This is a genomic window from Robiginitalea sp. SC105, from assembly GCF_014243345.1.
GTDB lineage: Bacteria > Bacteroidota > Bacteroidia > Flavobacteriales > Flavobacteriaceae > Robiginitalea.
Genome location: NZ_JACLZF010000001.1, coordinates 401,186 through 458,666 on the forward strand (window position 1 = coordinate 401,186; position 57,481 = coordinate 458,666).

Genomic DNA, 57,481 nt, shown 5'->3' on the forward strand with positions numbered 1-57,481 from the left:
TGCTTCTTCCATAGGCCGATTAAAGTAAACAGAAAATCCCTTAAAACCATCATAAAACTAGGGGTTTCCAAACATTTTTAACCAATCGTTAACAGGCTGTCACTAAATTAATTTTCAATTTGCGGGGTACAACTAAACTGGCTTATTGACAACAATTTACTAAACCATTTTTATGGAAGATACCAAGGCAGTGGACATCAGCGCCGTGAATGAGAAAATTGCAGAAGAGAGCGCTTTTATCGATCTACTGGTTCAGGAAATGAATAAGGCAATCGTCGGCCAGCGCCACATGGTCGAACGTTTGTTGATCGGGCTGCTCGGGAGGGGGCATATCCTCCTCGAAGGGGTTCCGGGACTGGCCAAAACCCTGGCCATCAATACGCTTTCCCGCGCGGTCAAGGGAGACTTCTCCAGGATTCAGTTTACCCCCGACCTGCTCCCGGCCGACGTGATCGGGACGCTGATCTACAATATCAAGGAAAACGATTTCTCCATCAAGAAAGGGCCGATCTTCGCCAACTTTGTCCTGGCAGACGAGATCAACCGGGCCCCCGCCAAGGTGCAGTCCGCCTTGCTGGAAGCCATGCAGGAACGGCAGGTGACCATCGGGGACGAAACCTTCATCCTGGACGAGCCCTTCCTGGTCATGGCCACCCAGAACCCGGTGGAACAGGAAGGCACCTATCCCCTGCCGGAAGCACAGATAGACCGTTTTATGCTTAAAACCGTCATCGACTACCCGAAGATGAACGAAGAGCAACTCATCATCCGCCAGAACCTCCAGGGGGGGCAGCCCCAGATACGGCCGGTGGTGAGCCTGAAGCAGATCCTCGCGGCCCAGCAGGCCGTACGGGAGGTCTATATGGACGAAAAAATCGAAAAATATATCCTCGACATCGTGTTTGCCACGCGATTCCCGGAAAAGTACCAGCTCGGCGGGCTCAAGCCGCTTATCAGCTTCGGGGCATCCCCCAGGGGGAGCATCAACATGGCGAATGCCGCCAAATGCTATGCCTTTATCAAGCGCCGGGGGTACGTGATTCCCGAGGACGTGCGGGCGGTTGTCCACGATGTGCTGCGCCACCGTATCGGCATCACCTATGAGGCCGAGGCGGAGAACGTCACTTCCGAGGAAATCATCAACCGGATCGTAAACGAGGTGGAAGTCCCCTAGGGCACTGACTCTGGGCTGACCGTTTCATCAGGCCGCTCCGGGGCCAGCTCCTTATTCCCGTACCATTATGGACACCAAGGAACTTTTAAAGAAAGTACGGAAGATCGAGATCAAGACGCGTCGCTTGTCCGATCATATCTTCGGGGGGGAATACCATTCCACCTTCAAGGGGCGGGGCATGACTTTCAGCGAGGTCCGGCAGTACCAGTACGGGGATGACGTGCGTTCGATCGACTGGAACGTAACGGCCCGCTACAACGAGCCCTTTGTCAAGGTTTTCGAGGAGGAGCGGGAACTTACGATGATGCTGCTGGTGGATGTCAGCGGTTCGGAGTTTTTCGGCACCGTGGAGCAGTTCAAGCGGGACGTGCTTACGGAAATTTCAGCTACCCTGGCCTTTTCCGCCATGCAGAACAACGACAAGGTGGGGCTGATCCTTTTCTCGGACGAGGTGGAGCTCTACATCCCCCCGAAGAAGGGGAAGAGCCATGTGCTGCGGATCATCCGCGAATTGCTGGAATTTGAGCCGCAAAGCCATAAAACAGACCTTTCCGAGGCGCTGAAATTCCTGTCCAACGTCATCAAGAAAAAATCAATCGTGTTTGTCCTCTCCGATTTCATGGCGGACGATTACGAAAAAACGCTCCGGATCACCGGCAACAAACACGACCTTACCGGGATCCGCATCTTCGACCCCATGGAAACCGAAATCCCCAACCTGGGGATGGTGCAGATGCTGGACGCGGAAACGGGCCAACTCCGGTTGGTCAACACCCATTCCCGGCAAACCCGACGGGCGTATTCGGAGAACTACCGGGACCGCGTGGCGTACTACAGGGATACGTTTACCCGCGCGGGATGTGGTACGCTGGATTGCCGCGTGGATGAGAGCTATGTGAAAAAATTACTGGGATATTTTAAAAGAAGGGGATAACATGCCTGGAGAACAGCACATTCGGACAGCACTGAACAAGGCCCTGCGCGGGGCCCTGGTCCTGCTTTGCCTGATCGTCGCCGGGCAGTCCGGGATTTCCCAGTCCCTGCCGGAAGTTACCTCCGGGGTGGACACCACCTCCATCCGCATTGGGGAGCAGATCCGCTTTACGGTGCGGGTGGCTGCCGATACCACGGCCCAGGTGATTTTTCCGGAGGGCCAGACCTTTTCCCCCCTCGAAACGGTAGAAGCCTTTAAAACGGATTCCACCCGCAGGGACAACCGCCTGGAACTCATCAAGACCTACGCCCTGACCCAGTTCGATTCAGGGGCTTACCTGCTGCCCGCCCAGCGGATTGAAATTGACGGAAAGGGGTATTTTACGGATTCCCTATTTGTGTCCGTGGCAACCATCCCGGTGGACACCCTGGAGCAAAGCCTGTACGATATCAAGCCGATGGCCGAGGTGGATGGCATGAGCCTGCGATGGCTGCGATGGCTGGGATGGACACTCCTTTTCCTGTTGCTAGCAGGAGGGGCGCTGTACTGGTTTGTTTTCCGCAAAAAGCCCCTGAGCGAAGCGGAACAGGAGGCCCTCCTGCCCCCTTTTGACCGGGCGATGAAAGAGCTCGAACGCCTGGAAAACACCCGCTACCTGATACAGGACGATTTCAAAGGCTATTACACGGAACTCACGACCATCGTCAGGGCCTACCTGGAGGAAGAGGTACACGTGAGCGCCCTGGAAAGCACTACCGAAGAACTGATTACCAAGCTGGAGTTGCTGCGGGATGCTGGACAGCTGAACCTGGAAACCGAAACCCTCAGCCGCTTTCGGCGGATCCTGCAAACGGCGGATTTGGTGAAGTTTGCCAGGTCCACGCCCCCGGTGCGCGATGCCGAAGCCGACCGCGACCAGGTGCGGGATATCGTGGTCCGCACCCACGACGCCCTCCCCGAACCCACGGAGGAAGAACTGATGGAGCAGGAGGAATACCGGCAGGAAGTGCTGCAGCAAAAGCGCAGGAAGCGCATCCGCATCGGACTGGCAACGGCAGCCGGGGTACTGGTTGTCGGGATTGCCTCGACCGTGGCGTACTTCGGCTACGCCGAGGTCCGGGACGCCGTCTTCGGCACCCCGACCAAGTCGCTGCTGGAAGGCGAATGGATTTCCAGTTCCTACGGGTACCCGCCCATCCTGATGGAAACCCCGGAAGTCCTTTACCGCAAAGAGGTGGAACTCCCGCCCGAGGCCAGGGGCACCATCCGGGACATGGATGTGTTCGGGTACGACAACCCCCGGGCCAACCTCTCGATCATGGCGAGCTCCACCCTGTTTGCCGACCCGAAAACCGAGCCCGATTTTGAGCAGAGCATTGAAAAGGTGCTCGAGCAGTTCGAAGCCTCCGGGGCGCGGAACATCATAACGAAGCAGGAGACATTTACCACCATATCGGGTGTGGAAGGCGTGCGGGTTTACGGAAAAGGAACCTTTGATGTCCCGGATTCCTACGGGAGCATGGAAGGCGCCTACACCATCCTGGTTTTCGGGGGGAATGGATTTATCCAGCAAGTGGTGCTGTCCTGGGAAGATGGGGACACGTACTCCGAGGCCATCGTGGAACGCATTATCAAAACCCTGGAAGTTAAAACCACTGTATGATTGGGCCTGAGATAGCATTTGCGAACCCTGAGTTTTTCTGGCTGCTGCTGGGGCTGCCCCTGGCCGTGCTGTGGTATTTCCTCCGCAAGAAAAAGCAGGGGGCCAGCCTGCGGGTGCCTTCCCTGAAAGGTTTTGGCAAGCCCGGCCTGCTCAGCCGCCTGCAGCCGCTACCCTTTGTCCTTCGGTTACTCGCACTCGCCGCGGTCATCACGGCCATGGCCAGGCCGCAGACGCAGGATATTTCCACCCGCACCAAGACCACCAAGGGGATCGACATCGTTATGGCCATTGACGTTTCGTCCAGTATGCTGGCGCGGGACCTCCGGCCCAACCGGCTATCGGCCCTCAAGGAAGTGGCGGCCGAATTTATCCGCAAACGGCCCAATGACCGCATCGGGCTGGTCGCCTATGCCGGGGAAAGCTATACCAAGACACCGATCACCAGCGATAAATCCATTGTGCTCAACGCGCTCAGGGAAATTACCTACGGGCAGCTCAACGACGGCACGGCCATCGGGATGGGGCTGGCCACCTCGGTGAACCGGCTCAAGGAGAGCACGGCAATCTCCAAGGTGATCATCCTCCTGACAGACGGGGTGAACAACGCCGGCTTTATCGAACCCCAGACCGCTGCCGACCTGGCACTGGAATACGGGATCAAAACGTATACCATCGGGCTCGGGACCAACGGGAATGCCCTGTCGCCCATTGGCTACAACCCGGATGGCTCCTTCCGGTACGGGATGCGGCAGGTCGAAATCGACGAAGACCTGCTGACCGCTATTGCCTCGGCCACCGGCGGGCAGTATTTCCGTGCAACGGACAATGAAAAACTGGAGGCGATCTACGACGAGATCAACAAGCTCGAAAAAACGGAAGTGGAAGAATTCAAATATTACCGGTACGAGGAAAAATTCAGGGGCTGGGTGCTGCTTGCCGGGGGATTGCTCCTGTTGGAGTGGGCCCTCAGGTTCACCCTGTTCCGGAGTTTTATATAACGCATCATGATACAGTTGGATCAACCGATATACTTTTACCTGCTGCTGGCTTTGCCGGCATTGCTGCTGTTATATATCGCCCACCATATCTGGAAAAAACGCACCCAGCGGAAATTTGCGGACCCCCGCCTCCTGATGCGGCTTGCCCCGGACCGCTCCCTGTTCAAACCGCAACTGAAACTGCTGTTATTCCTGCTGGGACTGGCCTTCCTGACCCTGGGACTGGTCAACCCGAAGATGGGGACCAAACTGGAAACCGTGAAGCGGGAAGGGGTGGACATCGTTTTTGCCGTAGATGTATCCAAAAGCATGCTGGCCGAGGATATTGCCCCGAACCGTCTGGAAAAATCCAAGCGGCTGGTTTCTGAGATCATCAACGAGCTCGCCAGCGACCGGGTGGGGATCATTGCCTATGCCGCACAGGCCTTCCCCCAGTTACCCATCACCACGGATTACGGGGCTGCCAAGATGTTCCTGCAGAGCATGAACACAGACATGCTCTCTTCCCAGGGAACCGCCATACACGAAGCCATCGAGCTTGCCGCCACCTATTTTGACGACGAACAACAGACCAACCGCATCCTGTTTATCATTTCCGACGGGGAGGACCATGAAGAAGACCAGGCAATGGATGCTGTGGAAATGGCTACCGAGCAGGGCATCCGGATTTATACCATAGGCGTGGGCAGCACCAAGGGCGCACCCATCCCCATCAAGCGCAACGGGGTGCTGGAAAGCCTTAAAAAGGACGCCCAGGGCGAGGTGGTCATCACCCGCCTCAACGAACAAATCCTTTCCGATATCGCATCGGAAGGCAATGGCGAATATATTTCGGGGTCCAATACGGCAGCCGCCGTGGAACAGATCAGCGAAACCCTGCAGCAGATGGATAAGATGGAATTCGAAGCCAAGCAATTTGCAGAATTCAAAGACCAGTTCCAGTGGTTCCTGGGCGCAGCATTCCTCCTGCTCTTCCTTGACATTTTCGTCCTGGAGCGCAAAACGGCGTGGCTGCGAAAACTGAATTTGTTTAATGAAAGGAAAGCAGCTTGATGAAAAAGATTCTATTATTTGCGATGGGCCTGCTCGCTGTCTCCGGCTACGGACAGGAGCAGGAAGCCCCCGACCCGAAGGCAGTGGATGCCTCCAGGGAATTGACCCGTGAAGCAAACCAGGAACTGGCCGAGGACGATTTCGTGAACGCCGAGGCCAACTATCGCAGGGCCATTGCCAAAAGCCCGGAAAATACGGTAGCCCCCTATAACCTGGGTCATGCCTATTACCGGAAGGACAGCTACGGGGAAGCCTTTGGACGGTTTAAGGAAGCGGGGGAAAAAGCGGGGGAAAAACCCCAGAAACACAAGGCCTTCCATAATATGGGCAATGTGTATATGAAACAGAAGGACTACCAGAAGGCGGTGGAGGCGTATAAGGAAGCCCTGAGGAACAACCCATCCGACGAGGAAACCCGCTACAACCTCGCCCTGGCAAAGGAGCTGCTCAAAAAAGACCAGGAGCAGCAGAAACAGGACGAGGATAACCAGGAGCAGGAGCAGGAGGACCAGAAAGAGGAAGAGCAGGAGAACCAGGACCAGAACGAAGGGGATAAGGGGGAACAGGAAAACGAGGAAGACCAGCAGCAAAGCGGGGGCGAGGACGAGAAGGAAGAAAACCAGGAGGGGGACGGCGACCGCAAGGAAGAACAGGACCGCAAACCGGAGGAAAACCCCGAGCAGCCCCGGCCCAACCAATTGTCACCCCAGCAGATCCAGAACCTCCTGCAGGCCATGGAAAACGAAGAGCGGAAAGTGAAGGAAAAGATCGATGCCCAGAAGGTCAAGGGGGCACCGGTAAAAACGGAAAAGGACTGGTAGATGAAGCTTCGGCGTTTGTTCATATTCCTCTTTGTGGCCTTTTCGGCCTGCGGCCTGTTGGCCCAGGAAGCCGAAGGGGTCACCTTTGAGCTCAAGCTGAGCAAGGACCGACTTGGCGTCAACGAACGCCTGCGCGCCGATTTCATCATGAACAAGGACGGGGACAATTTTGTCCCGCCGGACTTTGAGGGGTTCCGCGTGCTGATGGGGCCTTCCCAATCCATCAGTTCGTCCTGGATCAACGGGGTGCGCTCCTATTCCAAGACCTATACCTATATGCTGGCGCCGGAGGCCACCGGCCAATTCACCATTGGGCAGGGGACCATCGTGATCTCCGGGGAGGTGTATAAAACCATCCCCAGGCAGGTTACCGTCACCGAGGCGGTAGACAACCCGAACGGGGCCCCCTCCGTGGACGAGATTGCCGACCAGAACCTCCACCTCGTCGCCGAGGTATCCAAAACCCAGCCCTATATGAACGAGCCGGTAAGCGTCGTTTACAAGCTCTACTTCAGTTCTTCGGTAGGTGTGTCCAATTTCCGTCCCCTGGACAACCCCAAATACAACAACTTCTGGAGCCAGGAGATCCCCTTCAGCAAATACAGTATCGAGAACGGCACGTTTGGCGGGCAGCCCTACCGGTATGTGGTCCTGAAGCGGGTAGTGCTCTACCCCCAGAAAAGCGGGGAACTCGAAATCGAACCCCTGGCCCTGGAGGTATCCCTCGAGGTACCTACGGATAAGCGGAATTTCTTTGGGGAGCGGATCTATGCCTCTACCAACAAAACGGTTTCCGCCGGCAAACGGACCCTTCAGGTCCGGCCCCTCCCGGAAGCCGGCAAACCCGCTGATTTCAGCGGGGCAGTGGGGGACCTGGAGCTGAAGGTGGAGACGAGCAAATCCAGCCTGAATGCCTCCGAATCCCTGCGGGCCACTGTGACGGTCAGCGGCAAGGGGAACCTGAAATTGTTCCAGCTCCCGAAACTCACCCTGCCCAGTTCCCTGGAAGTATACGACCCCGAATTCAGCGAAGATGTCCGGACGACGATCAGTGGCATGCAGGGGAGCGTCTCCGAGGAATATACCATCGTCCCGGGGTTCCAGGGCAAATACCCCATCCCCCCCATCAGCTTTTCCTGGTTCAACCCCAGTACGGGGAAATATGAAAGTACGCGCTCGCGGGAGATAACCATCAATGTCCTGGAGGGGCCAACGGCAACGTCACCCGGGGCGCCTGCCATCCCGGCCACGCCCAAATCGCCCGTGGCTACCGGCAGCCAGTTCTATTTCCTGAAACTAAAACCGGAATTGCAGGATAAGGTGTGGAATCCATTTTTTGGCAGCCGTGCCCATATCATCTGGTTGCTGGCCCCGCTCCTGTTCATCCCGCTTTTCATCGTGCTGCGCAAAAAGCAGGCAGCCCTGGAGAGGGATGTAGTGGGCAACCGGGTCAAAAAAGCCAACCGGCTTGCACGCCGGTACCTGTCCCGGGCGCGAAAGCTCCTCGGGCAGAAGGAAGAATTCTATGTGGCCCTGGAAAAAGCCCTGCACAATTACCTGAAGGCGAAGCTCAAGATCGTAACCTCCGAATTCAGCAAGGACAAAATCAGGGAATTGCTGGCGGGAAGGGGTGTTGAAGCAGAATCGGTCGAGGGCTTTACCCGCCTTCTGGAAAATTGCGAAATGGCCCGTTACAGCCCCTTTTCCCGCGTGCAAATGCAGCAGGATTACGATAAGGCCAGCCAGGTTATCGCTGAATTGGATAAAACCCTCTGACATGAAACCGAGCCGTCCGCTTCTCTTCCTGGTCCTTTTCCTCCTGGCCGCGCCCGCAGCCCTGCCCCAGGCGGATTCGTTGTTCTACCGGGCAACCGATGCCTATAACGAGGGGGCGTATCAGCAAGCCGTGGACAATTACCAGCAGATCCTGGAATCGGATCAGCATTCCGCGGCCCTGTACTACAACCTCGGGAACGCGTATTACAAACTCGGGCAGATTGCCCCGAGCATTTACTACTACGAGAAGGCGCTTCTGCTCAAGCCGGGCGACCCGGAAATCCGGAACAACCTGGCCTTTGCCCGGAACATGACCCTGGATGCAATCCAGCCATTGCCCGAAACCCAGATATCCCGGTGGTACAATGGGCTGCTCTATCGATTCAGCATTGACCAGTGGGCCTACATGGGTATCGTATGCATGTTCCTTTTCGTGATGGCCTATCTGGCTTTCTACCGCCTGTACCAGCCCAACCAAAAACGCATCGCCTTGATATCCAGCCTGCTGTTTCTCGGGCTTTGCATCGTTACCACCGCCCTGGCCTACCTGCAGCGCCTGGAGTACCGTGCAGACCAGCCCGCTATCATCTTTGCCGGCGAGGTGACGGTCCGGTCCGAACCCAACCGGGGGGCGTCCGAGGCCTTTAAACTTCACGAAGGCACCCGGGTGCAGGTAAGGGACTCCCTGGCCGACTGGCGCAAGATCCTCCTGGCCGACGGGCAATCCGGTTGGATGCCCGCCGAAGACCTGAAACTGTTAAAAAAGTTTTAAAATTTTGTTAACAGAATTTTCGGGCAGAACGGGTTATTTTTACAGTATTCCACAGTCTATGCGGTCGAAACATCTCCTTGTTGGCTTGTTGAGCTTCTGGGCGCTGTCCATTGTCGGATCGCCCCTGGCCTGGCTATGCCAATCCGAGGATACTATCGCCATTGCCCTGAACCCGGCCGAAGAGGAATCGGGAAAAACCTTCAAGTTGGACCCCCTCGAAGAAAAGCTGATCGTCCACACCAGCATCCCGTTTGATTCCGGTAAAGCCTCCCCCGAAAAGGATCCTGCTTTCAGGCCTACCCCTGCCCTTTCGGATTTCATCGGTGAAATCTTGCTCCCTCCCCCGAAACGGGCTTGACTTTCTGATCTTTTAATCCCCAAACAACTCACTAACCGGCGTGTTCCCGCATCGGACGCGTCCAATAAACAACTCTATGTTCAAACACCTGAAGCAGGACCTTCCTGCAAGTATCGTCGTATTTTTCGTCGCCATCCCCTTGTGCCTGGGAATTGCCCTGGCCAGTGGGGCACCCCTGTTTTCCGGCCTTATTGCCGGGATCATCGGGGGGATCGTGGTAGGCGCTATCAGCGGGTCAGCGATAGGGGTCAGCGGGCCGGCAGCCGGCCTGGTTGCCATCGTCCTGTCGGCCATTGCAACCCTCGGGGGCTGGGAGAATTTCCTGGTTGCCGTAGTGCTCAGCGGGGTGATACAAATAGTATTTGGGCTCCTCAGGGCAGGGATCATTGCCTATTATTTCCCCTCCTCCGTGATCAAGGGGATGCTCACCGGGATCGGGATCATCATCATCCTCAAACAGATCCCCCATTTCTTCGGTTACGACGCCGACCCGGAGGGCGACTGGGCCTTTTTCCAGGTAGATGGTGAAAATACTTTTTCGGAATTGTTCAACACCGTCAACAACATCTCGCCTGGGGCCACGCTGATTGCCCTGATCGGTCTGGGCATCCTGATCCTCTGGGATAAAGTGCTCACCAAAAAAGCCCGGTTTTTCCAATTGGTACAGGGGCCCCTGGTTGCCGTGGTAGCCGGTATCGTCTTCTTCCTGCTGACCAGGGGCAACGACGCATTGCGCATTTCCGCAGAACACCTGGTCAATATACCGGTCCCGGAGGATACCGCCTCTTTTGTCGCCCAGTTCAGTTTTCCGAATTTTGGGGTCATCGGCCAGCCGGAAGTCTGGATAGCGGCCTTCACCATAGCCCTGGTGGCGAGCCTCGAAACCCTCCTCTGCGTGGAAGCAACGGATAAGCTCGATCCTGAGAAGCGGGTAACCCCCACCAATCGGGAGCTGCTTGCGCAGGGATCCGGCAACATCCTGTCCGGCCTGGTCGGCGGGCTGCCCATTACCCAGGTGATCGTGCGCAGTTCTGCAAATATCCAGTCGGGCGGGAAAACGAAGATGTCCGCCATCATCCACGGTTTTTTATTGCTGATATCCGTTATCCTGATCCCCACCCTCCTCAACATGGTCCCCCTTTCCGTACTGGCGGCCATCCTGTTCCTGGTGGGTTACAAACTGGCCAAGCCGTCCCTTTTCAGGGAAATGTACCTCAAGGGATGGAAGCAATTCGTCCCCTTTATGGTCACTGTTGTGGGAATCATTTTTACGGACCTGCTGATCGGCATCTCCCTGGGCCTTGCCGTCGGTATCGTGATAATCCTGATAAAGAGCTACCAGAATTCCCACTTCCTGCACATTGAGGAAGAGGGCAACGGCGGCACCCGGTTTAAGATGACCCTGGCGGAAGAAGTGACCTTTATCAACAAGGGGGCCATCCTGAGGTCACTGGACAATCTGCCCGAAAACTCCTATCTTGAGCTGGATGTACGCAAAACCCGGTACCTGGATAACGACATCATCGAGATCCTGGACGACTTTACCCTGAAGGCCAAAAACCGGAACATCGACATCCTGTTGATCTCGGAGCGCGGTGAAACAAAAAATCCGGATAGCTACATCGAATTCTTCAGGCTGACGCCCAAAAAAGAACTCTACAAACCCTAAAATCTACCTATGAAAGCACATACCAAGGAAACACAGGCTACCATGACGCCTGCTAAAGCACTGAATTTCCTCAAGGAGGGAAACCAGCGGTTCCAGCATAACCTGAAGGCCAACCGCAACCTGCTGGAACAGGTAAACGATACGGCCGACGGGCAATTCCCGTTTGCCACCATCCTGAGCTGCATCGACTCCAGGGTATCCGCGGAACTGGTCTTCGACCAGGGGCTGGGGGATATCTTCAGCATCCGGATTGCCGGGAATTTCATCAACCAGGACATCCTGGGAAGCATGGAATTTGCCTGCAAACTGGCCGGGACCAAATTGCTGGTGGTCCTGGGGCATACCAGCTGCGGGGCCGTCAAGGGCGCCTGCGACCATGCCCGCCTGGGCCACCTGACCGCCCTGATCAACAAGATCGAGCCGGCCGTAGCCGCCGTGAAGGAACCCCGGGACGAGTCCCTCCGGAATTCCAGGAACCTGGATTTCGTGGATGCGGTTTCGGAGGCCAATGTCAAAATGGCCATCGACCACATCCGGTCGCAGAGTAAAATCCTTTGCGAAATGGAGGAGGCGGGGGAAATCGCCATCGTGGGGGCGATGTACGACATCAGCACCGGGGAGGTCTCCTTTTACGAGTAGCAGTACCCGGACACGTTCCAATGCAAGCCGCCATACCATTTGTATGGCGGCTTCATTATTTATTGTCGTATCTTCTATGTTCCAAAACGAGCAATATCCTATGAAATCCATTTTCGCGCATTTCAGAGGAGATCTTTTAGGCGGGGTTACGGCTGGAATTGTGGCACTCCCGCTGGCTCTTGCTTTTGGTGTCAGTTCGGGCCTTGGTCCCAGTTCCGGTTTATACGGAGCTATCTTCATCAGTATTTTTGCTGCCATGTTTGGGGGCACCCCTACCCAGATTTCAGGGCCTACCGCACCGATGACAGCCGTTAGCATGGTGGTGATCGCCGGCATCATTTCGGTAAATGACGGCAGTGTCGAGCAGGCCCTGCCTGCTATCCTGACGATATTCCTGCTGGCCGGGATCATGCAGATCTTGCTCGGCCTGATTGGCCTGGGCAAATACATACGATATATCCCCTACCCGGTGGTATCAGGGTTCATGACTGCCATCGGCCTGATCATTGTCGTCACACAAATACTTCCCGCTGTGGGTTATTATCCAAGGGAGGATTCCGAATATGTCAGTCAGTTCAAACCCCGGGCGGAAGAGCTCATCCTGGAAAATATCCTGAGAGAAGAGGCTGGCGAAGGCATCCTGGTCCTCGAGGATTTTGAGGAAACCATTAACCGGTCACATGAAATCACCCCGGAAGCCATCCTCAAGGAGTCCCGGACCCTGGCCGCCAAGGAAGCCAGCGGTGTCCTGGGAGCCATTCAGTTAATGAATCGCGCCATCTCGAATATCCACTGGCTGGAACTTATACTGACCCTAACCACCATTGCCATCATTTATGGATTTAAATGCATTACCTCCTTCATTCCCAGCACCTTGGTATCCTTGTTGGCGGTGTCCGGGGCTGCCATTGCCTTTGGCCTCGACTACCGACCCATCGAGCAAATCCCCAGGGCCTTTCCGCTCCCCAACCTGGAAATCTTCACAGCGTTCCGTCTGGACCAGATAACCCCTTATATCTTTACCGCCCTTACCCTGGCCTTACTGGGTGCGATTGATTCACTCCTGACTTCAGTGGTTGCCGATAACATGACCAAGACCAAACACGAGCCAAACAAGGAATTGGTGGGGCAGGGAATTGGAAACGGCATTGCTGCCTTATTTGGCGGCATCCCTGGGGCCGGAGCTACGATCCGGACGGTCGTAAATATCAATTCCGGAGGAAAAACCCGGCTTTCCGGTATTATCGCAGGTCTGCTGCTACTGGTGATACTTCTGGCACTTGGGCCAATTGCTTCGCGCATCCCGGCAGCCGTTCTTGCAGGGATCCTGATCACCGTAGGGTTCAGCGTCATGGACTACAAGGGACTGCGCGCCATCCCGAGCCTGCCCAGGGATATTGTACTCGGGCCGCTCAGGCTGAGCTCGGAAGTAATTATTATGGTGGTAGTTCTCGTCCTATCGACATTCTGGAACCTGATTTATGCAGTTGGCATCGGCCTGGTAATCGCCTCGTTGATGTTTATGAAGAAGATCGGCGACCTGACCGCCAAGCGTTCGGATGTAAAATCGCTACAGGACGAAAAAGCTTGGCCCGACGAGACGAATTTTCCCTTAAAGCTCCGGGAAGAAGTATTTATCAAACATATCAAAGGCCCGCTGTTTTTTGGCACGACCAGCGATTTCCAAAGCCTGGCGGACCAGATTCCCCAGACGGCCAAGGCAGTCATCATCCGGCTGGGCCGGATGCAGTATATGGACCAATCCGGCCTTTATGCCATGGAAGATGTGTTGCAGGAACTCCGTAAAAAGGATGTGACCGTACTCTTTGAGGATGTTCAGGAACAACCCCGTTACCTGATGACCCGAATCGACATCATTCCGGACCTGGTCCCAGAGGAAAATATATTCAAATCGTTCCGGGCTTGTATAGAATGGGTTAGGGAAAACATTCGCGATACAGACTGACAAGGGGTTTCCATTGATTTTTTGCTGGTGTAAATACAATCCCGGTTGCCGGAATTGTGTACCTTTGTCCCTGCTTACAGGGCTTTTCGGCCTATGCCATGCCCAAGTTTCCAGCAGCATGATCGACCAACTGAAACAACACCTCCAAGAGGTCCGGGACTTCCAGGCAGATACCCAGGATGCCATCGAAGCCTTCCGTATCAAGTACCTCGGGAAAAAAGGCCTGATGACTACCTTTTTCGCCGAGCTCAAGAACGTGCCGGCGGCGGAAAAACGGGAATTTGGCCAGACGGTCAACGAATTGAAAAACGCGGCCCAGGAAAAGGTGGAGGCCCTCAGGTCCTCCCTGGAGGCCGGGGCGCAGGCCAAGGCCCGGTACGGCGACCTGACCCGTCCCGGCCTGCCGCTGGACGTAGGGTCGCGACACCCGATTTCCCAGGTGAAATACCGGATCATCGATATTTTCTCCCAGATCGGTTTTACCGTATCCGAAGGCCCCGAAATTGAAGATGACTGGCATAATTTTACGGCCCTGAACCTGCCCGAATACCACCCGGCACGGGATATGCAGGACACCTTTTTTATCCAGACGGATCCCGACATCCTCCTGCGCACCCATACTTCTTCCGTACAGGTCCGCTACATGGAAGACCACAAACCCCCCATCCGCACCATCTCCCCGGGCAGGGTTTACAGGAACGAGGCCATCTCGGCCCGGTCCCATTGCTTCTTCCACCAGGTGGAAGGGCTCTACATAGACAAAGGCGTTTCATTTGCAGACCTGAAACAGACCCTGCGGTACTTTACCACTGCCCTTTTCGGCAAGTCAAAAATCCGGCTCAGGCCCTCCTACTTCCCGTTTACCGAGCCGAGTGCCGAGGTAGACGTATACTGGGGGCTGGAAACGGAGACCGACTACCGGATGACCAAGGGCACGGGATGGCTGGAAATCATGGGTTGCGGCATGGTGGACCCGAACGTCCTGGAAAACTGCGGCATCGATTCCAAAACGTACTCGGGATTTGCCTTCGGGATGGGGATTGACCGCATTGCCCTGTTGCTCCACCAGATTCCCGATATCCGACTGCTCAGCGAAAACGATGTCCGGTTCCTGCGCCAGTTCCGCACCCTGGGCTGATCAGCGGAGCGGAAACCCTTTTGCAGCCCACCAGGGGTGTATTTCAATCACCAGCCGGCCAGCCTTTACTGACGGGTCCAGGTTCGCCAGACTATCCGCCATTTCCAGGGTCGGCACATTGTAAATGGTAATCCCGCGGATTTCCCCGTCGTCCCCGAAGGGTCCTGAAATATCTGCATAACCCAGTTCGTACATGCGCCCCAGGTGGGCCAGGTGCAGGCGCTGGAGGCTGTCTGCTTCCGTCTGGTTCTGGGATCGGATGGGGCCGCTTTTGAGGAATGCCATAAAATACTGTTGCATCAGGATGGTATCCCCGGTCTGCTCATCCACATAATCGAACACCTCAAAACCCGCGGAGGTCAGGCGCTCCCGGAGGGCAGCCACCGAGGGCTGCGGTTCGTCTGTCTTGTCAGGGTTCCCTGCGGTCCCGTCGGTGTTACCTGACCCGGGGATCCCGGGGTCTTTTTGAGGCCCCCCGCATGCTGCAAGCAAAAACAGCGCGACCAAGGGTAGTAATTTTCTCAATCGTTCCATGTGCCAAAGGGTTTAATACTCAGTTGCGAATTGTAGTACGCGGGGTTGCCGGTTACCTCCTCCCCCAACCAGTCCGGCCTGGGAAAGGCCTCCGAAACATCCTCCAACTCCACCTCAGCCAGGGTCAGGCCCAAATTGGCTTCCAGGAATTCATCCACCTCAAAAAGGTGGGCCCCTTCGGCCACCTCGTAGCGCACCTTGCGGATAGGCGGTTCCGGACATAGTCCGAGCAATTCTTCAGCTTCGGCAACCGGGATCGGGTATTCCCATTCCGGGCGGGTCGTTCCCGAATCACGGGTCCGCCCCTTGATGGTTATCCATGCCCGGTCCCCGGATCGCCGGACCCGGATGGTACGTTCCGGGTCGGTACAGAGGAAGCCCTGGACAATCTCGGTCCGGGAACGGGCGGCGTCCCGGTAGGCGGTGGAGGATACGAGGAATTTACGTTCGATTTCGAGCATGCCGATAGATGGTTGCAGCGGGCCCGCAGGGGCCCCTGCGCCTAAATATACCGTAAATTTGGGTATGGGAACTCCCGCCGGTTTGCGAAAAATCATCCACGTGGACATGGACGCGTTTTACGCGTCGGTGGAACAGCGGGACAACCCTGAACTGAAAGGAAAACCCATCGCCGTGGGGGGTGGTGCCAAAAGGGGCGTTGTGGCAGCGGCCAGCTATGAAGCGCGCCGGTTCGGGGTACGGTCGGCCATGAGCGGCGTACAGGCCAGGCGCAATTGCCCGGAGTTGATCTTTGTCAGGCCGCGGTTTGAGCGCTATCGGGAAGTCTCCGGTCAAATCCGGTCCATCTTCCTGGAATACACCGACCTGGTAGAACCCCTGTCCCTGGACGAGGCCTACCTGGACGTTACCGCAAACCGGAAGGGGCCGCCCTCTGCGACGCTGATCGCACGGGAAATCCGCGCGCGTATCCTGGAGGAAACGGGCCTTACCGCTTCCGCCGGTATCTCCGTCAACAAATTCATCGCCAAGGTAGCCAGCGATATGAACAAACCGAACGGACAGAAAACCGTACCCCCGGAGGCCGTTTCTGATTTCCTGGAAGCCCTGGAAATACGAAAATTCCACGGGGTCGGCAAGGTGACTGCCGAAAAGATGAACGCCCTTGGGATCTTTACCGGGGCAGACCTCAAAAAGCGGAGTGAGGCATTCCTCACGGAGCACTTTGGTAAAGGGGGACACCATTACTACCAGGTGGTGCGCGGCATCCACGACAGCCCGGTGCAACCCAGCCGCATCCCCAAATCCGTCGGGGCCGAGCGGACGTTCAGTGAAAACCTCAGCAGCGAGGTTTTTATGATGGAAAAACTCTCCCAGATATCCGACGAACTGGAAAAGCGGCTGAAGCCCAGGGAAAGGGCGGGAAAAACGGTAACCCTGAAGATCAAGTACAGCGATTTCAGCCTGCAGACCCGCAGCCGTACCCTGCCGGATTTCGTGGATTCCGCGGCACGAATACTGGCAGTGGCCCGTGAGTTGCTCTACCAGCAGCCCCTGGAGAATTCCGTCAGGTTGCTGGGTATCTCCCTCTCCAACCTCAACACGGGGAATGAAAAAACCGAACCTGTGGAAGATTCGGTTTCCGTACAGTTGCGGTTTGAGTTCTGAACCCCGGCGGGAATCAGAAATTACAGCTGTCTATTTCAGTGACCCGCAGGGTGTTGACCATCCCCTTATCCTTGATGGGCATGGCCGCCAGGCTGATCAGCATATCGCCGGCCTCCAGGAATCCCTTCTGGCAGGCGATCTTGTTCACGTCCTCGATGGTCTCATCCGTGGACACGAACCGGTCGTAATAGAATGCCTTGACCCCCCAGAGCAGGTTCAGCTGCGACAGGATCCTTTTGTTGGAGGTAAACACCAGGATATGTGCCGCTGGCCGCCAGGCAGATATCTGGAAGGCGGTATATCCGCTGTTGGTCAGGGTGGAAATGGCCTTTGCCTTGATCTCGTTTGCCATCAGTGCCGCATGGTAACAAACACTTTTGGTAATGTATCGTTTGGTGCGCACGTGGGGCGGGTCGTGGGGTACCTTGATCAGTTCTGACCCCTCGACGCTTTTCAGGATGCTGGTCATCCGTTCGATGACCTGAACCGGATAATTCCCCACAGAGGTCTCCCCGGAAAGCATCACGGCATCGGCCCCGTCCATCACCGAATTGGCGACATCGTTCACTTCGGCCCGGGTGGGGGTGAGGCTGGTGATCATCGTCTCCATCATCTGGGTGGCAATGATTACGGGGATCCGCGCTTTTTTGGCGCGGAGCACGAGTTTTTTCTGGATCAGGGGTACTTCCTGGGCAGGGACTTCCACCCCCAGGTCACCCCGGGCCACCATCAGGCCGTCGCAATAGGCGACGATCTTGTCGATATTCTCCACGGCCTCGGGCTTTTCGATTTTGGCGATGATCGGGATCTTGTGGTCCGTGTGCTTGGCGATCAGCTCCTGCAGGTCCATGAGGTCCTGGCTGTGGCGCACAAAAGACAGGGCAAGCCAGTCCACCTCTTGCGAGATGGCGAATTCTGCATCCTTGATATCCTTCTTGGTCAGTGCAGGCAGGGAGATGTTGGTGTTCGGGAGGTTGACCCCCTTCTTGGATTTGAGCGGACCGCCCTGTATGACCCTGGCCTTTACACTGTCTTCCCCGTTGGTCTCCAGGATTTCGAAGATCAGCTTGCCGTCGTCCAGCAGGATGCGTTCCCCGGGTTTCACGTCCCTCGGGAAATTCTCATAGTTCATGTACACGGCCTCCGCTGTCCCCTCAAAGGGTTTGCCCGTTTTGAAGAACAGTTCGTCCCCGGGTGCCACAACGACCTCGCCGGACATTACCCCCACCCGGAGTTTGGGCCCCTGCAGATCCGCCAGGATAGCCGTATAGGTGCCCAGTTCCTCACTCAACTCCCGGATCATTCGGATCCGGTTGGCGACGTCCTCGTAATTGGCATGGGAGAAATTGATCCGGAAAACGTCCACCCCGGCTTCCACCATTTTGCGCAATACTTCCTTGTCGCTGGTGGCCGGGCCGAGTGTGGCCACAATTTTGGTCTTTTTATGGCTTGGCATGTCGGTTCTAAAAAATTAAATTTTGTTTGGATTTCAGTTTGGAGGCCTCCAGTCGGTAGGCCGTAATAATCTTTGATATGGACAGCAGACTGGATACCAGGTTTTGTTCGGCATCCTCCCCTTCCAGTTTCAGGAAGAAATCAACTTCCTTTTTTTCCGGGATCAGGAAATGCTTCCTGTGGCTGGGTTCATCAGGAAAAAGCCCTGCGGCGGTGCCGCTGCCGGTACTTATCCCCGAATTGCGGGCAAGGGTCCACTCCCGTTGGTTTGCCTCGTCCTTATATTGAAACAGGGGGAAATAAACCTGCTGATCGAGTTCCAGATCGTCCGGAAGGCGTCGCAATTTAATCCCGCATGCCTGGTTCAGGGCATAGGCCAGTGCATAGTCTTCCAGCTGGCTGTGGATTGCGAATAGCCCGAATGAGGTGTCCTCCAAAAGGTCTTCCCAAATATTCAGCAATGCGCCCATTCCCATTTTTGACGAATCGTAAATATAACGGTTCTGCCCGAATCCACCTAGTTCTGCAGGCCTAAACCTCTCCCGGCCGCCCTCGTATCCCCGTCTGCGCCAGAGGCTCTTACTCGTTCTCAATCTTGTTCTGAAGTGCAAAAAAAGCGCGACGGGAGGCCTTTTCCTCGGCTTTCTTTTTGGAGGTGGCCCGGGCCTTGGCCAGGACGCGCCCGTCGATGTTCAGCTTGACCGCAAAATGCTTGACAGGATCATTGCCGGTGTCCTCATAGACGTCGTAGTTGAACTCCTTCTTCTGCTTCTGGCACCATTCGATCACCAGGCTCTTATAGCTGATCACCTGCCCTTCCAGTTGTTCGATGTCCACATAGGGTTCGATGACCCGGCTCCCGATGAACTTTTCGCAATACTTGTAGCCGCGGTCCAGGTAGATAGCCCCGATAAGGGCCTCAAACACGTTGCCGTGGATATTCTCCCCGAAATGCGATTTGGGGATCCGGCTTTCCACAAACTTGAGCAGGTTCAGGTCCTTGCCCAGTTCGTTCAGGTGCTTCCTGCTCACGATCTTTGAACGCATCTTGGTCAGGTATCCTTCGTCCCCCGCGGGCACTTCGTTGTACAGGTGTTTGGAAATGATGGTGCCGAGCATGGAATCCCCGAGGAACTCGAGGCGTTCGTAATTCATCGGGTTCCCTTTATTGTCCTTTTTATTGGCCGATCGATGCAGGAAGGCGCGCTTGTAGATTTCCAGGTTCTTGGGTTTGAACCCGAGGATTGCCGAGATGCCCAAAAAAAAATCCCCATCCTCCTTAGGATGGGAATTGAATATATTTCCGGGAAATGTCATACGGGGTTCAGCTTAGCTTTTTAAACAATACGCAGGCGTTGTGCCCTCCGAAACCGAAGGTGTTGCTCATCGCCACCCGCACATCCCGTTTTTGTGCTTTGTTGAGTGTCAGATTGAGTTTCGGGTCGATATTTTCATCGACCACGGAATGGTTGATGGTAGGGGGAACGATCCCGTGTTCCATGGCCAGTATGGAGGCGATGGCCTCGATGGCCCCCGCTGCGCCCAGCAGGTGCCCCGTCATGGACTTGGTGGAATTGATGTTGATTTCCGGGGCGTGCTTCCCGAAAACCTGTGAGATCGCCTTGAGTTCCGCCACATCCCCCAGGGGTGTAGACGTCCCGTGGGTGTTGATGGCGTCCACTTCTTCAGGAGCCACCCCGGCATCCCGCAGGCAGTTCTCCATAACCCGAACCACCCCGATTCCATCCGGGTGGGGGGCCGTCATATGGTAAGCGTCGCTGCTGAGGCCGCCCCCGGCCACCTCGGCGTAGATCTTGGCGCCCCGGGCCTTGGCGTGTTCGTACTCCTCCAGGATCAGCGACCCGGCACCCTCGCCCAGTACGAAGCCGTCCCGGGTGGCGTCAAAAGGACGCGAAGCGGTTGCAGGGCTGTCGTTCCGGGTAGACAGGGCATGCATGGCGTTGAACCCGCCCATGCCCGCAATGGTAACCGCGGCCTCGCTCCCCCCCGTGACCACCACGTCGCAGTGGCCGAGGCGGATATAATTCAGCGCATCGATCATCGCATTGGCCGAGCTGGCGCAGGCGGAAACGGTGGTGTAGTTCGGCCCCATAAAGCCGTGTTTGATGGAAATGTTCCCCGGGGCAATATCCGCAATCATCTTGGGGATAAAGAAAGGGTTGAACCGGGGGGTGCCGTCACCCGCCGCAAAATTCAGCACCTCGGTCTGGAAGGTCTCCAGGCCACCGATCCCGGCGCCCCAGATCACGCCCACCCGGAACTTGTCTACCGTATCGAGGTCCAGGCCGGAATCGGCAATCGCCTCGTCCGAGGATACCAGGGCATATTGTGCAAACGGGTCCAGCTTCCGGACCTCTTTCCTGTCGAAAAACTCCATGGGGTCATACCCCTTGAGCTCACAGGCAAATTTGGTTTTGAATTTTTCAGTATCGAAATAGGTGATGGGAGCACATCCGCTTTTGCCACTTCTGAGGCCTTCCCAATATGCGTCCTTGGTGTTGCCAATGGGGGTAAGGGCTCCCAGACCGGTAACTACTACTCGTTTTAATTGCATGTAAGGAAACTGTTTGTCTGCTGTGTAACCCAAGCGTAAATTAAAAAAAATTATCCATGCAGCCCGATTACCACATGGATAATTTCAATTCGATTGAATGAATATCATGTACTTACTTGGCCTCCTCTATATAGCTAATAGCCTGGCCTACAGTAGCAATATTTTCTGCTTGATCGTCAGGGATCTGGATATCAAATTCCTTTTCAAATTCCATTATCAACTCTACCGTATCCAAGGAATCCGCCCCCAGGTCGTTGGTAAAGCTCGCTTCAGCAACCACCTCATTTTCGTCAACACCCAGCTTATCAACAATGATAGCTTTTACTCTTGATGCAATGTCTGACATATTGTTTGGTTTTAAATTTAAATTGATGGCAAAAATATAAAACTTTGGATTAATTACCTTAAATCCCGATAAAATGTACTCCAAAATACCGATATATCCAACAGCCATTGTACTTTTATTCCAAACTCCGGCCCCCGGACACAACAGCCAAAATGCCTAAAAATATTCTTTTATTTGCCTCAGGATCAGGCTCAAACGTTGAGAACATTGCGAATTACTTTCAGGACGACTCCCGGGTGGTCATACGGGCCGTATTCGGCAACAACCTGAGTGCCGGGGTGGTGGAACGCTGCAAGCGCCTCGGCATCCCTTTCTACGGTTTCAACCGGGCAGCCTTATCGGATACAACCGGCATGGCAGGCGTCCTGAGGTCTTTTGAACCGGACCTGGTGGTACTGGCCGGTTTCCTGTGGAAGGTTCCCGCAGAGATAGTCCGGGCCTTCGAGGGCCGGATGATCAACATCCACCCTGCCCTGCTCCCCTCCCACGGAGGGAAGGGGATGTACGGCATGCGCGTCCATGAGGCCGTGGTCCGGGACGGGGATGCGCGCACCGGGATTACCATACACTATGTAAACGAGGCCTACGACGACGGGGCAGTCATCCTTCAGGAATCCGTCGTGGTGGCAAAAGGGGATACCCCGGAAACCGTAGCCGGGAAGGTCCACGCCCTGGAATACGAGTTTTTCCCCAGGGCCATCGAATCCCTGTTATTCCCCGCCAATGGCTGAAAAGAATAAATTCTATGTAGTCTGGAAGGGAAAGAAACCCGGGGTCTATACCAGCTGGGATGCCTGCAAAAAGCAGATAACCGGTGTCAAGGGCGCCCAGTATATGGGCTTCCCCTCCCGGGGCCAGGCGGAAATGGCCTACCGGTCCGGCTACCGGGAAGCAGTGGCGCAAAAGAAAAAGTCCAAATCGGTACCCGCCTCCCAGCTGGCGAGGCTGGGCAAACCGAACCCGAACTCCATTTCGGTGGACGCCGCCTCGAGCGGCAACCCGGGCAGGATGGAATACCAGGGGGTGGACACCCGGACGAAAAAACGCCTGTTCCACAAAGGCCCCTTTGAGCAGGGCACCAACAACATCGGGGAATTCCTCGCCATTGTCCATGCGCTGGCCTACCTTAAGAAGGCCGGTGTGGACTGCGTCATTTATTCCGATTCCCGTACGGCCATGAGCTGGGTGCGCAAGAAACACTGCAACACCAAACTGGAGGAAACCGAAGCCAACCGGGAACTCTTCGACCTGGTGCGCCGGGCAGTGCGCTGGCTGGAGACGAATTCCTATAAGACCCCCATCGTAAAATGGGAAACCCGGGCTTGGGGCGAAATCCCCGCGGACTTCGGGCGCAAGTAGCGTAAGTTTCCCGCCCGAAGCCCGACTGTATCGCCATGCAAAAGCGTATATTTGCACCACAATCGGGAAAAAGGCCCTATGGGGAAATTATTGATAGTGGGAACCGTGGCATTTGATGCCATCGAAACCCCCTTCGGAAAGACAGACAAGATACTCGGCGGCGCCGCCACCTTCATCGCCCTGGCTGCGTCGCATTACAGAACGGATTCCGCCATCGTTTCGGTGGTCGGGGACGATTTCCCGAAAAAATACCTGGAGGGCTTCCGCCAACGGGGGATTGACACCTCCGGCATCGAGGTGGTCCCCGGGGGGAAAACCTTTTTCTGGAAGGGACGCTACCACAACGACCTCAACATGCGGGATACGCTGGCTACCGAACTGAATGTCCTGGCCGACTTCAAGCCGGTAGTGCCCGGTGCGCACCGGAGTGCGGATATCCTGATGCTCGGGAACCTCCACCCCGATATACAGCTCAGCGTCATCGACCAGATGGAAGACCGCCCGAAACTTACGGTGCTCGACACCATGAATTACTGGATGGACCACACCCCGGATGAACTGGCCCGGGTAATCGGGAAGGTGGATGTGATCACCATCAACGACGAAGAGGCGCGGCAGCTGAGCGGGGAATATTCCCTGGTCCGCGCCGCAAAGGCCATCCATCAGATGGGGCCCAGGTATGTGGTCATCAAAAAAGGCGAAAACGGGGCACTGCTCTTCCACGACGGACAGATCTTCTTTGCCCCTGCCCTGCCGCTGGAAGAAATATTCGACCCTACAGGGGCCGGGGACACGTTTGCCGGCGGGTTTACCGGATACCTCGCCCAGACAAAAAACATCTCCTTCAACAATCTGCGCAATGCGGTGATCCACGGTTCCAACCTGGCGTCGTTCTGCGTGGAGCGTTTTGGGACGGAGCGCCTGACCCATTTAAACAGGCAGGAAATCGATGAGCGACTCGACCGGTTCCGGGAACTGACGCAATTCGATATAGAAGTAAAATAAGCCCGGTATGCGGGCTTTTATTAATTTTGCGATCCTATGAGTGATGCCATCAAGCACGAATGCGGGATTTCCCTCATTCGCCTCCTCAAACCCCTGGAGTACTACCAGGAGAAATACGGCTCTGCCTTCTACGGGGTAAACAAGATGTACCTCATGATGGAGAAACAGCACAACCGCGGGCAGGACGGGGCCGGTTTCGCGAGCATCAAATTGGACATGCACCCGGGGGAACGCTACATGAGCCGTGTCCGTTCGAACGCCTCCCAGCCCATACAGGATATCTTTGACCAGATCAATGCCCGCATCAACACCGCCCTAAAGGAACATCCGGAGGCCGTGGACGATGTGGCATGGCAAAAGAAAAACATCCCCTACGTGGGCGAACTGCTTCTGGGCCATGTCCGGTACGGGACCTTTGGCAAGAACAGCATCGAAAGCGTCCACCCCTTCCTCCGGCAAAACAACTGGATGCACCGGAACCTGATCGTGGCAGGCAACTTCAACATGACCAACGTCAACGAGTTGTTCGACAACCTCGTGCAACTCGGGCAGCATCCCAAGGAACTGGCCGATACGGTTACAGTGATGGAAAAAATCGGGCACTTCCTGGATGATGCCGTTTCCAAGATCTACAAGCAGATCAAGAAGGAGGGCTATACTAAAATTGAAGCCTCGCCCAAGATCGCCGAAAGGCTCAAAGTTTCCAAGATCCTGAGGAAATCGTCCAAGAACTGGGATGGCGGCTACGCCATGGCGGGATTGCTCGGGCATGGGGATTCCTTTGTCCTACGGGACCCATCGGGGATCAGGCCGGTTTACTATTACGCCGACGACGAAGTGGTGGTGGTGGCTTCGGAGCGGCCTGCCATCCAGACCGTCTTCAATACGGCTTACGAAGAGGTGAAGGAACTCCCCCCTGGAAACGCCATCATCATCAAGAAAAGCGGGGAGGTACGCATACGGGAAATCCAGGAGCCCCGGGAGCGAAAGGCCTGTTCCTTTGAGCGCATCTATTTTTCCCGCGGCAACGACAAGGAAATCTACCAGGAGCGGAAAGAACTCGGGAAGCTGTTGTTCCCCCAGATCCTGGAGGCGATCAACCACGATATCAAGAATACGGTCTTTTCCTATATCCCCAACACGGCAGAGACCTCCTTCCTGGGGATGCTGCGGGAGGCGCAGAATTACCTGAACGCCAAAAAAGAAGAACAGATCCTCGCCCTGGGGCCGGATATCACCCGGGAAGAACTCCACAATATCCTCGAGGTGCGGCCCCGTATTGAGAAGGTGGCGATCAAGGATGCCAAGCTCAGGACCTTCATCACCCAGGACAGCAGCCGGGACGACCTGGTTGCACACGTATACGACATCTCCTACGGCTCGGTGGCCAAAGGCGATTACCTGGCCATTATCGACGACAGTATCGTCCGGGGGACGACCCTTAAAAAAAGCATCCTCCGCATACTGGACCGCCTGGAGCCCCGCAAGATCATCGTGATCTCCTCGGCCCCCCAGATCCGCTACCCGGATTGCTATGGCATCGACATGGCCAAACTGGAGGATTTTATCGCCTTCCGCGCTGCCCTGGAACTCCACAGGGAACGGGGGACCATGCACGTGGTAGAGGATATCTACAGGAAGTGCAAGGCGCAGGTAACCAACAAGGATAAGGAAGCCATTAACCACGTAAAGGAATTTTATGCCGCTTTCAAGACGCAGGAGCTCTCCGACAAGATCGCAGAATTGCTGAGCCCGCCCGAGATCCGAGCCGAAGTCCAGATCATCTACCAGACCATCAGCAATCTGCACAAGGCCTGCCCGGACAACCTTGGAGACTGGTATTTTACCGGCGACTACCCCACCCCTGGGGGAAACCGCGTCGTAAACCAGGCATTCATCAACTTTTACGAGGGGAAAAACCAACGGGCCTATTAGTGTATAAATCGATGAAATGCATAAAAAAGTGCATTTCATCGATAATTTGGGTATTTCAGCGGGTTTCTCAGCGGGGGCGACAGGAACCCCACTACTTTAGATTCGCCATAGCATAAGTAGGTTAAGTTCATGGTAAGATTTGGGGCAAAAAAGGTGGATTCTTATCCACCTTTTTTATTTCCCCCCATCGGGTTCCAGTCCATACAAGGGAGAAAGTTCGCACAGCGGGCGCACTTCCCTTTATCCACACGTAAGAAGCTTCCACTCCCCCTTGCATTTCAACGGATTTAACCGGTGTTCAACCGATTCATTTTTCCCGGTGGAACCCCCTGCATTATATTCGTAGGACCATAGCATAAGTAGGTTAAGTTCATGGTAAGATTTGGGGAAAAAGGCAGAGTTTCTACTCTGCCTTTTTTATGTTGAGCGTCAAACGTTTATCCTTCCAAACCTCAGTATTCCTCCCCTTTTGGCCCCCGTTTTTGGGCATCTGCTCCTTAAATAATTGTCAATTTTCTTTGTTATTTCTCTTTATACCAGTAATTTAGTATTTGCCATAGCATAAGTAGGTTAAGTTTATGGTAAGATTTGGGATGAAAAGGGCAGGGTTTCTCTGCCCTTTTCTGTTTCCCGCCGGCAGCCGATTTTACGCCGGGCCAAAAAAAAACCCCGGCTCAGGGCCGGGGCTCGTTTACGAGACGGGGATATTATTTATGCGCTGCATAATTCTTCGCCACTTCTCCCCAGTTGATCAGGTTAAAGAACGCTTCGATATACTCCGGGCGCCGGTTCTGGTAATGCAGGTAATAGGCATGCTCCCAGACATCGATCCCCAGAATCGGGTATCCGCCGCAACCCACTCCGGGCATCAACGGTACATCCTGGTTCGGGGTGGAACAAATTTCCACCTTTCCGCCGGGGTGGACACAGAGCCATGCCCAACCGGATCCGAAACGGGTGGCTGCCGCGTTGCTGAAAGCGTCTTTGAATTTTTCATAGGATCCGAAAGCGCTGTCGATGGCTTTGCCGAGGTCACCGGAAGGCTTTCCTCCCCCGTCCGGGGAAAGGATTTTCCAGAACAGGGAGTGGTTGAAAAAGCCACCTCCGTTATTCCGGACCGCCGTATTGTTCATATCGAGGTTCTTCAGGATATCCTCTATGGATTTTCCCGCAAGGCCGGTCCCCTCTATCGCCGCATTCAGCTTTGAGGTGTAGCCGTTATGGTGCTTTGTATGGTGGATTTCCATGGTGCGCGCATCGATATGCGGCTCCAGGGCGTCGTACGCATAAGGTAAATTCGGAAGTTGAAATGACATATGTTTTCAGGTTTTTGCGTTAGAAATCGTTGTCTACCAAAACTACGGATTTTAACAAACACTTTCCGCTAATTATTTGTTAAGAACCCTGCGGTATTGCTTATTTTGCAGGCTATGACGTCTGATTTGGAACCATTCCGGATATACAGTGCATCGGCCGGGTCCGGTAAGACCTACACGCTGACGCGGGAGTACCTGCGATTGCTTCTCGGGGGCAGGGGCGGCCAGCCTTTCCGCGAAATCCTGGCCATTACTTTTACCAACAAGGCGGTAGGAGAACTGAAAAACCGGATCCTGGACAGCCTGGAAGCATTTGCGGCAACCCGCACTGACCAGGAGCGTCCCAGCCTTTTCCGCGACCTGCAGGCAGACCTGGGTACCGACCGGGAAACCCTGGCGCGGAGGTCCGCCCGGGTCCTGCAGGAAATCCTGCATAACTACGCTTTTTTCGATGTCTCTACCATCGATAAATTCAACCACCGGATCCTGAGGACCTTTTCCCGGGACCTCCAGCTTCCCGCGGGTTTTGAGGTGGTGCTGGATTCGGATGCCCTGCTGGAGCGGGCCGTCGACAACCTGATCATGCAGGCCGGAGAGGCCCCGGAACTCACCCGGGTACTCATCGATTTTGCACTCGAAAAATCCGCCGATGACCGCAGTTGGGATATTGGCCGGGACCTGGCAGAAACCGGGAAACTGCTATTCAATGAAAACCACGCGGCCTACCTGAAAACCTTTGACGGGAAAGGGATATCCGATTTTCTGCGGCTCCGGGAAAAGCTCGCAGGGGGGCAGGCAGCCTGTAAGGCCCGCCTGCTGGAGCTGACCGCGGAGATACTGGCCGAAATTGAAGGGAACGGTTTGGAAACCACCGATTTTCACGCGGGGTATTTCCCGAAGTTCATCCAAAAAATCCACGACGGGGATTTTGACCAGGATTTCGACGCGGCCTGGAAAAGGGATTTTGCCGACCGGCCGCTCTACAGCAAATCCAACAAGGAAGCCCCCCGGGAAATCCTGGACCGCCTGCATCCGGCATTTATCGGAAAATTTGAGGAGATCCGGACACTGGTCCTGCATCGTGCCTTTTTAAAGAACGCCTATACCAACTGTGCCCCGTTTACCGTCCTGGGCCTGCTGCAACTCGAACTCAAACGGATCGAACAGGCCGAGAGCCTGCTGCCGGTTGCAAAATTCAACAGCATTATTTCCGAAGAACTTGCGGACCAGCCGGCTCCCTATATCTATGAGCGGTTGGGTGAAAAGTACCGGCATTACTTCATCGACGAATTCCAGGATACCTCCGAACTGCAGTGGAAAAACCTGGTACCCCTCATAGGCAATGCCCTGGAAGGGGAAGATGAGCAGGGACAGCGCGGATCCCTCGTCCTGGTGGGGGATGCCAAACAGGCCATCTACCGCTGGAGGGGCGGCTATGCCGAACAGTTCCTCGGGCTGATCCGCGGGCCCGGGAACCCCTTCTCGGTGCAGGCCAAGGGCTATGAGCTCCCCGTCAATTACCGGAGCTGCGAGACGATCGTCCGGTTCAACAACGATTTCTTTTCGGAGTTAAGCCAGAAACTCAGCAACCCGGATTACGAACGGCTCTTCCGGGACGGGAACCGCCAACTGCCTAATTCCCGGGATCCCGGACTGGTGGAAATCGGTTTCCTGCATGCTGACCCTCCGGACCGGGAAGCCGCCTACCTGGACCGGACCGTCGAAATCCTCGCCCGCCTGCGGCAGGCCGGGTACGCCTACGGGTCTGTCTGCGTGCTGACCCGCAGGCGGCGGGATGGGGTGGTACTCTCCGAGCGCCTGCTGGCCGAGGGCATCCCGGTCATCTCCTCGGAAACCCTGCTGCTGAAAAACCACCCGGCCGTGGCGTTTCTCATTGACCTGTTGCACTTCCTGGAGGAGCCGGAAGACCGCAACCATCGTTTTGGCATCCTCTCGTTTTTAGCCCCTGACGGGGTGGAAACCCATAGCTGGATTCACCGGCACCTGGAGGATACCGGCAGGCTGCTCCGACAGGAGTGGTCTTTTTTCGCCAGCGAAATGGCCCTGAAACCCGCCTACGATATCCTGGAAACGGCCATCCGCCAGTTCCGCCTCGGGGAAGAGTCCGAAGCCTACCTTTTTGCGCTCCTGGAATATGCCCTGGAGGCAGCCCGGCATGGGGATGTATCCCTGGGCACCTTCCTGGAATACTGGGAGTCGAAAAAGGACAAGCTGAGCATTGCCGCCCCCGAAAGCCCGGATGCCCTGCGCCTGATGACCATCCACAGCGCCAAAGGGCTGGAATTCCCCGTGGTCATCTTCCCCTTTGCGGACTCTTCCATCTATGCGGAGAAGAACCCGAAACTCTGGGTCCCCGTGGACCCCGGAACCTACTGTGGTTTTTCATACCTGCAGATCAATTCCCGCAGGGAGGTGGAAGCGTACGGGGAAATGGAAGCAGCCCTGTACCGGGAGGAGCGGGGGAAGCTGGAACTGGACGCCTACAATGTCCTGTACGTTGCCCATACCCGTGCCGTCGAGGCGCTTTTCGTGCTCACTGGTCCCATGACTGAAAAGGAGGTTGCCGAGCCCCGCCGCTATACGGACCTGTACCGGCAGTATCTGAAGCACCTCGGAAAATGGGATGGCAATACCACCACCTATTCCTTTGGCAGACTGGGCCAGGGCCGGGCCGTGGCGGAAACGGCCGGCAGGGATCCACTGGCCTTCGCGTATTCGTCCCGGGAGTCGGCCCAACTCCATATCGTGACCCAATCGGGCCGGCTCTGGGACAGCCCCCTGGAGACCGCCAAAAAGTACGGGAATACCCTCCACCTGGCTCTCAGCATGATCCGGACCGCGGGTGACCTGCCCGGGGTGGTCCCCCGCCTGATCGGGGAAGGCCTCGTCCCCGATGGCCAGCGCGGGCCATTGGAAAACACGCTCCGCCAGATTGTGGGCCACCCGGAATTAAGCCCGTATTTCAGGGAAGGCCCGGAGATTTACAACGAACGGGGCATCATTCTCAGAAATAAGGTAATTTTGAGGCCCGACCGCCTGGTGGTCGACGGGGGCAGTGCCGTGGTCATCGACTACAAAACCGCCCTGCCCGCTGCCAGCCACCGCGACCAGGTGCAGGCCTATGCAGGGGCCGTCTCAGAAATGGGGCTCCGCCTCGAACGCGCACTGCTGGTCTACATCTCGGATAACGGAATCAAAATAGAAACACTATAACTATGTACGGTAAAATAAAAGATCACCTGAAAGAAGAACTGGAGGATATCCGTGAAGCCGGGCTCTTTAAGGAAGAGCGCATCATCACATCCCCCCAGGGACCCGTCATTAAAATTTCCACGGGGCAGGAGGTATTGAATTTCTGCGCGAACAACTACCTCGGGCTGTCCGCCCACCCGGAAGTAGTGCAGGCCGCAAAGGATGCCCTGGACAGCCACGGGTTTGGCATGTCTTCCGTGCGTTTTATCTGCGGGACCCAGGACATCCATAAGAAACTGGAAAACACGATTGCGGAATTTTACGGGACGGAGGATACCATATTATACGCAGCCTGCTTCGACGCCAACGGCGGGGTTTTCGAACCCCTGCTCGGGCCGGAGGATGCCATTATATCGGATTCGCTCAACCACGCCTCCATCATCGACGGCGTTAGGCTCTGCAAAGCCGGGAGGTACCGGTACGACAACGGGAACATGGCATCCCTGGAGGAGCAGCTCAAAAAGGCCAACGCAGACGGCGCCCGGTTTAAGCTCATCGTCACCGACGGAGTGTTCTCCATGGACGGCCTGCTGGCCCCCCTTGACAAAATTTGTGACCTGGCCGAGCAATACGATGCCCTGGTGATGATCGACGAATGCCATGCAACCGGTTTCATCGGGGAGCACGGCATAGGCACCCTGGAGGAAAAAGGGGTGCTGGGCCGCATCGATATCATTACCGGGACCCTGGGCAAGGCGCTCGGGGGTGCGATGGGCGGCTATACCACCGGCAAGCGGGAAATCATCGAAATGCTGCGGCAGCGTTCCCGCCCCTACCTCTTCTCCAACAGCCTGGCCCCGGCCATCGTCGGTGCTTCGATCCGCGTTTTCGAGCTCCTTTCGGCCGATACCTCCCTGAAGGAAAAGCTGGACCGGAATACCACCTATTTCAAAAAAGGCATGAAAGCCCTGGGGTTTGACATTGTGGACGGGGATTCGGCCATTGTGCCGGTGATGCTGTACGACGCGAAACTGTCCCAGGATATGGCTTCCCGCCTGCTGGAAAAGGGCATCTATGTCATCGGGTTCTTCTACCCGGTGGTGCCCAAGGGCAAGGCGCGGATCCGGGTGCAGTTATCGGCCGCCCACGAGCTGGAACACCTGGATAAAGCCATCCGGGCATTCCGGGAAGTAGGCACAGAACTCGGGGTCATCTGAGGCCTGTAAAGACAGGCGATTGAGCATGAAAAAAATGGGAATATGATTTTGTTAATAAACTTTAACAACTTACATTTGCCTCTGATAAACACTTAAACTTAAAAATTTGAACATGAAACAGCTTAGCAGATTATTGGTTGTTGGCCTACTCCTCTTAGGGTTTAACAACATACAAGCACAGGATGAGAATAATCCCTGGCAAATAAGCTTTGGTATGAACGCCATTGACGTTTATCCTACCAATGATTCGGATGCGGCCTACCCAACTGGTACGCTTTTCAGTGAGTACTTCAACCTGAACGACCACTGGAACATCCTGCCTTCCATTTCTTACGTGAATGTTTCCAAGTACGTGGGCGATGGTTTCTCAGTGGGAGTCCGCGGATCTCTGAACCGCATTTCCAAGCTGGGGGATGTAGAAGCCGACGATCTTTCTCACTATGCTGTTGATGGTACAATCAAATACAACATTCTGAAGAACACCAAACTCGATCCTTTTGTTGAAATAGGTGGTGGTTACACCTGGGTTGACGAAATCGGAGCCGGTACCGTAAACGGTGGTATTGGTTTGAACTACTGGTTCAACGATTTCCTTGGTTTGACCGTTCAGACCCAATACAAGCACGCCTTTGAAGATTACGGCGTGAAGCACTTCCAGCACCTGGCCGGTGTTTCGATCCGCTTCGGTGGAACCGATACCGACGGTGACGGAATTTACGACAAAGACGATGCGTGTCCGGAAGTAGCCGGTCTGGAAGCCTTTAACGGTTGCCCGGATTCTGACGGCGATGGTATCGAAGATGCCAAGGATGCCTGCCCGAACGAGGCCGGTTCCATGGAAATGAATGGTTGCCCGGATTCTGACGGCGACGGTGTTGCGGATAAGGACGATGCCTGCCCGAACGAAGCTGGCCTGCCTGCCCTTTCCGGATGCCCCGATGCTGACGGCGACGGTGTAGCAGACAAGGATGACGAGTGTCCTTCTGAAGCAGGTCCTGCTGAAAACAACGGATGCCCCTGGCCGGATACCGACGGTGACGGAGTCCTCGACAAAGACGACCAGTGTCCCGATGTTGCCGGAACAGTAGCCAACAACGGTTGCCCCGAGGTAACAGAAGAAGTACAGGCCCAGCTCAACGAGTATGCCCGTACCATCCTGTTCGACACCGGTAAAGCTTCCCTGAAGCCTGAGTCAACCCGTGTGTTTGTGGACATCATCCGCATCCTGGATCAGTATCCGAACAGCAACTTCACCGTTGAAGGTCACACCGACAGCGTTGGAAGCAACGAGCTGAACCAAAAACTGTCAGAGGAGCGCGCGAACTCTGTACGCGACTTCCTGATCAGCGAAGGAATCGATGCCTCCCGCCTGCGGGCCGTGGGTTATGGTGAAGAGCGTCCGATCGCCACCAACAACACCCGTGCCGGTCGTACGCAGAACCGTCGGGTTGAGATCAACCTCGTGAAGAACTAAGTTCAATAACCGATAATCTTGGAAAAGCCCTGGCAGAAATGCCGGGGCTTTTTTATTTTTAGGCTATGCAGTCATTCCTGGATTCCGTTTTGGACGACCTTCCCGAGTGGCAGGCGGATCCCACTTCCTTTGTGTTTATCCTTCCCAGCAAACGTGCGGGATTTTTCCTGAGAAGCCGGATGGCGCAGCGGGCTCAAAAGACCTTTATTTCCCCCCGTATCTGGAGTATAGAAGACTTTGTAGCCGATATCTCCGGATTGCGGTATGCCGGGCAGCTGCATTTGATTTTTCGTCTCTACGAGGCCTATCTGGACCAGGATGGGGTGGAAAACGAATCATTTTCCGATTTTGCCAAATGGGCTCCCCTCCTCTTGCAGGATTTCAATGAAATCGACCGGTATTTGGTCGCTACCGACCGCCTTTTTGAAACCCTCGCCGCGCTGAAGGAAATCCGCAATTGGACCCCGGACGGGACCAGTACCCCGATGATTGACCGGCAGCTGGCCTTCTGGAAAAACCTTCGCCCGGTGTACACGCGCTTTCGCACCCGCCTGGCAGAGGAGGGCCTGGGTTATCAGGGCATGGTCTACCGCAGGGCGGCAGGCAGTCTGCCCGAATACCTGCGGGAACGGGGAGCCGCTAATTATGTCTTTGTCGGATTCAATGCGCTGAATACGGCCGAGAGCCAACTGATCCAGTATATGCTGGAACATTCCGGGGCACGCATCTATTGGGATGCCGACCCCCATTATATTGAAAACCCCCTCCACGACGCAGGGCATTTTATGCGAAAGCACCTGAGGGAATGGCCTTCATTAAAAGGCGGTCTCAGGGGGATTCAGCGGCATTTCGGCGAACCAAAAAAGATTGAGTTGACAGGTATCCCCAAATCGGTTACCCAGGCCAAATTCTGTGGCGAACTACTCGGCAGGCTCCACCGCAAAAACCCGGATACCCTGGACCGGACAGCCCTGGTCCTTGGGGACGAAACCCTGTTAAACCCCATCCTGCATGCCCTCCCGGCCGGTTTGCCGGCAGTGAACGTAACCATGAGCTACCCGATCCGTAACAGTCCCCTGGCCCAACTCTTCGATCTGCTGCTGGATATGCGGATAGAAAAGGGATCATCCGGGTGGAAGGTGCAGCAACTGATGACCCTTCTCGGGCATCCCTTCCTGCAGGGGTGGTTTGCCGGGAATGGCTTCGACCCGCGGGCGGCCCGGGCCATGCTGATCCGCGAAAACCTGTTTTTCGCCGATGCGGCCACTATCGGGGCCATGGGATTCCCCAAAGCCATAAAGGACCTGTTATTGCCCGATGGCCCGCTCGCCCCCTTGCCTACAGCTGAAAACCTCGAAGACATCACCCTGGCCCTGAAACCCATTTACCAGGAAGCTGGCGACCCGTTGCGCCTGGAATACCTCTTCCATTTCAACAAACTGTTCAACCAGTTAATCCAGCTTACCAGCGCCTATCCATTTATTACGGACCTCAAGTCGCTCCAGTTGCTCTTCCGGCAATTGCTGGCAGACGAAAAAGTGGATTTCGAGGGCGAACCCCTGGAAGGACTGCAGGTTATGGGGATGCTGGAAAGCCGGAACCTGGATTACGAGACCGTCATCATCACCTCGGTGAACGAGGGGATCCTCCCTTCCGGGAAATCCAATGCTTCTTTTATCCCCTTCGATGTGAAAAAGGAATTTGGCCTGCCCACCTACAAGGAGAAGGATGCGGTCTACACCTACCACTTCTACCGGCTGTTGCAACGGGCCAGGGAGATCTATATCTGCTACAATACGGAACCTGATGTGCTGGAAGGCGGGGAGCCCAGCCGGTTTATCAACCAGCTTCGCACCGACCCCCTCCTCGGGAAACAAACCCAAATGAAATTCGCGATCCCGGATACAGGGGTCCTTCAACCTGGGGGCAGGAGCATTCATAAAGGCCCGGATCTTTTGAAGCGGCTGGGGGAACTCGCAGTGAGTGGTTTCTCGCCAACCTCCCTGTCCCGGTACATTTCAGACCCGTTGTTGTTTTACAGGCGGAATGTGCTGGGCATCCCGGAATCCGACCAGCTGGAAGAAACGGTTGCCGCCAATACGTTCGGGACCGTTCTGCACGACGCCCTGGAAACCCTTTACTTACCCCTGGAAGGACAGTTGCTGGACCCTCAGAACCTCAAGGAGCTTGAGGCCAGATCCAGCGAGGTGGTGGACCGGGCCTTCAGGAAACACTACCTCAAGGATGGAAAAGCCCGTGGCAGGAACCTCATTGCCCTGCAGGTGCTCAGGCAACATCTGTCCCTGTTCCTCAAGGGCGAAAGGCTCCGGGCCCGCAGGGAGCAGATCCGCATCATCGGGGTCGAGCGAAAAATAAGGCGTGAGCTGCATGTTCCCGGGCTGGGATTGCCGGTTTGGCTTAAAGGTACCGTTGACCGTATCGAGGAAGTTGACGGAAGGGTACGGATCATCGACTACAAGACCGGCCAGGTGGACCCCTCACAACTTCGGATATCTGAATGGGACAGCCTGCGCACGGACCCCGACCAGGCCAAGGCCTTCCAGGTCCTGTGCTATGCGCTGTTGTACCAGGGCGAATCGGGCATCCAGGAGCTTCAGGCCGGCATCTATTCGTTCAAGAACATGGGTGCCGGGTACCAGTGGTTTGGCGATAAAACGACTTCGTACACGGCAGATGAAGCGGTGGACGCTGCCAGGCTGGAGGCCTTCCGGGAGGTACTCCACCAGTTGCTGCTGGATGTGTTCAACCCGACGATCCCTTTTGAGGCGGTCCCCAGATAGTCCGCCTATTTCTTGTCGGGCCGCGAGGGCCGGACCTCGATCTTGCTGGGCAGGGTGCGCGGGTGCATTTTAAGCAGGTCCAGGACCAGTTCCCCGATGTCCTCTGGCTGGATTTTCCAGGCATCTTTTTCGGAAGGCTCGTTATTGTTGAAATGGGTTGCCACGGAGCCCGGCATGATGGTCGAAACCTTGATGTCGAACGGCCGCAGATCCAGCATGGCGGCCTGGGTAAAGCCGACTACCCCGAACTTGGTGGCATTATATCCGGCTCCTGAGGCAAAAAAGTTCGTGCCTGCCAGGCTGGCTACCGTGATATAATACCCATGGGATTCCTTCAGGGCTGGAAGGGCCGCCTTCAGCGTATGGTACACGCCGGTCAGGTTGGTGTCGATCATCTGTTTCCATTGATCGGGCGAGAGTTCGTCCACCGGGGCAAAATGCCCCAGCCCGGCATTGGCGATTACCGCGTCAAGTTGCCCCCACCGGTAGAGGATGGTCTTTACTGCCTCCTCCTCATCTTTCAGGTTGGTCACATCGGAGACGATGGGGATAACCCGTTCCCGGTCCAGCGAGGCCGCTGCCTCCCGGAGGACCTTTTCATGCCTGCCGCTGATTGCAACTTTCATTCCCGCATCGAGCAACGCCTTTGCGATCCCGTATCCGATTCCCTTGGAGCCCCCGGTAATGTAGGCTACCTTATCTTTCAATCGTTCCATCTCCTTTTGTGTTTTTGATTCGTAAAACTACAAGATACCAACCTTTGCCCGCCCTGCATATTCCAATCAGAAAAAACAATAACATTTTTGGAAATTGCATAAAAAGCGTATTTTTGCCTCCTAGTTCACGGGGGATTAGCTCAGCTGGCTAGAGCGCTTGCATGGCATGCAAGAGGTCACCGGTTCGACTCCGGTATTCTCCACAGATCAAGCGCCATTTACATCGCGCGAATGGACAACAAAAAAACCGCAGAGTTCACTCTAGCGGTTTTTTTATTTGGACAGGCGCCTGCGTTTTATAACGCAGCCTGTGCGATGTAAATGGCATTTGCAGGACGGGAGTCCGCCGGAGCTGCGAAGCGACTCCGGTCTTGCCATTTGCAGGACGGTGCCAACGCTCCATCTGGCTCCTCACTAAAAAGCACCATGTAGCTCACGGATGGTCCGGCGGCGGACGAAAGGGATTCCATATTTAACTACCTTTAGGCAGCCCGTCACTTCCCTCGGGGAACAACTCGCAATTTGGCATGTCCGTAGATCTCATAAATCGAGTGTTTACTTTGCTTTCCTGCATGGTAATTCTATCCACCCGCGCTCAGTTACCCCCAGAACCCCGGCCCCATGTCCCTGGCGTTGCTTATGATTCGGTAATTATCCAATGGCCAAAGTCGGAATGGTTTGGCAAGGCGCAGGTTACCCTGGAGAATTTTGGAACGGCCAGGTACCGGTCGGGCATAACTTCATCTTCCAATAAGGTTTGGGTGAATGGCCGCAAGGAACTCATGCAAAAAATGGGCTTTCGGGTGGAATTGCAGGATTCGAGCCAAACCAAATTTAAAATCCAGGGTAAAAAATACTGGACCTCAGGATATTGGCAGGAAGACGGTGGTGGTTCTCAGATCCTGGGAGAAATACTCAACTTGCCCGAAATGCCAGTGACCAGCGAGACCTATGTAGGAGATGAGGTGGATCTCGAGCTCAGGGATGCCGAAATCCGTCATTCCCTCCATCCTGATGAAATCTGGAACTTTCACCTGAAAAGAAACCCTTCATCCGGGGCGATCCGCAATGAATTGGACGCTTACATCTCAAATGGTTCGCGCATCATTGTCATTAAAGGCCCCACATATTCTGCTTTTACGGGCGGTAATGGCAGTACGGAATCTTCTTATTATGCGTTTTTCGAACATGAGATTTTAATCGCGTGGGCCAGCCGGTCGGAACCCCTGGTTTACTTCCCCAATCGTACGCCCTTATTTACCCGGTCACTTTTGTTGACAGTTATCCTGGCCATGTCCCTGTAGGCCTCTCAGCACCCGGTAATTTTGGTTGGCCTATAAAGCTGAGAATCTTCCATGCACTATCCATGCAGGCAGGAAATCATTGGAATTCAGTGTACCAATCGGACAGGGGGTCAGTCCTTCTTCACGCTCAACACCAGTACCGGGATACGGGCCGAGAATTCGGATTTCAGGATGGTGTTTTTCTCCCAGAGGTTGCTGAAAAAGCCCCGTTTCCGGCGAAATACGGTAAGCATATCCGGATGCTGGCTTTGCAGGTGCTCCAGCACCCCCAGGTAGGTACTCGCATGCTCGGTCATGGTCACCTGGGAGGCGATATCCATGAGGGCCGTATTGATCTTCAGGTCATCGTCCGTGTAGTTGGGCGTTTTAACCAACAGGAGGTTCACAGTTGCCCCGAATTTCTCCTTGATGGAGATCAGGGGCCGCAGGATGCGCTTCCTTTTCAGTACCCCGGAACGAAAGGCGGTGAGTATCGTTTTGTATGGCGCAAACGTGCACCCTTTGGGTACAATCAGCGTCGGGATATCGGTTCTTTTGATGATCCGCCCGGTGGTATTCCCGAGGTAGAGCTCCTCATCGATCTCCACACTGCGCGGGGAAATGATGATCAGGTCGATGTCCAGTTCCTCCGTCAGGTCGTTCATGCCGTCGACCAGATCCCCGGTATAGGTGGCGATTTTTATCTCGGTGGAGCCGCTGTCGATCTGCCCGATCAGTTCACGCAGCCGTTCCTGGCTGCTTTCCACCATCCTTTCCTTGACATTGGATAAATCCCCGGCACGGCTGGCTGTGGTCAGCACCTCCATGGCGTAGACCTGGGCTTTGAAGGCCGCACCGAAATCTACGGCATACTGAAGCGTCTCTACTGCACTTTCAGGATTTCCTACTGGGACCAGGATTCTTTTCATGGGAGGTTGGATATGGTTAATTCCCCTAAATTTACAAAAATGTCGGCTGCGAAATGATCCGCCCTGCAAAAGTAGTTGAAATCCCCCAAATTCTTGAATTGACCCGGGCCTGCGGCCGGGAGATGTGCGCCCGGGGTATTTTTCAGTGGACCGAAACCTATCCCTCCCGGGAAGCCTTCCAACAGGATATAGACCGGGGGGAACTCTGGGTGCTCGACCTCGGGCAGGGCCCTGTGGGCACCCTGGTCCTTTCCGAAGTAATGGACGAGGAATACCGGCAGGTCCTTTGGCTGACACCCAACGACCGGAACCGGTACGTGCATCGCCTGGGCGTCCATCCCGACCTGCAGGGGCGCGGGTACGCCCGGAAATTGATGGATTTCGCAGAGGCCCGGGCCGCAGCGGAAGGGGCCGCTTCCATCCGGCTCGATACCTTCAGCCGGAACCCCCGCAACCAGCGGTTCTACGAACAACGGGGGTACCAGCGGCTCGGGGCTGTTTATTTCCCCAAACAAAGCGCCTATCCTTTCTATTGTTACGAGCGCATCTTATCTTCGCCCGCGTGAATCCCGCCCTTTCCCGAAAAAACATCAACCGACTCGCTGTGCCGGCCATCTTTGCCGGTATCGCGGAACCCGTGCTGAGTATCACGGACACGGCCATCGTGGGCAATATCCCGGTCAACGGCCTGGAGTCCCTCGCTGCGGTGGGAATCGTCGGGTCCTTCCTGTCCATGCTCATCTGGATCCTCGGGCAGACCCGGTCGGCCGTATCGGCCATCGTCGCCCAGTATGTCGGGGGCGATCGCCTGGAGGAAATCAAGACGCTGCCCGCCCAGGCCATCTACCTCAACCTGGCTCTCAGTCTGGTTATCCTGGGCGTTTCCCTCCCCCTGAGCAGCCAGATATTCGGCTTGCTCAATGCCGACGGGCTGATCCTGGAGTATTGCATCTCCTATTTCGGGATACGGGTCTGGGGGTTCCCCCTGACGCTCCTGACTTTTGCGATTATGGGGATCTTCCAGGGGCTGCAAAATACCGGATGGCCCATGCTTATTGCCATTACCGGTGCGGGCCTGAACATCCTGCTGGATTTTGCCCTGGTTTACGGGGTGGGGGACTGGATCCCTGCCATGCAGCTCGAGGGGGCGGCCTGGGCCAGCCTGATCGCCCAGTTTGTGATGGCCCTGCTTGCCCTGGGCCTGTTGGTTGCACGGACCCCGATCCGGCTCCGGCTGCGCTTTCCCATCCATCCGGAAATGCATCGGCTGGTCGGCATGGTACTCAACCTCTTTGTCCGGACCCTCGCGCTGAACCTGGCCCTGCTGCTGGCGGTGCGGGAGGCGACGGCCCTGGGCGACCGCTACATCGGCGCGCATACCATCGCCATCAACCTCTGGCTTTTTGCCGCCTTCTTTATCGACGGATATTCCTCAGCCGGGAAAATACTCGGGGGGCGGTTCCTCGGTGCCAGGGACTACGACAGCCTTTGGAACCTGGCTAAAAAACTCACCCAGTATGGCCTGGGGGTCTGTCTGCTGCTCATGGCAGCCGGTGCGATAGGCTACCGCCCCCTGGGACGCCTATTTTCGGAGGATGCCCTGGTATTACAGGCATTTTACAGCTTCTTCTTCATCCTGCTCCTGGGGATGCCCATCAACGGGATCGCCTTTGTTTTTGACGGGATTTACAAGGGTATGGGCAAGATGCGCTTTTTGCGGAATGTCCTTCTGTTTGCCACCTTTCTGGGTTTTGTCCCCGTACTGTACCTGGGAAAACTGATGGGCTGGGGGCTGTACGGCATCTGGGCGGCCTTCACGGTCTGGATGCTGTTTCGCGGGGCACCCCTGGTCTGGAACTTCCGCCAAAAATTTCGCCCGCTCTTACAAAAGGCATAAATTTGGGTAAAAACCATGAGCACAGCCCGAAAACAAGGCAGCCTGTATACCCAGCGCACCGGGGCACTGGCCCGTATTGAATTTGGGCACCCCGCCAGCAATTCCTTTACCTCCGACCTGCTGGGCCGTCTCGAAAAGGAACTCGACCGGGCCAGTGACGACCCGGAAGTTGCCGCGATCCTGCTGCAATCAGAAGGGGACCGCGCCTTCTGCGCAGGCGCCTCCTTCGACGAACTGCTGGAAATCGGCACCGAGGAGGAAGGGGCGGTGTTTTTCAGTGGTTTTGCCCGGGTGATCAACGCCATGAGGCGCTGCCGCAAACCCATCGTCGCCCGGGTCCATGGCAAAGTGGTGGGCGGGGGGGTCGGCCTGGTAGCCGCCTGCGATTATGCCTTCGCCTCGGAAGCGGCTTCAGTCCGCTTGTCGGAAATCAGCCTGGGGATCGCCCCCCTGGTCATTGCCCCGGCAGTTGCCAGGAAAGCCGGGGTGGCCGGACTGGCCGAACTGTCCCTGTCGCCTGACCAGTGGAAAAGCGCCTACTGGGCGCTGGAAAAGGGGTTGTATGCCCGCGTATTCGAAACGCGGAAAGAACTGGATGAGGAATCGGAGTTTTTCGCAGCCAAACTGGCATCCTATTCGCCTGCGGCCCTCTCCGCCCTGAAAAATGCCCTTTGGGAAGGGACCGGTCACTGGCAGGAACTACTGGCCCGTCGCGCCGCCGAAACGGGGAAACTGGCCCTTTCGGAAACCACCCAGGCAACGCTTCGTAAATTCAAGGAAAAGAAATAGCGGCCTGCACACAATACGCGGCTCCGGCAGGTTTCCGGGACGGAAGCAACCCCTGGGGCCGGTACGTATCTTGAAGAGACCCCGGTAATTTTTCACCGGCAATTTGTATGAACCTTTACTCCCTGATTATGCGACTCATTTTTTGCCTCCTGATTTTAGCCTACGGTTGCGAGAATTCCGATAATGAACCGGATTGTTCCGGGGTCGCCTGCACGCTCGAATTCCGTACCATCGGGGTGTCTGTCAGCGATCCTTCCGGGGTGGCCATTCCCCTTGACGTTTATGAGGTGCGGGAGGTATCCGGAGGCGCGAACGTAACGCCCGAATACACGCCCACGGAACTGGAAGGATACAGGGAGTCCAATTCCTATCCGATCCTGACCGATTCCCGTCTGGGAGAACTTCGCAATAAGCGCGTATCGCTGGAATTCCGGGGTTTTGCCAACGGCACCCTGGTGGCGAGCCGCATCTTCCTGGCCGGCGCCGATTGCTGCCACGTGGCCTTGTTCCAGGGAGACCCGGAAATCGTCATCGAATAAACGCTACTGGTACCCTGCGGCCTGCAGGGCAAACAACTCCGCGTATAGGCCGCCCTGCTCCATGAGCTCTTCATGGGTCCCCAGGGCCGAGATGACCCCGCCTTCCAGCACGAGGATCCGGTCGGCCATGCGCACCGTGCTGAAGCGGTGGGAGATGATGATACTGGTGCGGCCTTTGGTCAGCCCGATAAAGCGTTCGAACACCTCATATTCCGCCCGGGCGTCGAGGGAAGCGGTGGGCTCATCCAGGATCATGATATCCGCGTCCTTCATATAGGCCCTGGCGAGGGCTACCTTCTGCCACTGCCCCCCGCTGAGTTCCTGCCCCTTGTTAAACCGCCGGCCCAATTGCTGTTCCAGGCCCCCGGCCATTTCCCCCACCACCTGGTCGGCCAGGCTTTTGCGCGCGGCCTCCCCGATCCTCGCATCGTCCGCCACCGCCCCGATATCCCCAACGGCAATATTCTCCCTCAGCGTAAACTCGTAGCGGAAGAAATCCTGGAAGATCACCCCGAAACGCTGGCGGTAGGCCTCCTTGTCGAAGCGGGTGATGTCTGTGCCGTCCAGGAGGATTTGCCCGGAGGTGGGCTCGTAAAACTGGAGGATCAGCTTGATCAGGGTGGTCTTTCCCGCCCCGTTCTGCCCCACAAAGGCGAGCTTCTCACCTGCGCGTATCCGGAAGCTCACCCCTTTCAGGACCGGGGTGCTGCTTTCGGGATAGGTAAAGTACACGTCCCGGAATTCAAAGCCCTCCCGGATCTCATCCGGCAAAGGGACCACCTCCCGGGCGCGGCGCTCGGGTTCCAGGTCGATGAAGTCAAAGTAGTCCTTCAGGTACAGGGCGCTCTCCGAAATGCGGGTAAAGCGGGAGAAAAATCCCTGCATGTTGCTCTGCAGCCGGTTGAAGGAGCCGGATAGGAAGGTGAGCTCCCCCAGGGTAAGCAGGCCGCCCAGGGTCCGGAAAATGATGAGTACGTAAGCCCCGTAATAGGCCAGGATCCCCAGGAGGTTGAACAGGCCGCCGAAAAGGCTTTGCCGGATTGCCAGCCGGCGGGTGAGCCGGTAATATTGGGCCGCCATGTCGCGGAACCGGGCGGCGATGAAACCGGTCAGCCCGAATAGCTTGACTTCCTGGGCGGTCCGGTTGTTGGCCCCGATATAGCGCAGGTAATCGAGCTCCCGCCGCTCGCTCGTCCAGCTCCGCGCCAGGGAATACCGGTCGGAGGAGAATTTCAGTTCGTTGATAAACGAGGGGACGATGCTGATCAGGAGCAACAGGATCAGCCAGGGCTCAAAATAGATGAGCCCGGCAACCAGGGAGGCGATGGACAGGAGGCTTTCCCCCTGGACCAGGACGTTGCTCATCAGGGACACCCGGCTGTTGGTCTGCATGCGGGCGCGCTCCAGTTTGTCGTAGAAGACCGGGTTTTCCAGTTGCTCCATGGTCAGGTCACGGGCCTTCCGGATGATGCGTTCCGAAGAGGCATTGGAATACAGGTCCCCGAGCAACCCGTCGGTAAGGGTCACCCACCTGCCGATGAGGTCCGTCAGCAGGGCGACCCCCAGTTCAAGGCCCACAAAGGTCCACAACCGGGTAAGGTCCGTTTCCGGATTGCCCATCTGCAGGACGATCTCATCGATGATGATCTTGCCGATCCAGAGCAACACCACCGGGCTGAACGCCTTGAGGAGCCGGCCGGTCAGGTTCAGGGCAAACAGGCCCGGCCCGGCGGCGTAGATCTCCCTGAAAAACCTGGGGATGGACTGCCAACCCTTAAAGGAATCCCGGAGGGAAAGCCGCTCCTGGTCGGCAAAGGATTTGAGTCGTTTGGCTGCCAACTTTTTTTTGGCAAGTTACATAAACGCGCTTACAAGAAATCAATTGGCCCCGGGTCCGGCAGAATTTCTACTTTTGCACATACAGCGTCGAAAATGGCAAAAATCCGCATCACCAAGGAATTCACTTTCGAAACCGGGCACGCCCTGTACGGGTACGACGGCAAATGCCGCAACGTACACGGCCACAGCTACCACCTGTCGGTTACGGTCATCGGCACGCCCATCCGGGAGGCAGGCCATATCAAATTGGGGATGGTCATGGATTTCGGCGACCTGAAGAAGGTGGTCCGGGAGGAAGTGGTGGACCCCTTTGACCACGCCACCGTCTTCAATGGAAACACGCCCCATGTGGAGCTCGCCAGGACCCTCGAAAAGGAGGGACATAAGATCATCCTGTGCGATTACCAGCCCACCAGCGAAAACATGGTCATCGATTTTGCCACCCGCATCGGCAGGCGGCTGCCGCCCCACATCAAATTGTTTTCCCTGCGCCTTCGAGAAACCGGTACCGCCTATGCGGAGTGGTTTGCGAGTGACAATCCGGCCTAGCCGGTGGCGGACCCGGCGCAAATCGTATCTTTGAAGCGGATGCATCAGAACAAATCCCTAGAGGGCCATATCGAGATCCCGGCCGGTAAAAAGGTCTATTTTGCCAGCGACAACCACCTGGGGGCGCCGACTGCTGCCCAAAGTCTGGCCCGGGAACGCCGTTTTGTCCAGTGGCTGGAGGCCGCCCGCGAGGATGCTGCCGCCATTTTCCTGCTCGGGGACCTATTCGACTTCTGGTTCGAATACAGGCGGGTGGTCCCGAAAGGCTTTACCCGGACGCTGGGGACGCTGGCCTCCCTCACCGACCAGGGGATTCCTGTTTTTTATTTTGTGGGCAACCACGACCTCTGGATGAACGGCTACTTCGAGGAAGAATTGAACATCCCGGTGTACCACAGGCCCGCAGTCTTTGAAATCGGGGGCAGGCGCTTTTTCATCGGTCACGGAGACGGCCTGGGGCCGGGCGACAAAGGGTTCAAGCGGATGAAAAAGGTCTTCACAAACCCGGTTGCCCAATGGGCATTCCGCTGGCTCCACCCCGACCTGGGCGTCCGGATGGCCCAGTATTTTTCGATAAAGAACAAACTGATATCGGGAAGCGAGGATGTGACCTTCCGGGGCGAGGACGGGGAGTGGCTGGTACAATACGCCAAACGAAAACTGCAGGATGCCCACTACGACTTTTTTGTCTTCGGGCACCGCCACCTTCCCCTGGACATCCCCCTTTCAGATTCTTCCCGGTACATCAACCTGGGCGACTGGATCAGCCATTACAGCTACGGCGTCTTTGACGGGGACGACCTGCAGCTGGAGTATTTCCGCAAATAACCAGGACCCCGCGCAAGCTATCCCTCCGCGGGCATCTCGCGGATGTCCCGTATTTTCAGCTGTATACTCATACGCCCCTGCCAGTGGTTTTCCTCAATGGAAAAAACCGCCTGGAAAGGCCTGCCCCCGCTGATCAGGGGAAGCCGGTCCCCGAGTCCGAACCCTATGGCCCCAAAAGGCCCTGTACCGTCCTGGGTCACCGCGAGCTTCAGGTGCGCCCCGGCCTCCCCGACCGTCCGTGCGAAGCCGGTGTCCGTTAAGGGCCCGGCAGCAAATAAGGGGGAAGGGTTTCCCGGGCCGAATGGCCCGAACTGGTTCAGGATGCGCACCAGTTTGGGATGGACCTGGCTCAGGTGGATCGGAAGGTCCACCTGGATTTCCGGTGTGAGGGATTCCTCGCGGATACGGCCTGCCACCACTTTTTCGAATTGTTCCTTGAATTCGCCGAAACGGGACGCCTCCAGGGTCAGCCCGGCCGCATAGGTATGCCCGCCAAACTGGTCGATGCTGTCTGCACAGGCCTCAAGGGCCTCGTAAAGGTCAAACCCGCGAACCGAACGGGCCGAAGCGGCCAGTTTGTCGCCACTCCGGGTAAAAACCAGGGTGGGCCGGTAATACGTTTCTATCAGGCGGGAAGCCACGATGCCAATGACCCCCTTGTGCCAGTCTTCCTTATACACCACCGTGCTCATGCGCGATTCCTCCCCCCCTTCCCGGATCATCGAAAGGGCCTCTTCCGTAATGGACTGCTCGGTTTCCCGTCTCCAGCTGTTCAGGGATTCAATCTCATCGGCCAGTGCCCGGGCCACCTCCGGGTCCTTTTCTGTCAGTAACCGGACGGCATCCTCCCCGTGCTGCATCCTCCCTGCAGCGTTGATCCTGGGGGCCACCCGGAAAACCAGGTCGGAAACCTGGTAACTTTCCCGTTCCACTCCCCGCAGCAGCGCCTGGATCCCCGGCCGGGGCCGGTGGTTGATCACGTCAAGCCCGTAGTGTACCAGAACCCGGTTCTCTCCGGTAATGGGCACGATATCCGCCCCGATGGCCGTGGCCACCAGGTCCAGGTAGGGCAACAGGTCTTCCAAAGGGAGATTTTTCCTGCCGTGGAGCGCCTGGATGAGCTTAAAGCCAACCCCGCAGCCACATAGTTCCTTGTAGGGATACCGGCAATCCGCCCGTTTGGGGTCGAGGACGGCCACGGCTTCGGGCAGTTGTTCCCCGGGCCGGTGGTGGTCGCAGATGATCAGGTCAATGCCCTTTTCCCGCGCATACCGGGCCTGTTCGATCGCCTTTACCCCGCAGTCCAGGGCAATGATCAGGCCTATCCCGTTGTCGTCTGCAAAGTCGATCCCCTGGAAAGAGAGGCCATAACCTTCGAGGTAGCGGTCCGGGATGTATGTGGCAACGGCATCGGACGTTTCCCGGAGATAGGCAGCCATCAGGGAAACCGCCGTGGTACCGTCCACATCGTAATCCCCGTACACCAGGATACGCTCCCCGGATTGCAGCGCCTCTTCCACCCGGGTGACGGCCCGGTCCATATCCCGCATCTCCATGGGGTCGTGCAGGTGGGCGAGTTCCGGCCGGAAAAAAAAGCGTGCTTCGTCAAAGGTTGCCACCCCCCGCTGCACGAGCAGGCCGGCGAGCAGCGGGTCAATACCCAATTCGCCGGCAAGGGAGCCGGCTGCCCCTGCGTCCGGTTCCGGTTTAAATACCCAGCGCATACTCATAGCCATTGCGTAAAATTATACCCCCGGGGTGAAGGCCGGTTACACCTCCCGGTCACGGTAAATAAGATCAGGAGTCGTGGAATACGGTTTTGAATTCGAGTTCCGCAAAATTCCGGAACATGGCGATCACCCCGCAGTACTTCTCTACCGACAGGTCCACGGCCCGCTGCAGCTTGGCGTGCGCCAGCTGGTCGCCGTGGAAGTGGAACTCCACCCGAACGGACACATAGGTCTGGGGGTGTTCTTCACTGAGGGTGGCAATGGTCTCGATTTGGAACCCGGAAACCTGTAGTTTCATTTTGCGGATCATCCCGGCAACATCCAGGCCGGAACACCCGGCGAGGGAGCTGAGCATGAGTGCTTTCGGCCGCAACCCGGAGCCCTCCCCCCCGTCTTCCGGGCTTGCATCGATCCGGAAAGTCAGGCCGGAGGGATTGTTGCTCTCAAATGCCATATCGCCGAGCCAGCGTGTGGTTACGTGATTGGTGGAAGCCATAATTTTTTCGTTTCTTGTCCCCAAAAGTACAATAAAAACGCACCATATGCCCCTTGTGACCCCCCTGGACCCCGATGCCGATCCCGAAACCCGGAAGCTGGCGGAATTCTTCAATGAAACCCTGGGCTTCTGCCCCAATTCGGTGCTGACCATGCAGCGGCGGCCCGCCATTTCCAAGGCCTTTATCCAACTGAACATGGCGGTTATGGAAAACCGGGGCCGGGTAACCTCGGCCCTGAAGCGGATGATCGCCTGGGTAAGCAGCAACGCGGCCGGGTGCCGGTACTGCCAGGCACATGCCATCCGGGCTGCAGAGCGCTACGGGGCAGAGGCGGAACAATTGGAGAACATCTGGGAATACCGGACCCACAAAGCCTTTTCCGAAGCCGAACGGGCAGCCCTGGATTTTGCGCTGGCGGCCTCCCAGGTCCCCAATACCGTATCGCCCGAACTTGAAGTGCGGCTTCACAAACATTGGGACGAAGGGGAAATCGTCGAAATCCTCGGGGTGATCTCCCTCTTCGGATACCTCAACCGCTGGAACGATTCCATGGGGACCTCCATCGAGGCGGGTGCCGTGGAAAGCGGGGAAAAATACCTGTCGGGGTATGGATGGGAAAAGGGAAAGCACGGGTAAGCGGGAATCGCTCATGCCCCGGCAGCCCCACGGACGACCAGTACAAACTCCCCTTTAGGGGGATGCTCCCTGAAGTGGGCTGCCATTTCCTCCAGGCTGCCCCGCAGGGTTTCCTCATAGAGCTTTGTCAGCTCCCGGCATACCGCTATTTCCCGACCGGGTCCGAAATGTTCCGCCAACTGGTCCAGGGTTTTGAGCAACTTATGTGGGGATTCGTAGAACACCATGGTCCGGGTTTCCTCCGCCAGCTCCCCAAGGCGGGTCTGCCTACCCTTTTTAGGGGGCAGGAAGCCTTCAAAGACAAAGCGGTCCGTCGGGAACCCGCTGTTGACCAGGGCCGGCACAAAAGCCGTAGGCCCCGGAAGGCATTCCACCCGATGCCCCGCCTGTATACAGGCCCGCACCAGCAGAAAGCCCGGGTCGGAAATCCCCGGGGTGCCGGCATCCGAGATCAGGGCGAGTTTCCGGCCGGAGCCGACTTCGGCAACCAGGCCGTCCACCAACCGGTGTTCGTTATGCATGTGGTAGGAACGCTGGGGGGTATCCACTTGGAAGTGCTTCAACAGTTTCCCGCTGGTACGGGTATCCTCGGAGAGGATCAGGTCGGCATCCCGCAGCACCTCCACGGCGCGCAGGGTCATGTCGCCGAGGTTGCCTATGGGTGTGGGGACGATATACAAGGTGCCGGTCTGCATAGGGGGCATAAAAAAGGCCGGGCGGCAATGCGCGCGTCCGGCCACAGATATCTTTCCGTTCGCTGTTCTTTAGTTAAAACGCCTTTCGATCAGCGCCATAAACCGCGCCTCGTATTCGTCCTTTCCTTCCCAGTGGTTAAACCCGGGCTTGACTTTCTCCTGGATATAGGCAATGGAGCGTTCCTCCGATTCCAGCTCGTTCAGCTGGGAGAGGATCCGGTTAAATGCCTCCATGTCGTCGTTGAACAAATGTTTCACGAAGGCCAGCCGGTCGTTGAGGCCTACGGAAATCTTTTTGGCCGTCAGCGTGTCGTTCAGCGATTTCGCATGACCCGCTTTAGGTGGCTCCGGCAGGTCCGGGGCCGTGTGCTGCTTGTCGTTCTTGACAAAGTCGTTTTTGGCGATCAACCGTTCGAGGACTTCCTCGAGTTCCTCCCCGCCCGGCATCTCGGAGACCATGTGCTTGATGGTATCGATCCCGGGGATGATGATATCCTCTTCGTGCGGGTTGGATTCCGGCACGGACTTGTTCTCATTCAAAACGGAGGACGCAATCGATTCGAACTTGGAGGCCACTTCGCTCTTGCTGACGTCTATCTCCACATCGTCCAGTTTCTCTTCGATGAACTTCAGAACGGCAAGCTTTTCGTACAACAGCCGGGCACGCTCGTAAAGCTCCGGCAAATCCTTCATCCCACGGCTCGTAATGATGTCCGTGGAGAGTTTCAGCAACTCTTCTTTCAATTTTCGTTTCATAGCTAGATTATACGGGTACCTTTCTGTGAAGGTGTTTCTTTTTTAATACTTTTATGCAACCGCTATCATCTGATAAACGGCTACAGCCGGTACTTTCGTCTAAAATTACAAAATGTTTCTCGAAAACACTGTTAACCCCAAGGAACAATTCGGATGGATTGAAGTCATCTGCGGGTCCATGTTTTCGGGCAAGACGGAAGAACTGATCCGCCGGTTGAGACGGGCTCAGTTTGCCCGGCAGAAGGTGGAGATCTTCAAACCGATCGTCGATACCCGGTACCACGAGGAAATGGTGGTCTCCCACGACGAGAACGAGATCCGGTCCACCCCGGTGCCGGCGGCCGCGAACATCCGCCTGCTGGCCGATAACTGCGATGTGGTGGGCATCGACGAGGCCCAGTTTTTCGACGATGAGATCGTCACGGTATGCAACGACCTGGCCAACAAGGGCATCCGGGTGGTGGTTGCGGGGCTCGACATGGATTTCAAAGGCAATCCCTTTGGGCCGATGCCTGCCCTGATGGCTACAGCGGAATACGTCACCAAGGTGCACGCCATCTGCACCCGGACCGGTAACCTGGCCAACTACAGCTACCGGAAATCCATGAATGACCGGTTGGTGCTCCTCGGGGAGACCGAGGAATATGAGCCCCTTAGCAGGGGTGCTTTTTACAAGGCGATGCTGACCGAGAAAATCAGCAAACTGGAAGTCAACCAACCGGAGATCCTCCCTTCGAAAAAATCCGAGAATGCCTCAAAGCCATGACACCGTCCTGGAAGTAGACCTGGGCGCCCTGGCGCACAATTACCGGCTGCTGCGCTCCAGGCTGTTGCCGGAAACCCGTTTCCTTGGAGTGGTCAAAGCCTATGCCTATGGGAGCGACTCCCTGGCAATCGCCAAAAAGCTCGAATCCCTGGGAGCCGATTACCTGGCCGTGGCCTTTACCGACGAGGGGGTATTCCTGCGGGAGGGGGGCATCCGTCTGCCCATCCTTGTGTTGCACCCCCAGCCTTCCGGGCTCGGCGACCTGATAACCCATTGCCTGGAGCCCAGCCTGTACAGCCCCCGCATCCTGCGCCTTTTCCTGCAGGAGGCCAAAGCCCGGAAACAAAAGGATTTCCCCGTCCACCTCAAGTTCAATACCGGCCTGAACCGTTTGGGGTTCTGGGAAAACGACGTCGATTGGATCCAGGGGCAGCTCGATACCGGCAACACCCTCTCGATCCGTTCGGTCCTCTCTCACCTCGCTGCCTCGGACGACCTGGGCGAAGCCGAATTCACACGCCGGCAGATCGATGGGTTTACACGGATCGTTGGCGAGGTAAGGGAAAAATTGCCGGGCAGCCCTTTTTTCCACCTGCTGAACACCTCCGGCATCTTCAATTACCCGGATGCCCAGTGGGACATGGTGCGGAGCGGCATTGGCCTCTATGGATACGGAAACGACCAGGAATACGACAAATTGCTGCGCCCGGTGGCCCGGCTGAGGACCCGCATCTCCCAGTTGCACAAGATTGAACCAGGGGAATGGGTGGGCTACAACAAGGGCTTTGAGTCCCCCGGTTACCGGACCACGGCCACCCTGCCCATCGGGCATGCGGATGGCATCGGGAGGATATACGGGAAAGGGAGGGGCATTTTCCACCTGCACGGGAAGCCCGCCCCCATTATTGGCAACGTATGTATGGATATGACCATGATAGACGTCACGGACATACCATGCCGGGAGGGGGACGAAGTGGTAGTATACGGCGGCCCCCATTCGGCCGAAGTGCTGGCCCGCGGGGCAGGCACCATTTCCTATGAACTGCTGACGGGGATCTCCCGCAGGGTTGCCAGGGAAATCCGGGACGAAAGCTGAAGGACCCCAACATATTCCCCCGAAGGAACAAAAGGCCTGCCCCCTCCCGGACAAAGGACCTGTTTGTAGGAATTTTTATTACATTGGTGGCATATGGACAACTAAACACGAAAAACCATGTTCAAAGAATTCAAGAATTTTATCATGACCGGCAACGTCATCGACCTGGCCGTTGCTGTTTTGCTCGCCGGTGCCGTGGGAATGGTGGTCAATGGCTTTGTCAATGACATCATGATGCCCATTGTGGGGTATTTTACGGGCGGGGTTGACTTTTCGGATATGAAGATCATCCTTTCCGAAGCCGTCATGGCCGAGGACGGATCCGTGGCTACGCCGGAAAGTGCCATCCGCTACGGGGCCTGGATCAATTCGATCATCAACCTGGTCATTGTGGGCTTTGTCCTCTTTATGATCGTAAAGTCCTACAACAAGGTCCGTAAGAAGGAAGAGCCGAAACCCGAAGCCCCGAAGGGACCCACCCAGGAAGAATTGCTGGCGGAGATCCGCGACCTGCTGAAAAAGAATTAAGATTGCTTCCCGGCTTGTGGCGGGAACCGCTACACCACAAGTAATAGGAACCCTAAACCGCCCCGGCACGCCGGAGGCGGTTTTTTTCTGTGCTCCGCGGCGGATGCTACTGCCATCCCCAACCGGGCACCTCTTCGGACCAGCACCCAGGCAGCTACGCCAGCACCTTCACCGATCAACACCAACCACCTTCTCCAGTAAACGCCGGGGGCTCGCCACCAAACACATTGACAGGATTGTGATTTTTGCAACATTTTGTTTTATTTTTAAATTTCTTTTCGGGTGGACTTGCCGGAAACGGGCATCCGGCGTACTTTTGGCCCACAAATCAGAAAGACATGAAAGTTGCAGTTGTAGGAGCCACAGGCATGGTCGGGGAGGTAATGCTCCGGGTACTCGACGAACGCGATTTCCCGATGACCGAATTGCTGCTGGTGGCCTCGGAGCGATCCGTGGGGCGGAAAATCCCGTTCCGCAACCGGGATTTGACGGTTATCGGGCTGGAAGAAGCGGTGGCCGCCAAACCGGATATCGCCATTTTTTCTGCAGGGGGCGACACCTCCCTCGAATGGGCACCCCGCTTTGCCGGGGCCGGCACCACGGTCATCGACAATTCCTCTGCCTGGCGGATGGACCCGGACAAGAAGCTGGTCGTCCCTGAAATCAATGCAGACCTCCTGGAAAAAAGCGACAAGATCATCGCAAACCCCAACTGCTCCACGATACAGCTGGTGATGGTGCTGGCGCCCCTGCACGAAAGGTACCGGATGAAACGGGTAGTGGTTTCCACCTACCAGTCCGTCTCGGGCACGGGGGTCAGGGCCGTGCAGCAACTGGAAGATGAGATCGCCGGGGTCCAGGGCGAAAAGGCGTACCCCCACCCGATCAACCGGAACGCGCTGCCGCATTGTGACGTATTCCTGGAAAACGGATACACCAAGGAGGAGATGAAACTGGCCCGCGAACCCCAGAAAATATTAGACGACCGCACCTTTTCCGTGACCGCAACAGCCGTGCGCATCCCGACTGCCGGCGGGCACTCCGAATCGGTGAACATTGAATTCCGGGAAGATTTTGACCTGGATGAAGTGCGGCGGATCCTGGGTAACACCCCCGGGGTGGTCCTGCAGGACGACCCGCAGAGCAATACCTACCCCATGCCCGTACTGGCCCACGGCCGGGATGAGGTATTTGTGGGGCGCATCCGGCGGGACGAGAGCCAGGCCAACACCCTGAACCTCTGGATCGTCGCGGACAACCTGCGCAAAGGGGCAGCTACCAATGCCGTCCAGATTGCGGAACACCTGGTGGCCAAGGGCCTGGTCTGAGCCAGGCTCCGGCCCGCCGCATTAAAATACTGTTAAACGGCCTCCGGCGACTTCGGATGGCCGGTATTTTATGGTATTTTAGTTCAGTTCAAAGAAAATCAACCCATGAAACCCAGCTACTGCATCCTGGCCCTGGGCATCCTGCTTGCGGCCTGTCAGAACAAAAAATCCAATCCGATGTCCCTGAATTACCCGGAAACCGCCAAAGTCGACACCGTGGACACGTATTTCGGCAACGAGGTCCCGGACCCTTACCGCTGGCTCGAAGATGACCGCAGCCCGGAAACCGAGGACTGGGTGAAACGCCAGAACGCCGTCACCTTTGACTACCTCAATGGCATCCCCTACCGGGAAGCCCTGAAAAACAGGCTGGAAAAACTGTGGGATTACGAGAAGCTGGGCACCCCCTTCAAGGAAGGCGGAAAGACCTATTTCTACAAGAACGACGGGTTGCAGGACCAATATGTCCTCTACCGGGAATCGGAAGGGGGCGACCCGGAGGTCTTCCTTGACCCGAACACCTTTTCCGAAGACGGGACCACCTCCCTGGCGGGCCTCAGCTTCACCAAAGACGGCTCCCGGGCAGCCTATTCCATTTCCGAGGGCGGCAGCGACTGGCGCAAGGTGATCGTCATGGATGCCTCCAGCCGGGAGATCATTGAGGATACGCTGGTAGACGTCAAATTCAGCGGTGTTTCCTGGAGGGGCAACGAGGGCTTCTACTACTCCAGCTATGACAAGCCGGAAGGCAGCGAGCTTTCTGCCAAAACGGACCAGCACAAGGTCTATTTCCACTTGCTGGGGCAACCCCAAAGTGAGGATGAACTCATATTCGGGGGCACGCCCGAAGAAAAACACCGCTATATTGGCGCATCGGTCTCCGAGGATCAGCGCTACCTGATCATTTCGGCGGCGAACACCACCTCGGGCAACAAGCTTTTTATCCGCGACCTGGAGCAACCCGGGTCGGAAATAAAGACTATTGTGGGGGATGAAACCTCGGAAAGCTACGTCATCGACAATGAGGGCTCCAGGCTCTTTATCGTCACCGACCGGGAAGCTCCGAACAAACGGATCGTAACGGTGGATGCATCAGATCCGGGCCCGGAAAACTGGGAGGATTTCATCCCTGAAACCGAAAACGTCCTGAGCCCCAATACGGGAGGCGGCTACTTTTTTGCAGAGTACATGGTGGATGCGATTTCACGGGTCCTGCAATACGATTACCAGGGGAACCTGGTCCGGGAGGTGCCGCTACCCGGCCTGGGCAGCGCCAGCGGCTTCGGCGGAAAAAAGGAGGAGAAGGAGTTTTATTTCAACTTCACCAACTACAACACCCCCGGGTCTTCCTACAAATACAATGTGGAGACCGGGGAATACGAACTCTACTGGAAGCCGGACATCGATTTCAACCCGGACGACTACGTTTCCTCCCAGGTGTTCTACACCTCGGCAGACGGCACGCGCATCCCGATGATCATCACCCATAAAAAAGGCATCGAAAAAAACGGGGAAAACCCCACCATCCTGTACGGCTACGGCGGCTTCAACATCAGCCTCACGCCGGGCTTCAGCACCTCCAACGCCGTATGGCTGGAACAGGGCGGTATCTATGCGGTCCCCAACATCCGGGGGGGCGGGGAATACGGGAAGGAGTGGCATGACGCCGGCACCAAGACCCGGAAGCAAAATGTGTTCGACGATTTTATCGCCGCGGCAGAATACCTGATATCCGAAGGATACACCTCTTCCAAAAAACTGGCCATCCGCGGCGGCTCCAACGGCGGCCTGCTGGTGGGGGCCGTGATGACACAACGTCCGGACCTGATGCAGGTGGCCCTGCCCGCAGTTGGCGTCCTGGATATGCTGCGCTACCACACCTTTACGGCCGGGGCGGGTTGGTCCTACGATTACGGGACTTCCGAGGACAGCGAAGAGATGTTTGAATACCTGAAGGGGTATTCGCCCCTACACAACATCCGCGAGGGGGTCTCTTACCCGGCTACCCTGGTCACCACGGCCGACCACGACGACCGGGTGGTCCCAGCCCACAGTTTTAAATTCGCGGCTACCCTGCAGGAAAAACACGCCGGGGAGAACCCGGTGCTGATCCGCATCGAGACCAATGCAGGCCACGGGGCCGGAACCCCCATCAGCAAAACCATCGAGCAATACGCCGACCTGTTCGGGTTCACGTTTTACAACATGGGATATGAGGCACTGCCCAACCGGGCCGCTCTGAAAGAATTCAAGGAATAAAAATCAATAATCCCCCTGGAAATCCGTTTCTTAGAAGCGGATTTTTTGTTTATGCTGACAGTAAGTTCACTTAGTTTCGGATACGAGTCGGAAACCGTCCTGGAGGATATCAGTTTTAGGCTGGACCCGGGGGAGCTCATCGCGGTCATGGGCGAGAGCGGCTGCGGGAAAAGTACCCTGCTCAAGCTCATCTACGGGGAACTCCCCTTTGAGCAGGGCAGCATCCAATGGAAGGACCACCCGATCAAGGGCCCTGCCTACCAGTTGCTGCCCGGTGCCCCCTTTATGAAATACCTTGCACAGGACTTTGACCTGATGCCTTTTATCAGCGTGGAGGAAAATATCGCCAAGTTCCTGTCGGTGCACTACCCGGAGGAAACTGCCCGGCGCACCGAAGAATTGCTCGATTCCATGGAACTCGCCCCCTACCGTTCCAAACAGGTCCGCTTCCTGAGCGGGGGCCAGCAGCAGCGGGTCGCCCTGGCCCGGGTGCTCGCCCAGAAGCCTGAACTCCTGTTGTTGGACGAACCCTTTGGCCATATCGACCATTTCCGGCGGAACAAGCTCAGGCGAAACCTGTTCGAATACCTGAAACGCGAAGGGATCAGCTGCCTTTGTGCCACCCACGACTACAACGACGTCCTGCCCTTTGCGGACCGCGTGATGGTTCTCCGGGAAAAGGGCATCCTGGACCTGCGTCCGACTCAGGAGATCTATGAGCAACCCGCCCGACTCTATACGGCGTACCTCCTGGGAGAAGCCAACCTCATCCCGATTGACGTCCTGAAATCCTATGCACAGACTACCCGGAAAATCATTGTCTATGCGCATGAGCTCCGGGTATCCCACAAATCGGGCCTGGAAGTGGACGTACAGCTTTCCTATTATATGGGAAGTTATTACCGGGTATACGGGAAGATGGAAGGGGAGAAAGGGGTTTATTTCAATTCCGAAAAACCCCTGGCCGCCGGGGAAAAAGTGTTCCTGAACGTGTCCCTGGAGACCATCAACAAGCGCCTTCCGATCTGATCAGGCGAAAAACAGGGAGCAAAGGTACACCCCAAGGTCTGCGGTACACCCCAGCACCAGGGTCCCTCCGGAAAAAAGCCGGTATCCCGTCTTGACATCCATCCCGCTCATCTGAGTTACCACCCAGAAAAAACTGTCATTGGCATGCGACACTACCGAAGACCCGGCTCCCAGCGCCACAACTGCCAGGGCCTTTTCGGCTTCGCTTTCCAGTCCGAGGGAAGGCATCATGGGTAGCAGGATGGAGGCCGCGGTGATCAGGGCCACCGTGGAAGATCCCTGGGCGGTTTTCAGGGCAGCTGCCAGGACAAAGGGCAACAAAACGCCAAACTGGTAATCCACCAACAGGGTCCCCAGGGATTCGGCAATCCCGGAACGCTGGAGGATGGTGCCGAAGATCCCCCCGGCCCCGGTAATCAAGAGGATGGTGGCCGAATCTCGCATGGCCTTCCCCACCCATCCGGAGGCGGAGAGCATGGAGGCTTCAAACCGGGCCGGGAGCAAAAGGGAAAGGAAAAACCCGATCAGCAGGGCGATAAACGGCTCCCCCAGGAAGCCTACCAGCGCATAGGTCGTCCCTTCCCCCCCGCCCATCACGGACTTCAGGACGATGAGCAGGATCGGGACCAGGATGGGCAGGGAAGCCTTGAAGAAACCAGGAGCCTGCTTCCCCCTGTTGTCCCCGGTAACCGGTTTGCCGGGATCCGGAGCATCATCCGATGCGACAGCCACTACTTCGGCCTCTCCCGGATCGATATAGGTTTTGGCCGCATACCGGCTGGCAAAGAGGATGGATACGGCCAGGGCCAGCAGGCTGACCGGCAGGCCGAACAGGATGACCAGGCCGAGGTCGGCGTCCAGGATGCCGGCAGCGGCAATCGGGCCGGGTGTTGGCGGGACCAGGGTATGCGACACCATCAGGCCCAGGCCCAGTGCAATGGCCGCCCCGGCCAGGGAGATCTTTGCCCCCCGGCT

The 57,481-nt window shown here is 56.4% G+C and carries 53 protein-coding genes and 1 tRNA gene (2 of these 54 cut by a window edge); 37 read left to right on the forward strand and 17 right to left on the reverse strand.

All coding sequences use genetic code 11. The annotated features are described in order from the left end of the window. Window positions 1–12: the beginning of an aldo/keto reductase family oxidoreductase gene (locus H7F20_RS01740; RefSeq protein WP_185784427.1), read on the reverse strand. The gene continues 864 nt to the left of window position 1, outside the view; only the first 12 of its 876 coding nucleotides appear in the window; the start codon lies at window positions 10–12; the stop codon falls past the left edge of the window. Window positions 13–172: 160 nt separating this feature from the next. Here H7F20_RS01740 and H7F20_RS01745 point away from each other — a divergent pair, with 160 nt between their 5' ends. The 13 genes from H7F20_RS01745 to pheS all read left to right on the forward strand — a co-directional run bounded on the left by H7F20_RS01745 (window position 173) and on the right by pheS (window position 14,961). Further along, the gene (locus tag H7F20_RS01745; protein ID WP_185784428.1) at window positions 173–1,174 is read left to right on the forward strand and encodes a MoxR family ATPase; all 1,002 of its coding nucleotides are present in this window, start codon (window positions 173–175) and stop codon (window positions 1,172–1,174) included. Window positions 1,175–1,241: 67 nt separating this feature from the next. Continuing rightward, on the forward strand, window positions 1,242–2,108 hold the full coding sequence (locus H7F20_RS01750) for a DUF58 domain-containing protein (protein WP_185784429.1): 867 nt from the start codon (window positions 1,242–1,244) through the stop codon (window positions 2,106–2,108). Window position 2,109: 1 nt separating this feature from the next. Beyond that, window positions 2,110–3,771, forward strand: a complete 1,662-nt coding sequence (locus tag H7F20_RS01755) for a hypothetical protein (protein WP_185784430.1) — start codon at window positions 2,110–2,112, stop codon at window positions 3,769–3,771. Continuing rightward, complete coding sequence (locus H7F20_RS01760; RefSeq protein WP_221898677.1) at window positions 3,768–4,769, forward strand: VWA domain-containing protein; 1,002 nt, start codon at window positions 3,768–3,770, stop codon at window positions 4,767–4,769. Before H7F20_RS01755 ends, H7F20_RS01760 begins: the two co-directional genes overlap by 4 nt. A gap of 6 nt (window positions 4,770–4,775) precedes the next feature. Then, window positions 4,776–5,822, forward strand: a complete 1,047-nt coding sequence (locus H7F20_RS01765) for a VWA domain-containing protein (protein ID WP_185784431.1) — start codon at window positions 4,776–4,778, stop codon at window positions 5,820–5,822. Next, complete coding sequence (locus tag H7F20_RS01770) at window positions 5,822–6,643, forward strand: tetratricopeptide repeat protein (protein WP_185784432.1); 822 nt, start codon at window positions 5,822–5,824, stop codon at window positions 6,641–6,643. Before H7F20_RS01765 ends, H7F20_RS01770 begins: the two co-directional genes overlap by 1 nt. Continuing rightward, window positions 6,644–8,419 (forward strand): BatD family protein, encoded by a 1,776-nt coding sequence (locus H7F20_RS01775; protein WP_185784433.1) that lies wholly within the window; start codon window positions 6,644–6,646, stop codon window positions 8,417–8,419. Window position 8,420: 1 nt separating this feature from the next. Then, the gene (locus H7F20_RS01780) at window positions 8,421–9,191 is read left to right on the forward strand and encodes an SH3 domain-containing protein (protein WP_185784434.1); all 771 of its coding nucleotides are present in this window, start codon (window positions 8,421–8,423) and stop codon (window positions 9,189–9,191) included. A 58-nt stretch (window positions 9,192–9,249) separates the two neighbouring features. Further along, entirely contained in the window at window positions 9,250–9,549 is a 300-nt protein-coding gene (locus tag H7F20_RS01785; RefSeq protein ID WP_185784435.1) for a hypothetical protein, read from the forward strand. Between the two features lie 76 nt (window positions 9,550–9,625). Continuing rightward, window positions 9,626–11,218 (forward strand): SulP family inorganic anion transporter, encoded by a 1,593-nt coding sequence (locus H7F20_RS01790; RefSeq protein ID WP_185784436.1) that lies wholly within the window; start codon window positions 9,626–9,628, stop codon window positions 11,216–11,218. Window positions 11,219–11,227: 9 nt separating this feature from the next. Beyond that, window positions 11,228–11,857 carry a carbonic anhydrase family protein gene (locus H7F20_RS01795; RefSeq protein ID WP_185784437.1) on the forward strand — a complete coding sequence of 210 codons (630 nt, stop codon included), beginning with the start codon at window positions 11,228–11,230 and terminating at the stop codon, window positions 11,855–11,857. Window positions 11,858–11,957: 100 nt separating this feature from the next. Next, window positions 11,958–13,823, forward strand: a complete 1,866-nt coding sequence (locus H7F20_RS01800; protein ID WP_185784438.1) for a SulP family inorganic anion transporter — start codon at window positions 11,958–11,960, stop codon at window positions 13,821–13,823. A gap of 118 nt (window positions 13,824–13,941) precedes the next feature. Further along, window positions 13,942–14,961 (forward strand): phenylalanine--tRNA ligase subunit alpha, encoded by a 1,020-nt coding sequence (gene pheS, locus H7F20_RS01805; protein WP_185784439.1) that lies wholly within the window; start codon window positions 13,942–13,944, stop codon window positions 14,959–14,961. Here the strand turns inward: pheS and H7F20_RS01810 are convergent, their stop codons facing one another. Together H7F20_RS01810 and H7F20_RS01815 are read right to left on the reverse strand one after the other, a co-directional pair. Next, window positions 14,962–15,495: a YciI family protein gene (locus tag H7F20_RS01810; RefSeq protein ID WP_185784440.1), complete on the reverse strand. Its 534-nt coding sequence runs from the start codon at window positions 15,493–15,495 to the stop codon at window positions 14,962–14,964. Further along, on the reverse strand, window positions 15,483–15,956 hold the full coding sequence (locus tag H7F20_RS01815) for a CYTH domain-containing protein (RefSeq protein ID WP_185784441.1): 474 nt from the start codon (window positions 15,954–15,956) through the stop codon (window positions 15,483–15,485). The genes H7F20_RS01810 and H7F20_RS01815 overlap by 13 nt, the downstream gene beginning before the upstream one ends. A gap of 64 nt (window positions 15,957–16,020) precedes the next feature. Between H7F20_RS01815 and dinB the strand changes: the two genes are divergently transcribed. Next, window positions 16,021–17,121: a DNA polymerase IV gene (dinB, locus tag H7F20_RS01820; RefSeq protein ID WP_185784442.1), complete on the forward strand. Its 1,101-nt coding sequence runs from the start codon at window positions 16,021–16,023 to the stop codon at window positions 17,119–17,121. Window positions 17,122–17,134: 13 nt separating this feature from the next. Here the strand turns inward: dinB and pyk are convergent, their stop codons facing one another. From pyk to H7F20_RS01845, 5 genes are all read right to left on the reverse strand, one after another. Continuing rightward, window positions 17,135–18,577 carry a pyruvate kinase gene (pyk, locus tag H7F20_RS01825; RefSeq protein WP_185784443.1) on the reverse strand — a complete coding sequence of 481 codons (1,443 nt, stop codon included), beginning with the start codon at window positions 18,575–18,577 and terminating at the stop codon, window positions 17,135–17,137. A gap of 7 nt (window positions 18,578–18,584) precedes the next feature. After that, complete coding sequence (locus H7F20_RS01830) at window positions 18,585–19,046, reverse strand: IPExxxVDY family protein (protein ID WP_185784444.1); 462 nt, start codon at window positions 19,044–19,046, stop codon at window positions 18,585–18,587. Window positions 19,047–19,155: 109 nt separating this feature from the next. Next, window positions 19,156–19,893: a ribonuclease III gene (gene rnc / locus H7F20_RS01835; protein WP_185784445.1), complete on the reverse strand. Its 738-nt coding sequence runs from the start codon at window positions 19,891–19,893 to the stop codon at window positions 19,156–19,158. Between the two features lie 7 nt (window positions 19,894–19,900). Then, on the reverse strand, window positions 19,901–21,151 hold the full coding sequence (gene fabF / locus H7F20_RS01840) for a beta-ketoacyl-ACP synthase II (protein WP_185784446.1): 1,251 nt from the start codon (window positions 21,149–21,151) through the stop codon (window positions 19,901–19,903). 112 nt (window positions 21,152–21,263) lie between these two features. Continuing rightward, a complete protein-coding gene (locus H7F20_RS01845; RefSeq protein WP_009778413.1) occupies window positions 21,264–21,497 on the reverse strand; it encodes an acyl carrier protein in 234 nt (77 codons plus the stop codon). 152 nt (window positions 21,498–21,649) lie between these two features. Between H7F20_RS01845 and H7F20_RS01850 the strand changes: the two genes are divergently transcribed. The 4 genes from H7F20_RS01850 to H7F20_RS01865 all read left to right on the forward strand — a co-directional run bounded on the left by H7F20_RS01850 (window position 21,650) and on the right by H7F20_RS01865 (window position 25,796). Further along, window positions 21,650–22,228 carry a phosphoribosylglycinamide formyltransferase gene (locus H7F20_RS01850; RefSeq protein ID WP_185784447.1) on the forward strand — a complete coding sequence of 193 codons (579 nt, stop codon included), beginning with the start codon at window positions 21,650–21,652 and terminating at the stop codon, window positions 22,226–22,228. Beyond that, on the forward strand, window positions 22,221–22,856 hold the full coding sequence (locus H7F20_RS01855; protein WP_185784448.1) for a viroplasmin family protein: 636 nt from the start codon (window positions 22,221–22,223) through the stop codon (window positions 22,854–22,856). Before H7F20_RS01850 ends, H7F20_RS01855 begins: the two co-directional genes overlap by 8 nt. Window positions 22,857–22,934: 78 nt before the next feature. Then, the gene (locus H7F20_RS01860; protein WP_185784449.1) at window positions 22,935–23,861 is read left to right on the forward strand and encodes a PfkB family carbohydrate kinase; all 927 of its coding nucleotides are present in this window, start codon (window positions 22,935–22,937) and stop codon (window positions 23,859–23,861) included. A gap of 36 nt (window positions 23,862–23,897) precedes the next feature. Next, window positions 23,898–25,796 (forward strand): amidophosphoribosyltransferase, encoded by a 1,899-nt coding sequence (locus H7F20_RS01865; protein WP_185784450.1) that lies wholly within the window; start codon window positions 23,898–23,900, stop codon window positions 25,794–25,796. A 707-nt stretch (window positions 25,797–26,503) separates the two neighbouring features. Here H7F20_RS01865 and H7F20_RS01870 read toward each other — a convergent pair. Next, window positions 26,504–27,112: a superoxide dismutase gene (locus tag H7F20_RS01870; RefSeq protein WP_185784451.1), complete on the reverse strand. Its 609-nt coding sequence runs from the start codon at window positions 27,110–27,112 to the stop codon at window positions 26,504–26,506. Window positions 27,113–27,226: 114 nt separating this feature from the next. Between H7F20_RS01870 and H7F20_RS01875 the strand changes: the two genes are divergently transcribed. From H7F20_RS01875 to H7F20_RS01890, 4 genes are all read left to right on the forward strand, one after another. Further along, window positions 27,227–30,346 carry an exodeoxyribonuclease V subunit beta gene (locus tag H7F20_RS01875; protein ID WP_185784452.1) on the forward strand — a complete coding sequence of 1,040 codons (3,120 nt, stop codon included), beginning with the start codon at window positions 27,227–27,229 and terminating at the stop codon, window positions 30,344–30,346. A 2-nt stretch (window positions 30,347–30,348) separates the two neighbouring features. Then, window positions 30,349–31,542: a glycine C-acetyltransferase gene (gene kbl, locus H7F20_RS01880; protein ID WP_185784453.1), complete on the forward strand. Its 1,194-nt coding sequence runs from the start codon at window positions 30,349–30,351 to the stop codon at window positions 31,540–31,542. A 112-nt stretch (window positions 31,543–31,654) separates the two neighbouring features. After that, window positions 31,655–33,016, forward strand: coding sequence for an OmpA family protein (locus tag H7F20_RS01885; RefSeq protein WP_185784454.1), 1,362 nt, complete (start codon window positions 31,655–31,657; stop codon window positions 33,014–33,016). A 65-nt stretch (window positions 33,017–33,081) separates the two neighbouring features. Next, the gene (locus tag H7F20_RS01890) at window positions 33,082–35,817 is read left to right on the forward strand and encodes a PD-(D/E)XK nuclease family protein (RefSeq protein ID WP_185784455.1); all 2,736 of its coding nucleotides are present in this window, start codon (window positions 33,082–33,084) and stop codon (window positions 35,815–35,817) included. Between the two features lie 5 nt (window positions 35,818–35,822). Here H7F20_RS01890 and H7F20_RS01895 read toward each other — a convergent pair whose 3' ends face one another. Next, window positions 35,823–36,533 (reverse strand): SDR family oxidoreductase, encoded by a 711-nt coding sequence (locus tag H7F20_RS01895; RefSeq protein ID WP_185784456.1) that lies wholly within the window; start codon window positions 36,531–36,533, stop codon window positions 35,823–35,825. Between the two features lie 129 nt (window positions 36,534–36,662). Here H7F20_RS01895 and H7F20_RS01900 point away from each other — a divergent pair. Next, window positions 36,663–36,736, forward strand: a tRNA-Ala gene (locus tag H7F20_RS01900). A gap of 324 nt (window positions 36,737–37,060) precedes the next feature. After that, entirely contained in the window at window positions 37,061–37,837 is a 777-nt protein-coding gene (locus H7F20_RS01905; RefSeq protein WP_185784457.1) for a hypothetical protein, read from the forward strand. A 110-nt stretch (window positions 37,838–37,947) separates the two neighbouring features. On the opposite strand, the gene H7F20_RS01910 is transcribed toward H7F20_RS01905, so the two are convergent. Next, window positions 37,948–38,745 carry a universal stress protein gene (locus tag H7F20_RS01910; RefSeq protein ID WP_185784458.1) on the reverse strand — a complete coding sequence of 266 codons (798 nt, stop codon included), beginning with the start codon at window positions 38,743–38,745 and terminating at the stop codon, window positions 37,948–37,950. A gap of 53 nt (window positions 38,746–38,798) precedes the next feature. Here H7F20_RS01910 and H7F20_RS01915 point away from each other — a divergent pair, with 53 nt between their 5' ends. From H7F20_RS01915 to H7F20_RS01930, 4 genes are all read left to right on the forward strand, one after another. Then, window positions 38,799–39,311 carry a GNAT family N-acetyltransferase gene (locus H7F20_RS01915; RefSeq protein ID WP_185784459.1) on the forward strand — a complete coding sequence of 171 codons (513 nt, stop codon included), beginning with the start codon at window positions 38,799–38,801 and terminating at the stop codon, window positions 39,309–39,311. Then, window positions 39,308–40,642 carry an MATE family efflux transporter gene (locus H7F20_RS01920; protein ID WP_185785790.1) on the forward strand — a complete coding sequence of 445 codons (1,335 nt, stop codon included), beginning with the start codon at window positions 39,308–39,310 and terminating at the stop codon, window positions 40,640–40,642. The genes H7F20_RS01915 and H7F20_RS01920 overlap by 4 nt, the downstream gene beginning before the upstream one ends. Window positions 40,643–40,657: 15 nt before the next feature. Then, complete coding sequence (locus H7F20_RS01925; RefSeq protein ID WP_185784460.1) at window positions 40,658–41,431, forward strand: enoyl-CoA hydratase/isomerase family protein; 774 nt, start codon at window positions 40,658–40,660, stop codon at window positions 41,429–41,431. A gap of 128 nt (window positions 41,432–41,559) precedes the next feature. Then, complete coding sequence (locus tag H7F20_RS01930; RefSeq protein WP_185784461.1) at window positions 41,560–41,970, forward strand: hypothetical protein; 411 nt, start codon at window positions 41,560–41,562, stop codon at window positions 41,968–41,970. Between the two features lie 3 nt (window positions 41,971–41,973). Here the strand turns inward: H7F20_RS01930 and H7F20_RS01935 are convergent, their stop codons facing one another. Next, complete coding sequence (locus H7F20_RS01935) at window positions 41,974–43,809, reverse strand: ABC transporter ATP-binding protein (RefSeq protein ID WP_185784462.1); 1,836 nt, start codon at window positions 43,807–43,809, stop codon at window positions 41,974–41,976. Between the two features lie 93 nt (window positions 43,810–43,902). Between H7F20_RS01935 and H7F20_RS01940 the strand changes: the two genes are divergently transcribed. Together H7F20_RS01940 and H7F20_RS01945 are read left to right on the forward strand one after the other, a co-directional pair. Further along, window positions 43,903–44,358, forward strand: a complete 456-nt coding sequence (locus H7F20_RS01940) for a 6-carboxytetrahydropterin synthase (RefSeq protein ID WP_185784463.1) — start codon at window positions 43,903–43,905, stop codon at window positions 44,356–44,358. Between the two features lie 39 nt (window positions 44,359–44,397). Continuing rightward, on the forward strand, window positions 44,398–45,186 hold the full coding sequence (locus H7F20_RS01945) for a UDP-2,3-diacylglucosamine diphosphatase (protein WP_185785791.1): 789 nt from the start codon (window positions 44,398–44,400) through the stop codon (window positions 45,184–45,186). 17 nt (window positions 45,187–45,203) lie between these two features. Here the strand turns inward: H7F20_RS01945 and recJ are convergent, their stop codons facing one another. Together recJ and H7F20_RS01955 are read right to left on the reverse strand one after the other, a co-directional pair. Further along, window positions 45,204–46,922, reverse strand: a complete 1,719-nt coding sequence (recJ, locus tag H7F20_RS01950) for a single-stranded-DNA-specific exonuclease RecJ (RefSeq protein ID WP_255443948.1) — start codon at window positions 46,920–46,922, stop codon at window positions 45,204–45,206. A 61-nt stretch (window positions 46,923–46,983) separates the two neighbouring features. After that, window positions 46,984–47,412 carry an OsmC family protein gene (locus H7F20_RS01955; RefSeq protein ID WP_185784464.1) on the reverse strand — a complete coding sequence of 143 codons (429 nt, stop codon included), beginning with the start codon at window positions 47,410–47,412 and terminating at the stop codon, window positions 46,984–46,986. Between the two features lie 46 nt (window positions 47,413–47,458). Here H7F20_RS01955 and H7F20_RS01960 point away from each other — a divergent pair, with 46 nt between their 5' ends. Beyond that, on the forward strand, window positions 47,459–48,049 hold the full coding sequence (locus tag H7F20_RS01960; protein ID WP_185784465.1) for a carboxymuconolactone decarboxylase family protein: 591 nt from the start codon (window positions 47,459–47,461) through the stop codon (window positions 48,047–48,049). Between the two features lie 11 nt (window positions 48,050–48,060). Here H7F20_RS01960 and rsmI read toward each other — a convergent pair whose 3' ends face one another. Beyond that, entirely contained in the window at window positions 48,061–48,744 is a 684-nt protein-coding gene (gene rsmI / locus H7F20_RS01965) for a 16S rRNA (cytidine(1402)-2'-O)-methyltransferase (RefSeq protein WP_185784466.1), read from the reverse strand. 69 nt (window positions 48,745–48,813) lie between these two features. Next, window positions 48,814–49,500, reverse strand: a complete 687-nt coding sequence (locus H7F20_RS01970) for a hypothetical protein (protein ID WP_185784467.1) — start codon at window positions 49,498–49,500, stop codon at window positions 48,814–48,816. A 112-nt stretch (window positions 49,501–49,612) separates the two neighbouring features. Between H7F20_RS01970 and H7F20_RS01975 the strand changes: the two genes are divergently transcribed. The 6 genes from H7F20_RS01975 to H7F20_RS02000 all read left to right on the forward strand — a co-directional run bounded on the left by H7F20_RS01975 (window position 49,613) and on the right by H7F20_RS02000 (window position 56,506). Next, window positions 49,613–50,266 (forward strand): thymidine kinase, encoded by a 654-nt coding sequence (locus H7F20_RS01975; protein ID WP_185784468.1) that lies wholly within the window; start codon window positions 49,613–49,615, stop codon window positions 50,264–50,266. Continuing rightward, window positions 50,250–51,362, forward strand: a complete 1,113-nt coding sequence (gene alr, locus H7F20_RS01980) for an alanine racemase (protein WP_185784469.1) — start codon at window positions 50,250–50,252, stop codon at window positions 51,360–51,362. Before H7F20_RS01975 ends, alr begins: the two co-directional genes overlap by 17 nt. Before the next feature lie 117 nt (window positions 51,363–51,479). Further along, a complete protein-coding gene (gene mscL, locus H7F20_RS01985; RefSeq protein ID WP_185784470.1) occupies window positions 51,480–51,890 on the forward strand; it encodes a large-conductance mechanosensitive channel protein MscL in 411 nt (136 codons plus the stop codon). 338 nt (window positions 51,891–52,228) lie between these two features. Continuing rightward, window positions 52,229–53,218 carry an aspartate-semialdehyde dehydrogenase gene (locus tag H7F20_RS01990; protein WP_185784471.1) on the forward strand — a complete coding sequence of 330 codons (990 nt, stop codon included), beginning with the start codon at window positions 52,229–52,231 and terminating at the stop codon, window positions 53,216–53,218. A gap of 105 nt (window positions 53,219–53,323) precedes the next feature. Then, entirely contained in the window at window positions 53,324–55,477 is a 2,154-nt protein-coding gene (locus H7F20_RS01995) for a prolyl oligopeptidase family protein (protein ID WP_185784472.1), read from the forward strand. Window positions 55,478–55,528: 51 nt separating this feature from the next. Further along, complete coding sequence (locus H7F20_RS02000) at window positions 55,529–56,506, forward strand: ABC transporter ATP-binding protein (protein WP_185784473.1); 978 nt, start codon at window positions 55,529–55,531, stop codon at window positions 56,504–56,506. Here H7F20_RS02000 and H7F20_RS02005 read toward each other — a convergent pair whose 3' ends face one another. Beyond that, on the reverse strand, window positions 56,507–57,481 hold the 3' portion of the coding sequence (locus H7F20_RS02005; RefSeq protein WP_185784474.1) for a GntP family permease. 384 nt of this gene lie beyond the right edge of the window; only the last 975 of its 1,359 coding nucleotides appear in the window; the start codon falls outside the window, past its right edge; its stop codon occupies window positions 56,507–56,509.

Bases quoted from the DNA above. Each gene is read 5' to 3' on its own strand.
- H7F20_RS01995 (WP_185784472.1), top strand. From the start codon at position 53,324: ATGAAACCCAGCTACTGCATCCTGGCCCTGGGCATCCTGCTTGCGGCC.
- H7F20_RS01940 (WP_185784463.1), top strand. From the start codon at position 43,903: ATGGCAAAAATCCGCATCACCAAGGAATTCACTTTCGAAACCGGGCAC.
- H7F20_RS01830 (WP_185784444.1), bottom strand. From the start codon at position 19,046: ATGGGCGCATTGCTGAATATTTGGGAAGACCTTTTGGAGGACACCTCA.
- fabF (WP_185784446.1), bottom strand. From the start codon at position 21,151: ATGCAATTAAAACGAGTAGTAGTTACCGGTCTGGGAGCCCTTACCCCC.
- H7F20_RS01960 (WP_185784465.1), top strand. From the start codon at position 47,459: ATGCCCCTTGTGACCCCCCTGGACCCCGATGCCGATCCCGAAACCCGG.
- H7F20_RS01925 (WP_185784460.1), top strand. From the start codon at position 40,658: ATGAGCACAGCCCGAAAACAAGGCAGCCTGTATACCCAGCGCACCGGG.
- H7F20_RS01810 (WP_185784440.1), bottom strand. From the start codon at position 15,495: ATGGAACGATTGAGAAAATTACTACCCTTGGTCGCGCTGTTTTTGCTT.
- H7F20_RS01885 (WP_185784454.1), top strand. From the start codon at position 31,655: ATGAAACAGCTTAGCAGATTATTGGTTGTTGGCCTACTCCTCTTAGGG.
- H7F20_RS01850 (WP_185784447.1), top strand. From the start codon at position 21,650: ATGCCTAAAAATATTCTTTTATTTGCCTCAGGATCAGGCTCAAACGTT.
- H7F20_RS01860 (WP_185784449.1), top strand. From the start codon at position 22,935: ATGGGGAAATTATTGATAGTGGGAACCGTGGCATTTGATGCCATCGAA.
- mscL (WP_185784470.1), top strand. From the start codon at position 51,480: ATGTTCAAAGAATTCAAGAATTTTATCATGACCGGCAACGTCATCGAC.
- H7F20_RS01970 (WP_185784467.1), bottom strand. From the start codon at position 49,500: ATGAAACGAAAATTGAAAGAAGAGTTGCTGAAACTCTCCACGGACATC.
- H7F20_RS01780 (WP_185784434.1), top strand. From the start codon at position 8,421: ATGAAACCGAGCCGTCCGCTTCTCTTCCTGGTCCTTTTCCTCCTGGCC.
- pheS (WP_185784439.1), top strand. From the start codon at position 13,942: ATGATCGACCAACTGAAACAACACCTCCAAGAGGTCCGGGACTTCCAG.
- H7F20_RS01905 (WP_185784457.1), top strand. From the start codon at position 37,061: ATGTCCGTAGATCTCATAAATCGAGTGTTTACTTTGCTTTCCTGCATG.
- H7F20_RS01875 (WP_185784452.1), top strand. From the start codon at position 27,227: ATGACGTCTGATTTGGAACCATTCCGGATATACAGTGCATCGGCCGGG.
- rnc (WP_185784445.1), bottom strand. From the start codon at position 19,893: ATGACATTTCCCGGAAATATATTCAATTCCCATCCTAAGGAGGATGGG.
- H7F20_RS01910 (WP_185784458.1), bottom strand. From the start codon at position 38,745: ATGAAAAGAATCCTGGTCCCAGTAGGAAATCCTGAAAGTGCAGTAGAG.
- alr (WP_185784469.1), top strand. From the start codon at position 50,250: ATGCCTCAAAGCCATGACACCGTCCTGGAAGTAGACCTGGGCGCCCTG.
- H7F20_RS01890 (WP_185784455.1), top strand. From the start codon at position 33,082: ATGCAGTCATTCCTGGATTCCGTTTTGGACGACCTTCCCGAGTGGCAG.
- H7F20_RS01745 (WP_185784428.1), top strand. From the start codon at position 173: ATGGAAGATACCAAGGCAGTGGACATCAGCGCCGTGAATGAGAAAATT.
- H7F20_RS01975 (WP_185784468.1), top strand. From the start codon at position 49,613: ATGTTTCTCGAAAACACTGTTAACCCCAAGGAACAATTCGGATGGATT.
- pyk (WP_185784443.1), bottom strand. From the start codon at position 18,577: ATGCCAAGCCATAAAAAGACCAAAATTGTGGCCACACTCGGCCCGGCC.
- H7F20_RS01845 (WP_009778413.1), bottom strand. From the start codon at position 21,497: ATGTCAGACATTGCATCAAGAGTAAAAGCTATCATTGTTGATAAGCTG.
- H7F20_RS01895 (WP_185784456.1), bottom strand. From the start codon at position 36,533: ATGGAACGATTGAAAGATAAGGTAGCCTACATTACCGGGGGCTCCAAG.
- H7F20_RS01990 (WP_185784471.1), top strand. From the start codon at position 52,229: ATGAAAGTTGCAGTTGTAGGAGCCACAGGCATGGTCGGGGAGGTAATG.
- H7F20_RS01955 (WP_185784464.1), bottom strand. From the start codon at position 47,412: ATGGCTTCCACCAATCACGTAACCACACGCTGGCTCGGCGATATGGCA.
- H7F20_RS01945 (WP_185785791.1), top strand. From the start codon at position 44,398: ATGCATCAGAACAAATCCCTAGAGGGCCATATCGAGATCCCGGCCGGT.
- H7F20_RS02000 (WP_185784473.1), top strand. From the start codon at position 55,529: ATGCTGACAGTAAGTTCACTTAGTTTCGGATACGAGTCGGAAACCGTC.
- recJ (WP_255443948.1), bottom strand. From the start codon at position 46,922: ATGGCTATGAGTATGCGCTGGGTATTTAAACCGGAACCGGACGCAGGG.
- H7F20_RS01770 (WP_185784432.1), top strand. From the start codon at position 5,822: ATGAAAAAGATTCTATTATTTGCGATGGGCCTGCTCGCTGTCTCCGGC.
- H7F20_RS01930 (WP_185784461.1), top strand. From the start codon at position 41,560: ATGCGACTCATTTTTTGCCTCCTGATTTTAGCCTACGGTTGCGAGAAT.
- rsmI (WP_185784466.1), bottom strand. From the start codon at position 48,744: ATGCAGACCGGCACCTTGTATATCGTCCCCACACCCATAGGCAACCTC.
- H7F20_RS01765 (WP_185784431.1), top strand. From the start codon at position 4,776: ATGATACAGTTGGATCAACCGATATACTTTTACCTGCTGCTGGCTTTG.
- H7F20_RS01855 (WP_185784448.1), top strand. From the start codon at position 22,221: ATGGCTGAAAAGAATAAATTCTATGTAGTCTGGAAGGGAAAGAAACCC.
- H7F20_RS01870 (WP_185784451.1), bottom strand. From the start codon at position 27,112: ATGTCATTTCAACTTCCGAATTTACCTTATGCGTACGACGCCCTGGAG.
- H7F20_RS01775 (WP_185784433.1), top strand. From the start codon at position 6,644: ATGAAGCTTCGGCGTTTGTTCATATTCCTCTTTGTGGCCTTTTCGGCC.
- kbl (WP_185784453.1), top strand. From the start codon at position 30,349: ATGTACGGTAAAATAAAAGATCACCTGAAAGAAGAACTGGAGGATATC.
- H7F20_RS01760 (WP_221898677.1), top strand. From the start codon at position 3,768: ATGATTGGGCCTGAGATAGCATTTGCGAACCCTGAGTTTTTCTGGCTG.
- H7F20_RS01755 (WP_185784430.1), top strand. From the start codon at position 2,110: ATGCCTGGAGAACAGCACATTCGGACAGCACTGAACAAGGCCCTGCGC.
- dinB (WP_185784442.1), top strand. From the start codon at position 16,021: ATGGGAACTCCCGCCGGTTTGCGAAAAATCATCCACGTGGACATGGAC.
- H7F20_RS01865 (WP_185784450.1), top strand. From the start codon at position 23,898: ATGAGTGATGCCATCAAGCACGAATGCGGGATTTCCCTCATTCGCCTC.
- H7F20_RS01785 (WP_185784435.1), top strand. From the start codon at position 9,250: ATGCGGTCGAAACATCTCCTTGTTGGCTTGTTGAGCTTCTGGGCGCTG.
- H7F20_RS01790 (WP_185784436.1), top strand. From the start codon at position 9,626: ATGTTCAAACACCTGAAGCAGGACCTTCCTGCAAGTATCGTCGTATTT.
- H7F20_RS01815 (WP_185784441.1), bottom strand. From the start codon at position 15,956: ATGCTCGAAATCGAACGTAAATTCCTCGTATCCTCCACCGCCTACCGG.
- H7F20_RS01750 (WP_185784429.1), top strand. From the start codon at position 1,242: ATGGACACCAAGGAACTTTTAAAGAAAGTACGGAAGATCGAGATCAAG.
- H7F20_RS01795 (WP_185784437.1), top strand. From the start codon at position 11,228: ATGAAAGCACATACCAAGGAAACACAGGCTACCATGACGCCTGCTAAA.
- H7F20_RS01915 (WP_185784459.1), top strand. From the start codon at position 38,799: ATGATCCGCCCTGCAAAAGTAGTTGAAATCCCCCAAATTCTTGAATTG.
- H7F20_RS01800 (WP_185784438.1), top strand. From the start codon at position 11,958: ATGAAATCCATTTTCGCGCATTTCAGAGGAGATCTTTTAGGCGGGGTT.